Source organism: Sphingomonas sp. S-NIH.Pt15_0812 (genome assembly GCF_003951315.1).
Lineage (GTDB): Bacteria > Pseudomonadota > Alphaproteobacteria > Sphingomonadales > Sphingomonadaceae > Sphingomonas.
On the sequence record NZ_QLJH01000004.1, the window covers coordinates 173,015 to 226,680 of the forward strand.

Below are 53,666 nucleotides of genomic sequence, written 5' to 3' on the forward strand. Positions count from 1 at the left end.
CGGGCAAGTCGACGCTGCTCCGCCTGCTTGCCGGATCGGTCGAGGCGGACGAGGGCCGCCGCACCATCGTGCCCGGCACCCATGTCGTGATGCTGGAGCAGGACCCCGACGTGTCGCGCTTCGCGACGCTGGAGGACTATGTCCTGCATGGCGACATCGCCCCGGCCGCGCACGAGGCCGCGGCGATCGCCGACCAGCTCGGCATCGACCTGTCGCGCGAGGCATCGTCCGCCAGCGGCGGCGAGCGCCGACGCGCCGCGATCGTCCGCGCGCTGGCGCTGGAGCCCGACGTGCTGCTGCTCGACGAGCCGACCAACCATCTCGACATCGCCGCGATCGACTGGCTGGAGCAATGGCTGGGCCGCTACAACGGCGCGTTCGTGGTGATCAGCCACGACCGCACCTTCCTGACCCGGCTGACCCGCCAAACCTTGTGGCTGGACCGCGGCACGGTGCGCCGGGCCGAGATCGGATTCGGCGGGTTCGAGGCGTGGACCGAGCAGGTCTATGCCGAGGAACAGCGCGCCGCCGAGCGGCTCGACGCGCGTCTCAAGATCGAGGAGCATTGGCTGCAACGCGGCGTCACCGGCCGCCGTCGTCGCAACCAGGGGCGTCTCACCAAGCTGAAGGAGATGCGCGCCGAACGCGCCGCGATGGAGGGGCCGCAGGGCACCGCCGCGCTGGCGATGGGCAGCGACGACGTGAAGACCAAGGTGGTGATCGACGCCGAGCATGTCGGCAAGTCGTACGGCGACCGCGCGATCATCCGCGACCTCAACCTGCGCGTCACCCGTCGCGACCGGATCGGCATCGTCGGCGCGAACGGCGCGGGCAAGACGACGCTGCTGAAATTGCTGACCGGCGAGATCCAGCCGGATAGCGGCACCGTGAAGATCGCCAAGACGCTGGACGGCATCATCATCGACCAGCAGCGCAAGCTGATGGCCCCGGACAAGCGCGTCCGCGACGTGCTGGCCGATGGCAATGACTGGATCGACGTGCTCGGCACGCGCAAGCATATCCATGGCTATCTCAAGGAATTCCTGTTCGATCCCTCGCTGGCCGAGGCGAAGGTGGGGACGCTGTCGGGCGGCGAGCGATCGCGCCTGTTGCTGGCGCGCGAGTTCGCCCGCGCCTCCAACCTGCTGGTGCTCGACGAGCCGACCAACGATCTCGACCTGGAGACGCTCGACCTGCTCCAGGAGGTGATCGCCGATTATGCCGGCACGGTGCTGATCGTCAGCCACGACCGCGACTTCCTCGACCGCACCGTCACCGTCACCCTGGGGCTGGACGGCAGCGGCGCGGTGGACGTGGTGCATGGCGGCTATGACGATTGGGAACGCCGTCGCAAGCCGAAGGTCGAGGGGCGCAAGGCGAGCCGGCCCGCCGCCGCGCCGCCGCCCCCGCCCCAGGGTGACGGCCCCGGCGCGCAAGCTGTCCTACAAGGACCAGCGCGACTATGACCTGTTGCCCAAGCGGATCGAGGAGCTGGACGCGCAGATCGCGCGCGACGAGGCGAAGCTGGGCGATCCCGACCTCTACACGCGCGATCCCGCCGGCTTCGACCGGCTGAACAGGGCCATCGCGGCGGCGCGCGACGAAAAGGACGCGGCCGAGATGCGCTGGCTGGAATTGGCCGAGCAGGTCGAGGCGCTGGGCTGATCGCCGTCATGTCCCGTCCCGCCCCCTGGCGCCTCGACGCCGATCGCTTCGCGCACCGCACGCTGTTCCAGACGCGCTATCAGGATCTCGACCCCAACGGGCATATCAACAACGTCGCCTATGCCGCGCTGTTCGAAAGCGCGCGGGTGCGCTTCAATGCCGGCATCGCGCTCGACCGGTGGCACGACCTGCGCTTCCTGGTCGCCAAGGTCGAGCTGAACTATCTGGCGGAGGGGCACTTCCCCAGCGATGTCGAGATCGCCACCGCGGTCGGGCCGATCGGCGGACGGAGCTGGCAGATGCTGTCGACCATGTTCCAGGACGGCGTCGCGCTCGCCACCTGCGACACGGTGCTGGTCGCCAGCCGGGCGGCGGACGGCCTGCCGCCCGCGATGCGCGCGGTATTGGAAGCGGCGCAGTTGCCCGAGATGGATCAGAGCAGCGCCAGCGTCGCCGGGTCGGGCGCTCCGTCGTAGAATCGATCGAGCCCCGCCTGGAACGGCGTCGGGTCGTCGGCGATGGCGGCGAACAGCGTCAGCGAGGACCGGAGCTTGATCGCGTCGATCCCGCCTAGGATCGCTTCCGCGCTGCCCTGGGCCGCGACCACCGCATTGGTCGCCTCGATCAACCGGGGCCCGAGCAGCGGATGCGCCAGATAGGCGCGCGCCTCCTCGGCGGAGGCGATGGCGTAGCGCCGCGCCATCGGGCTCTGGCCCAGCCCGGCGATCTGCGGAAAGATGAACCACATCCAATGGCTGCGCTTGGCGCCGGCACGCAGTTCGGCAAGCGCGGTGGCGTGGACATCGGCCTGCGCGGCGACGAAGCGGGATAGGTCATGGGCCATGGCCTCCACATGGGATCGCGCCCCCGTCGCGCAACCCGTGACGGGCCTGGACGTTCGTTCCACCTGTGTCCCCTCCGGCCGCGTGCCGGCCTTGTCCACCGGAGCATCGGCATGAAGCGCAGCATTCTCCTCCCCTTCGCGATGCTGGCCCTGACCGCGACGCTTGCGGGATGCGGGAAGAAGGAGCCGGACGTCAGCGAAGCGGCGCCCGGCAATTTCGTGCCCCCCGTCACGCGGGCGCCGACGCCGGTCGCGGGCCAGGCCAATCGCACGCCGCTCTCCGCCTATGTCGGCCATTATCCGCAGGACGCGGTCGAGGGCGTGTCCTTCTTCGACCGGACCGAGGTCGCCAATGCCCTGATCGACGCGGTCGCCGACGAAAAGCTGCGCCACCGGATCACCGGCCGCGACACGGTGGCGGTGCCGATCTTCGCGACGGGCGGGATGATCGCCGCGCATGGCTGCGAACCGCATAATTGCGGCGATCACGACTGGACGGTGCTGGTCCCCGGCGACGGCGACCGCGGCAAGGCGATGGTCTGCCACCATGACGCCGCCACGATGGGCGACGCCAGCCGCTGGATGAGCCGCGCGGGAACGCAGAGCCGGCCCGGCGATTGTCCGCAGGCCTGACCGACAGATAGCAAGGAGCCGCATCGATGCTGGAGAACATGCCCCATTGGCTGGGACAGGCGTTGAGCAACTGGCGCGCCGGTGCCGACGCGCTGGCGATCGCGCGACCGGAACTGACCGTGGCGACGCGGCTGACGCTGGACAGCCCGGCCTTTGCCGATGGGGCGCGGCTGCCCGTGCGCTTCACCGATGATGGCGAAGGCGTGTCGCCGCCCCTGCTGTGGCGCGACCTGCCGGTCGGCGCCGCCAGCCTGGCGCTGCTGGTCGAGGATGCCGATTCGCCGACGCCGCAGCCGCTGGTCCACGCGGTCGTCTGGGGCCTGTCGCCCGACGATGGCGGCCTGGCGGAAGGCGCGATCGTCGATGATGGCGAGGGCGATGCCGAGGGCCGCGATGTCGGACGTAATTCCTATCGCCGGCAGGGCTGGCTGCCGCCCGATCCGCCGACCGGCCATGGTGAGCATCGTTATGCGTTCCAGCTCTTCGCGCTGGATGGTGGAGCGGTGCTGGAGGGGCATGATCCCGGCCGGACCGCGCTGATCGCGGCGATGGCGGGCCATGTCCTGGCGGCCGGGCTGCTGGTCGGCACCTATTCGCGCGAGGCGCTCGCCCCGATCGGAGCGGTGGGGCCGAGCGGCGCCCTGGCCTGAACGTTCAGGCGAAGGGCGTCGGCGCGACGGCCCCGATCGCGGTCAGGGCCGCGATCAGGCCGGTGAGGGTGAGCAGGAGATTGTGGCGCATCGGAGCAGATCCCGGTGGGAGGAGGCCGGATCGCACTCAGGCGATCGGCAGGACCGGCACGGCAGCCGAGACGGCGATGGCGGCGAAGACCAGCGCGGCGACCGAGGTGGTGACGAAGCGCTGGGCGGACTGGAAGTTGAACATGGTGGTTTTCCCTTTTTGACCGGGCAACGGAAGGTCGCTGCGGTCATCCGGGACTTTGCATGGCGCGTGCCAATTTTGGAAACGGCGGAAATGCTCGGTTTTTGCCTGGCGCGGCCGCAGCGCTGGCGCGATTTCCCAATCGGCATGGCGTCAGCCGCCAAGGTTCGGGAAGAGAAAGCCCCCCGGACCAGGGGCGCATCGACCGCTCTTGTCAGCGCTGGGCTAAAGCCGTGCTGGGCCTGGATACGGGCCGCGACCTTGCCGAAGCCATCACGATCGCGGGATGGTGTCGGCCGCCGCCGATCAGACGATCGGCAGCCCCGCCTTGCGCAATGCCGCGACATAGGCGCGCATCCCGCGTTCGGCGCGGGCGCTGAGCGCCAGGAAGGCGCGGCGGCGATCGGCGGGGTCGGGATGCCGCTCCAGCAACCCGGCCTCGGTCAGGCGGCTGATCCAGCGGAGCGCCGTGGTCGAGGGCACCGCCGCCGCGATGCACAGGCTGGAGACGGAGACGCGGTTCTGCTCCAGCCGGGCGGCGAACAGGTCGAGCAGCATGTCCCAGGCCGGGTCCTCGAACAGGTTCTTGCCCAGGAAGGTCTCGCGCATCCGCCGCGCCCGGATGGTCTGGCGAATCACCTGGGGATCGATCTCGACGGCGATCGGCTCGATGCTGAAGCTCTGGCGGCGATCGCCGACCTCGTCGCCATCGTCGTTGATGTCGCGGTCGCGCGTGGCCAGGCGCGTCAGCAGTTCGGCGATGCGCGCGATCTCCGCATTCACCCGGCGCAACCGGTCGCCATCATCCTCACGCCAGCGATCGGAAAGGCCGCTCTCCAACGTCATCCGCCCCGCGACCGCGAGTTCGCCGACCCATTCGGCGAAGCTGACGTCGCAGAGCAACTGCACGCGCAGGCCGATCAGCGCGCCGGCCACGATATCGATCTGGTTGACGGCAAAGGTCGCGACGACATTCAGATCGTCGCGCTCGGCCACGTCCCGGATCGCGGGCAGCGCCGCCAGCAACCGGTCCTCGTCGATGCCCTCCGCCGCCAGCATCAGCACCGGCCGGTCGATCACTGCCGCGCCCAGATCGGTGGCGTAGGACCAGTCGACGGCATGGACCAGCCGCCCGCCGGCATAGGTGATCACCTCCTCCGCCTCGGGCCGGGCATCCGGCGTCGCGACCAACACCACGTCGAACGTGTCGCCCGCCGCTACTCCATCCATCACGCTTCGTCCCCCGATCGTCGCCCGTCAGCCCAGGGCTTTGACGATCTCCTCCACCATCTTCTTCGCATCGGCAAGCAGCATCATCGTATTGTCGCGGTAGAAAAGCTCGTTGTCGACACCAGCATAGCCGACACCGCCCATGGATCGCTTGATGAACAATACGTTACGCGCTTTCTCGACATCGAGGACCGGCATGCCGTAGATCGGCGAGGACTTGTCGGTCTTGGCGGCGGGATTGGTCACGTCGTTGGCGCCGATGACGAACGCAACATCCGTCTGTGCGAAATCGCCATTGATGTCTTCCAGTTCAAAGACTTCGTCATAAGGAACATTGGCCTCGGCGAGCAGGACATTCATATGACCCGGCATTCGTCCGGCCACGGGATGGATGGCGTATTTGACGCGCACCCCCTCCGCCTTCAACCGATCGGCCATTTCGCGCAACGCATGCTGCGCCTGCGCCACCGCCATGCCGTATCCGGGCACGATCACCACCTGTTCGGCCTGGCTCATCAGGAAGGCGGCATCCTCGGCCGAACCGCGCTTCCACGGCCGGTCGACGCCCGCGCCGCCCGCCGCCTCGCCGCCGGACGCCGCGCCGAAGCCGCCCGCGATCACGCTCAGGAAGCTGCGGTTCATCGCCCGGCACATGATGTAGGAGAGGATCGCCCCCGACGCGCCGACCAGCGCGCCGGTGATGATCATCGCGCCATTGCCCAGCGTGAAGCCCATCGCCGCCGCCGCCCAGCCGGAATAGCTGTTCAGCATCGACACCACGACCGGCATGTCCGCGCCGCCGATCGGCACGATCAGCAGGAAGCCGATGGCGAAGGACAGGATGGTGATCGTCCAGAACGCCCAGGGGGCCTGATCCTGCGCGAACAGCCCGACCAGTCCGACGATCGCGACCAGGATCGCCAGGTTGATCGCATGGCGCGCGGGCAGCAGGATCGGCTTGCCGCCCATATTGCCGTTGAGCTTCAGGAAGGCGATGACGCTGCCCGAAAAGGTGATCGCGCCGATCGCGACGCCCAGCGCCATCTCGATGCGGCTGGCGGTGTGGATCGTCGCGAAGGGCTGGCCGATCATCGGCGTGACCAGTTCGGCGATGCCGAACGCCATGGGGTTGAGATAGGCCGCGACCCCGACCAGCACCGCCGCCAGCCCGACCAGCGAGTGGAAGGCGGCGACCAGTTGCGGCATCGCCGTCATCGCGATCCGCCGGGCGGTGACGATGCCGATCGCGGCGCCCAGACCGATGGCCGCGACGATTTCGAGAATGGCGATCCCATCGACCTCGAAACGGCCCAGAGAACAGCCCTCCGTCGTGCACAGCGATACCCCCGGCACATGCGTCACCAGCGTCGTGACCACCGCGATGGTCATGCCGATCATGCCCAGCCGGTTGCCGCGCTGGCTGCTCGCCGGGCTGGACAGGCCGCGCAGCGCCAGGATGAAGCACACCCCCGCCACCAGATAGGCGAAGGCCACCCAGGGGTTGGCCGCTACCTCATGCATTTCGCCTCTCCCCCGTCACCGGCCTGATATGGGCCCCGTTCACTTGGCGGGGCGCTCCTTCTTCTTGTACATGGCCAGCATCCGCTGCGTCACCGCGAAGCCGCCGAAGATGTTGATGCTGGCCAGCACCACCGCCGCCAGTCCCAGCGCCCTGGCCATGCCCGACCCCGCCGCGGCGGCCGCGACCAGCGCGCCGACGATGATGACCGAGGAGATGGCATTGGTCACCGCCATCAGCGGCGTGTGCAGCGCCGGGGTCACCGACCAGACGACGAAATAGCCGACGAAACAGGCCAGCACGAAGATGGAGAGGATGGCGATGAAGGTCATTGAGGCATCTCCGTCACGCCCTGCGCGCGCATCCATGTGAACGAACCCATATCCCCCGGACATGATCCTGGCCGCCCGGAGGGACGCCGAAGTCCATCATCCCCGTCCGGGGAAGGAATGGCGTCGCGACGCATCATCCCCGCAGCCGTTCCGACACCACCGCCCCGCCGCGGGTCAGGCGGATCGCCTCGGCGATCGGGTCGCCATCGGGCAGGACGGGACGGCCGGCCTCCTTGTCCCAGAAGGCGCTGACGAAATTGAACAGGTTGCGCGCGAACAGCGCCGAGGCGTCCGCCGCCAGCCGGGCGGGCATGTTGCGATGGCCGATGATCGTCACGCCGCCCCGGCGCACGATCGCGCCCGGCACCGCGCCCTCGACATTGCCACCCTGCTCCACCGCCAGGTCGACCACCACGCTGCCCGGCCGCATCGTCGCCAGTTGCGCCGCGCTGATCAGGCGCGGCGCGGGCCGGCCGGGGATCAGCGCGGTGGTGATGACGATGTCCTGCCGGGCGATATGGCCGGAGACGAGCGCCGCCTGCGCCACCTGATATTCGGCGCTGGTCTCGCCGGCATAGCCGCCCTGCCCCTCGCCCTCGATGCCGGCGACCTGCTCGACGAAGATCGGCCTGGCGCCCAGCGACTGGATCTGCTCGCGCGTGGCGGAGCGGACATCGGTGGCGGAGACCTGCGCGCCCAGCCGGCGCGCGGTGGCGATCGCCTGCAACCCGGCGACGCCGACGCCCATCACGAAGACACGCGCGGCGGCGATGGTGCCGGCGGCGGTCATCATCATCGGCAGGGCGCGGCCATATTCCGACGCGGCGTCCAGCACCGCCTTGTAGCCGGCCAGATTGGATTGCGAGGACAGGATGTCCATCGACTGGGCGCGGGTGATTCGCGGCATCCACTCCATCGCCAGCGCCTCCAGCCCCAGCGCGGCATAGCCCTCCGCCCGCGCGCGACCGTCCGCGCCCAGCGGGTCGAGCGCGGCGACCAGCCAGGCGCCGGGCGCGGTGCCGCCGAGCCCGGCGGGATCGGGGCCGCGCACGCCCAGCACCAGTTCCGCGCCCGCCAGCACGCCGGCCCGGTCCGCGACCGACGCGCCGGCGGCGGTATAATCCTCATCGATACAGCCGGCGGCGGTCCCGGCCCCGCGTTCGACGCCGACCTGAGCGCCCAGGCCCAGGAGCTTGCGGACGGTTTCCGGCGTGGCGGCGACGCGGGTTTCGCCCTCCGCCGTTTCGTGGAGGACGGCGATCTTCATGGCGTCAGGCGATCAGCCAGATGACGCAGGCGACGATGGCCGCCACCGCGACCGCGCCCCATTTCAACATCCCGATCATCCGGGCATAGTCGGTCACATGCGCACCGAGATCGCCTCCGGCCACCTTGTGGCCAGCACCCCCGCCCGCACCATGGTCCGCGTCGCTTCCCGCCATGTGACCCTCTGCCCTGTCTGTTCTGCGCCCGAGCCTAGACTCGCGAGCCGAATCGCTCAAGCCTGTTCCCCCCTTTCCAGGATAGGGTGAAGCGGATCATTAACCTTGATCTAGCCAGAACGGACATGTTCCCCTAAGGCGGCCTTAGGCTCCGGGGGGCGCCGACGGCGCAGGTGCGCGATTAAGGCTGCCTTTACCTGATGCGGCCTACACCCCGTACCGAACCGGGACGAGGTAGGGCGAGAATGACGCGTAACGGACAGCGGCTGCTTCTACTGATCGACGACGAACCCGCGCAGCGGCGACTCGTCGCGGCGCTGGCGGCGCGGGCGGGCTGGCGCGCCTTGTTCGCCGCCGATGCCGATATGGCGATGGCGATGCTCGGCACGCCGGAGGGGGGCCAGCTCGATGCGATCCTCCTCGACCATTGGGCGGGCGAACAGGATGCCAATGCGCTGATCGCCGAGTTGCGCGAACGCCGCCCGACGCTGCCGATCCTGATGCTGACCGCCAATGGCTCGGTCGCCCAGGCGGTGGCGGCGATGCGCGCGGGCGCGACCGATTTCCTGGTCAAGCCGCTGGCCCCCGAACGCCTGCTCGCCGCGCTGGAGGCGGCGGTGGCGGGCAGCGCGGCGGGCGAGCTGCGCCCGCTGACCGAGAAGATCCCGGCCTTGCTGGCGTTCGACGAGATCGTCGGCTCCGCCCCCGATTTCCGCGCCGCGCTGGCGATCGCGGCCAAGGCGGCGCGTGCCCGCGTGCCCGTGCTGCTGGAGGGCGAAAGCGGCGTCGGCAAGGAAGTGGTGGCGGAAGCGATCCATGCCGCATCCCCGCGCGCGCGCAAGCCGATGGTCGCGGTCAATTGCGGCGCGATCCCCGCCAATCTGGTCGAGTCGGAACTGTTCGGCCATGAGAAGGGCGCGTTCACCGGCGCGTTCGAGCGCAAGATCGGCCGCTTCCAGGAAGCGGACGGCGGGACGCTGTTCCTGGACGAGGTCGGCGACATGCCGCTCGACGCGCAGGTCAAGCTGCTGCGCGTGTTGCAGGAGGGCGAGATCCACCCGCTGGGCGCGCGCCATGCCCGCACCGTCGACGTGCGCGTGATCGCCGCGACCAACCGCCGCCTGGCCGAGGAGGTCGAGGCGGGCCGGTTCCGCGAGGATCTCTATTACCGGCTGAACGTGGTGCAGGTCGCCATTCCGCCCTTGCGCGACCGGTTGAGCGACGTGCCGGCGCTGGCCCGCCATCTGCTCGCCCGCATCGCGCGTCAGCCCGGCCTGCGCCCGCTGGGCATCACCGACGACGCGCTGCACCTGCTGTGCGCCTATGACTGGCCGGGCAATGTCCGCCAGTTGCAGAACGCGCTCTTCCGCGCGGCGGTGCTATGCGAGGGCGATGCGCTGACCGCCGCCGACTTCCCGCAGATCGCGATGATGGGCGGCCGTCGCAGCGCTTCGGCGGTCGAGGGCGGCGGCGTGCAGCTCTTCCGCCCGGACGGGCATATGCGGCTGCTGGAGGATATCGAGGCGGACGTGATCCGCCTCGCGATCGGCCATTATCGCGGTCGCATGACCGAGGTGGCGCGCCGGCTCGGCATCGGTCGCTCGACCCTGTATCGCAAGCTCGCCGAACTGGGGATCGAGAGCAACGCCGCCTGATCCCCATCCGTAGGGGACACAGGCGACAAAGCCGGCGCACCGGCCTAAATCCAGACGATGTGTTCCGGTGTTCGTCCAGACCCCGCGCCCGATCGACGGGTCGATGCGCCGCTGACCGCGCCCTTCGTCCTGCTCGACGATGCGCAGGCCCCCGCGCGCACCCGCCTGTATCGCCGGCCGGTGGCGGTGATCGAAACCCATGACCTGGCGGCGGTGCCGGCGGCGCTCGACCGGCTGCGCGCGGGGCTGGCGGACGGCTTCGATGCGGCGGGCTATCTATCCTATGAAGCGGGTCACGCCTTCGAGCCGAAACTGGGCCCTCCCCCCGCGATCGACGCGCCGCTCCTGTGGTTCGGGCTGTTCCGGGGATGGGAGACGGTCGACGCCGCCACGCTGCTGCCCGATCCGGCGGGCGGCTGGATCGGCGCGCCGGAGCCCGATGTCCCGCAGGCGCGCTATGAGGGGCAGGTGCGCGAGGTGCTGGAGCTGATCGCGGCGGGCGATCTCTACCAGGCCAATCTCAGCTTCCGCGCCACCGCCCGCATCGCGGGCGATCCGCTGTCCATCTATGCCGCCCTGCGCGCGCGGGCAGGGGCCGGCTGGGGGGCGTTGATCGACACCGGGCGCGACCGACTGCTCAGCCTGTCGCCCGAATTGTTCGTCGCGATCCGGGGCGACCGGCTGACCTGCCGGCCGATGAAGGGCACCGCCCGCCGGGGTACGACCGAGACGGCGGATCGAGCGCTCGCCGCCGCGCTTCGCCGCGACGCCAAGCAGCGCGCCGAAAACCTGATGATCGTCGACCTGATGCGCAACGACCTGTCGCGCGTGGCGGTGCCCGGATCGGTCGCGGTGCCCGACCTGTTCGCGGTGGAGACCTATCCGACCGTCCACCAGATGACCTCCACCGTCACCGCGCGACTCGCCCCCGGCCGCGATGCGGTCGACGTGCTGGCGGCGGGCTTTCCCTGCGGATCGATCACCGGCGCGCCGAAATTGCGCGCGATGCAGGCGATCGCCGCGATCGAGGCGCGGCCGCGCGGCCTCTATACCGGGTCGATCGGCCATGTCGATTCGACCGGCGATGCCGCCTTCAACGTGGCGATCCGCACCCTGACGATCCGGGGCGGCGACCGCGTGGCCAGCCTGTCGCTGGGGGCCGGAATCGTCGCCGATTCCGTTCCGGAAAATGAATGGAATGAATGCCTTGCCAAGGCCGCCTTCGTGGGCGACGGACAAAGGGTGTTCGACCTGATCGAAACCATGGCCTTCGACCCCGAAGCGGGGATCGCACTGCTCGACCGCCATCTAGCGCGGATGAAGGCGAGCGCGGCCGCGCTGGGCTTCGATTTCCACCGGCATGGCGCGCGCAACGAGTTGCAGGCCGCGACCTTCCGCCTGCGCCAGGCGCGCCGCGTGCGGCTGATGCTGTCGCCGAGCGGCGCGGTGGCGGTGGAGACCATGCCGATGCCGCCCGCGCCCACCGCGCCGCTTTCCGTCGCCATCGTGCCGCTGCCGGTCGCGCCCGACGATCTGCGCCTGTGCCACAAGACCAGCGACCGCGGCTTCTACGATCGCGCCCGTGCGGCGGCGGGGACGGACGAGGTGCTGTTCGAACGGCCCGACGGATCGGTGACGGAGGGCAGCTTCACCAACCTCTTCGTGCCGCGGGACGGCGGGCTGCTGACGCCGCCGGCCGGCGGCCTGTTGCCGGGCGTGCTGCGCGAGGAGCTGCTGGCGCGGGGCGAGGCGCGGGAAGCGGTGCTGACCCGCGCCGACCTGCCGCCCCAGATCCTGCTCGGCAATGCGCTTCGGGGTTTGATGCCGGCACGGTTCGTTGCGGTTGCGAAATCCCCCGCCCTGCCGCTATAGCGCCGCCGCCCTCTCATTAAGGCATCGGCTCCATGAACACCTCCGCCGCCCTCGATCGCATCAGCCCGTCTCCCACGCTCGGCGTCACCGCCCGCGTCAACGCGTTGAAGCGGGCCGGCGTGGACGTGATCGGCCTGGGTGCGGGCGAGCCGGATTTCGACACGCCCGATTTCGTCAAGGAGGCGGCGATCGAGGCGATCCGTCGCGGTCAGACCAAATACACCAACGTCGACGGCACCGCCGAGCTGAAGGAGGCGATCGTCGCCAAGTTCGCGCGCGACAACCACCTGACCTACACCCCCGATCAGATCAGCGTGAATGTCGGCGGCAAGCACACGCTGTTCAACGCGCTGGTCGCCACCGTGCAGGCGGGCGACGTGGTCGTGATCCCCGCCCCCTATTGGGTCAGCTATCCCGACATCGTCCAGTTCGCGGGCGGCACGCCGGTGATCGCGCCGGCTGGGCCCGAGCAGAATTACAAGCTGTCGCCGGAGGCGTTGGAGGCGGCGATCACCCCGCGCACCAAGTGGGTGATCCTCAACTCGCCCTCCAACCCGACCGGCGCCGCCTATTCGGCCGACGAGCTGAAGGCGCTGGGCGCGGTGCTGCTGCGCCACCCGCAGGTTTGGGTGCTGGCCGACGATATGTACGAGCATATCGTCTATGACGGCTTCCGCTTCGCGACGATCGCCGAGGTGGTGCCCGAGCTCTACGAGCGCACGCTGACCGTCAATGGCTGTTCCAAGGCCTATTCGATGACCGGCTGGCGGATCGGCTATGCCGGCGGCGCGCCCTGGCTGATCAAGGCCATGGCCAAGCTCCAGTCGCAGTCGACCAGCAACCCCTGCTCGGTCGCGCAGGCGGCGGCGGTGGCGGCGCTGACCGGCGACCAGTCGTTCCTGGCCGCGCGCAACGAGGCGTTCCGCGTCCGCCGCGACCTGGTGGTGTCGGCGCTGAACGCGATCCCCGGCATGTCCTGCCCGACGCCGGAGGGGGCCTTCTACGTCTATCCGTCCTTCGCGCCGCTGATCGGCAAGACCACGCCCAAGGGCGTCGTGATCGCCGATGACGAGGCGTTCGTCACCTATCTGCTCGACGAGGCGCGGGTCGCGGCGGTGCAGGGCGCGGCGTTCGGCCTGTCGCCGGCGATGCGGATCAGCTACGCCACCTCCGACGCGCTGCTGACCGAAGCGTGCGCGCGGATCGCGGAGGCCTGCGCCGCGCTGCGCTGACCTCGTACGGGCGGCCCGGACCGCCCGTTCCCTCCTTCCAAGGCTAATGCAGGATGAACGGGCCGCCCACGGCGCGTTCATCCTGCAACGCTATGTTTCCCGTCATCGTCTTGTCGTGTCAGGGCTGCGGCCCGATATGGCGGATGTTCCCTTCGCCACCGGGACCCGGTGGTTCCCTGCAAGGCAAGGTTTTATGTTGAAGTCGTTCAAATCCAGCTTCGTATGGCAGTTCGCCGGTGGCTTCGTGCTCGGTGCGATCGGTCTGTTCGCGCTGCATCCGAGCGACACGCCCTCCGCCTTCCCGGCCCCCGCCCCCGCCCCCGCCCATGTCGCGGAGACGCGCTGAGGTGATTCGCGCCGCCGCTGCCGCTGCCGGCCTGATCGGGATCGCCGCCCTGGTGACCACCGGCCGGGCGGATGCGGAACGCGCGGTGCTGCTGCCGACCGCCAAGGTCGATGTGCCTGCCGCCGCCGCGCCGCAGACCGCCGTGCTGGCGGGCGGCTGTTTCTGGGGCATGGAAGCGGTGTTCCGGCGCGTGAAGGGTGTCCGTTCCGTCACCGCCGGCTATGCGGGCGGCACGGCCGCCACCGCCAATTATCCCGCCGTGTCCAGCGAGCGCACCGGCCATGCCGAGGCGATCCGCATCAGCTACGATCCCGGCCGGGTCAGCTATGCGACGCTGCTGCGCGTCTATTTCTCGATCGCGCATGATCCGACGCAGGTCGATCGCCAAGGCCCGGACAGCGGTCCCAGCTATCGTTCGGCGATCTTCCCCCAGACGCCGCAGCAGGCGGCCGTGGCACGCGCCTATGTCGCGCAACTGACCGCGGCGCACAGCTTCCAGCGCCCGATCGCCACGAAATTGGAGCAAGGCCGCTTCTACCCGGCCGAAGCCTATCACCAGGATTTCTTCGACCGGAATCCCGGTCATCCCTATATCGTCACCTGGGACAAGCCCAAGGTCGCGGCCTTCCGCGCCGGGTTCCCGACGCTGGCGCGCTAGGCGGGGACGCTAGGCCGCGATCGGGAAGCGCAGCAACCGGTCCGCGACCGGCACCAGCGCCTCCGCCCGGCCACCCACCGCGCGGCGGATTTCCGGATGGTCGACATCCAGTCCACCGGTCAACGACCCGAAGGCGGGCAGCACCAGCTTGGCGGCGCTGGCCACGAAGCAGCGGCGCGCCACCTGCTTGCCGCGCACCCGCACGCGCAACTTGGGGTGGAAATGGCCCGACAGTTCGGGACGCGACTCGGCCGGATCGGCTTCGTGGCGCAGCACCAGGCCATCGACCAGCGCCTCTTCCACCACTTCGCCGCCGCAGCGATCGAGGATCGCGGGATCGTGATTGCCGGTGATCCAGGTCCAGTGCGTCGCACCGGTCAGCGCCCGCAACCGGTCCTGCGCCGCCTGGGGCAGGCGATCGCAGCCGCCGACATCGTGGAAACTGTCGCCCAGGCACCAGATCTCGGTCGCGCCGCACCGCTCGACCAGCGTCGTCAGCGCTTCCAGCGTCGCCAGCGAATCATAGGGCGGCAGCATCTGCCCGCGTCCGGCGAACCAGCTCGCCTTCTCCAGATGCAGGTCGGCGACGAGCAGCGCGCGCCGGGACGGCCAGAAGACCGCGCCTTCCGCCAGCGCCGCCAGCGCCTGTCCACCGAACGAAAAGGGAACCATTTCCGTGCCATGCCGTCTGGCAGCCGCCAGCGCAAGCGCCGGATGGCATGGAATCGCGCCAGGACCCGCCTCTTGGCCCGTTCCGGTGGAGCGCCTATGCCGGCCCCCTCACGAAAAGGACGTCTCTCCATGTCGCTCAAGCCGATCGCCGCCCTGCTGGCCTCCCTTGCCCTGGCACCGGCCGCACTGGCGCAGGCCCCGCTCAGCCCGGAGGCGGGCGATGCGCGCTGCGTCGTCGTCCTGGGCTTCATCGCCTCGCAGCCCAACCAGCCGGCGGACAAGCTGTCCGCGCTACGCGCCGGCAGCATGTATTATGTCGGCAAGCTCAAGGGCCGCAACGCCGGCCTCGACATCCCCGCCACGCTGACCCGCGCGGCGCAGCAGGCGCAGGCCGCCAAGATCAATGTCGGCACCGAGGCGGCACGCTGCGGTCGCGAGCTGACCGCGATCAGCCAGATCACCACCGCTCGCGCCAGGCCCGCCGCGCCGAAGAAGTAAGCCGGTCAGGCCGCCGCCGGCACCCCGCCCGCGAATCGCGCCTGGATCCACGGCAGCGCCTCGCGCCAGTCGTCGATCCGGGCATGGGCGAAGGGGGCCGGCGGCATCGCCACCGCCAGTTCGGCATCGGCGATCAGGTGCAGCCGGTGGACGCCCGGCGCATCGCGCGCGACCGATTCGTGATGGCCGGCGATGTCGTCGACGAACACCGCCACCGGCGGCCCGTCCGCGCCGCCATGTTCGGCCAGCAGCGCCGCAACGGCCGGGCCCTTGCCGCCCTGGTTGCAGACCACCCGATGCGCGATGCCGAAAGCGGCGAGCTGCGCGACGCGGGGCTGGCGGCAATCGTCGAGCAGATTGGTGAGGATGACGATATCGGCCCGGGTCGCGATCGCCTGCAGGGCCTCGGCCGCGTGCGGCACCAGCGTCTGCCGGCCCATCTCGGCCGGGAAAAAGCCGCCGAGCAGCGACCACATCTCCGCCTGAGGGATCACGCCGCTGCCGTCGCGGCGCCTCATGCTGGTGGCGAAATCGCCCGCGCCGATCGCGAAGTCGATGTCGTGATGCTCGTCCAGCCAAGTGCGGAAATGCCGCACCATGTGCAGCAGCACCTCGTCGCAATCGGTGATGAGCAGCGGCTTCATGCGCCCTCTCCGTCCAGCCGGCGGCGGGCGGCGACCAGCACCTCGGGCCGCTCGTCCAGGTCGGTCGCACAGGCGATCAGGTCGGGCTCGTATCCTTCCAGGAAACCAAGTACGGCGGCCTGCGTTGCCCGTTCGCTTGCCCCTGATTTCAAATCATTAGGGGTCAGGCCGGTCACATCGAGCAGCCGATGCGCCCGGTCGGGCGCCGCCAGGGTCCAGGCCAGGGCGCGCAAGGCGAGGATTTGCGCCGATGCTATTGTATCTGCGTCGTGATTTGTACTGGACCGCTGCATTGCCTATCGTCGCCTTCAGCTGAGAACAGGAACCCGCGTGACGAAAAAGGTCTTGGTTGTCGAGGATAACGAGCTCAACCTGAAGCTGTTCTGCGACCTGTTGCGGGCGCATGAATGGGCGGCGGAGCCGGTGCGCGACGGCCGCGAGGCGGTGGCGCGCGCGCGCGAGGTGGAGCCGGACCTGATCGTGATGGACATCCAGATGCCGCACGTCACGGGGTACGAGCTGATCCTGGCGCTCAAGGCCGACCAGACGCTTCGCACCATCCCGATCATGGCGGTGACCGCCTATGCGGGGCGCGACGACGAGGATCGGATTCGCGGCGCGGGCGCCGATGCCTATGTCTCCAAGCCGATCAGCCTGGCACGCTTCATGGAGGCGGTGAACGGGCTGGCATGAGGGTCCGCCCGGTCGCTTGCTGCCACCCGCCGTCCAGGCACGACGAAAAGGCCCTGGGCGTCACCACCCACGGCCTTGTCGCACATCCGATAACCGGACGGGGCGGCGACGCCGCCCGCGTGCCGCTTACTTGATCTTGGCTTCCTTGAACTCGACATGCTTGCGCACGACGGGATCATATTTCTTGAAGGTGAACTTCTCGGTCTTGGTGCGCGGGTTCTTCTTCGCGGTGTAGAAGAAACCGGTGTCCGCAGTGCTGACGAGCTTGATCTTGATGGTGGTCGGCTTGGCCATGAGCCCTATCCTGAAAAAGACAAGAGCGGCCGACCCATATGGTCACCGCTCGATCAGCCGTGGCGGATGCCGGAGGATCGCCGGAAAGTCAACCGCTCGAGTCAGGGCCGATGCGCGTTTACCCAGGGTTAACCACGAAGCATCCATCGTGCGGATCGAGAATCGCGTTGGGATTCCGGCAGGAGGGCGGGCGGCATGGGCAAGGCGTTGCGGATCGGTCACGGCGAATCACGGCCCCATGATCCGGCGCGACTCGACAGCGTGCGGGCCGACCTGACCGCGCGAATCGCCGCGCTCGACGTGCGCGCGCCCTATGCCCGCGCCCGCGACCTGGCCGTCGATGTCGATGCGATCCGCGCCATCGCGCATCGCAACGGCCTCGACCCGGCGGTCACCGTCGCCCATTTCCTCGATTCGGCATTGGCGCGGGGCGAGCACGGCTCGCTGATCCATGGCTGGCTGGCGCTGCTCAGCGATGCGGTGCGATGCGAGCGGCGCGACTTGGCCGCGTGCGAATCCTTCGCCGCCGCCTGCTCGGTGCGGCTGGCCGGCTGACCGGAACGCCCGGCGCGGTTGAAAACGGCCCGGCGGGGAGCCATTCGGGCATCGGATCGTTACGCATCCGACCCGTTGGAACATCATGCCGGAGCTTATCATGGCCGATCTCGACCCCGCCCTCGCGACCCCCACCGATCTCAACCGCAACGACACCAAGACCGCCGGAGATGCGCTCAACATCGCGCTGGCGGATTGCTATGCGCTGTACCTGAAGACCAAGAATTTCCACTGGCACGTCTCGGGCCCGCACTTCCGCGACTATCACCTGATGCTCGACGACCAGGCGACGCAGATCCTGGGCGTGACCGACGCGATCGCCGAGCGCGTGCGCAAGACCGGCAACACCACGTTGCGCTCGATCGGCGACATCGCCCGCCGCCAGCAGATCGTCGACAACGACAAGGATTTCGTCGCACCGGCGGACATGCTCGCCGAGTTGCGCGAGGACAATCTCAAGCTGGTCGAGGCGCTGCGCGATGCGCGCGAGCGGGCCGAGGCGGCGAAAGACACCGCCACCTCCAGCCTGGCCGACGACTGGATCGACCAGGCCGAGGAGCGCGCCTGGTTCCTGTTCGAGGCCAGCCGCCAGTCCTAAGTCCCTGCTGAAAAGGAGCGTGCCGCCATGCTGAAACTGGCCGTGATCTTCCTCATCGTCGGGCTGGTGCTCGGCGGCCTCGGCTTTGGCGGCATCGGCGGCGCCTTTGTCGGCATCGCCAAGATCCTGTTCTTCATCGCCATCGCGCTGTTCGTGATCTTCCTCGTGCTGGGGCTGATCGCGGGCAAGACGGTGAAGGACGCGGTCGACTGATCGCTTTGGCGGAGCGCGGCGTGCCTCCTGTGCGTTGAGCCGGGATGCACGCCTTCGCCGCCCTGCTCGATTCGCTGATCTACACGCGCGGTCGCAACGCCAAGCTGAAGCTGATCGCCGATTATCTCCGCGCCACGCCCGATCCCGATCGCGGCTGGGCGATGGCGGCGCTGACCGGCGATCTCGACCTGAAGGGCGTCAAGCCCGCCCTGATCCGTGCGCTGATCGAGGAGCGCGTCGATCCGGTGCTGTTTCGGATGAGCCGCGACTATGTCGGGGATACCGCCGAGACGGTGGCCCTGCTCTGGCCCGCCCCGGTCGTGCCGGCCGATCCCGAACCGCTGAGCGTCACCCAGGCGGTGGAGCGGCTGCGCCACCTGTCGCGTTCGGATGCGCCGGCCGTGCTGGCGGCGATGCTCGACCGGCTCGACAGCGAGGAACGGTTCGCACTGCTCAAGATGGCGACCGGCGGCCTGCGGATCGGCGTGTCCGCCCGCCTCGCCAAGACCGCGCTGGCCCAGGCCTTCGCGCTCGATGTCGATCGGGTCGAGGAACTGTGGCACGGCCTCCAGCCGCCCTATGACGCGCTGTTCGACTGGATCGAGGGGCGCGGGGCCGAGCCGACCGCCGCCGACACCCCCGTTTTCCGCCCCTTCATGCTCGCGCACGGGCTGGAGAATGCGCGCGTCGACCTGGAAGATTATGCCGCCGAGTGGAAATGGGACGGCATCCGGGTCCAGATCGTCCATGTCGCCGGGCAGACGCGGCTCTACAGTCGCACCGGCGACGATGTGACCGGCAGCTTCCCCGATGTCGCCGCCGCCTTCGCCACGCCGGGCGTGGTCGATGGCGAGCTGATGGTGAAGGGCGAGGTGCAGGGCGGCGAGGCGGCGAGCTTCAACGCGCTCCAGCAGCGGCTCGGCCGCAAGACGGTGTCGGCGCGGATGCTGGCGGACTATCCCGCCTTCGTGCGCCTCTACGACATCCTGTTCGACGGCGCCGAGGATGTACGCGACCGACCCTGGACCGAGCGGCGCGCGCGGCTTGAGGCGTTCGTGCCGCGCCTCGACCCCGAACGCTTCGACCTTTCGCAGCTGATCGAGGCCGAGGACTTCACCGCGCTGGAGGCGATCCGCGCCGGCGCGCGCGACGCGGCGATCGAGGGCGTGATGCTCAAGCGCCGCGACTCCACCTATCTGGGCGGCCGCCGCGCCGGGCTGTGGTACAAGTGGAAGCGCGATCCGCTGACCGCCGATTGCGTGATGATGTATGCGCAGCGCGGCAACGGCCGGCGCTCTTCCTACTACAGCGACTATACGTTCGGCTGCTGGACCGAGCAGGGCGAGCTGGCCCCGGTCGGCAAGGCCTATTCGGGCATCACCGACGAGGAATTGCGGATGCTCGACAGCTTCGTGCGCAAGCATACGGTGCATCGGTTCGGCCCGGTGCGCGAGGTGGAGAAGACGCTGGTGCTGGAGATCGCGTTCGATTCGATCCACGCCTCCAGCCGGCACAAGTCCGGCGTGGCGATGCGCTTCCCCCGCATCGCCCGCATCCGTCTCGACAAGCCGGCCGAGGAGGCGGACCGGCTGGCGACGCTCCAGACGCTGGTGACCTGACCGGTCCGGAACGGATCGACGATCGCGTCCCCGCCGGGCGGATTGGTGGAGATGGACGGCTTTGCGCGACGGCGCGCCCCGTCCAATGTCCGCCTTGCCGATAATTTCCCAGTATTTGGCTCGCCATAGGCGGCTTGCGCCATCTAGAACGGACCTATGTCGATCGCCGAGCGAAACGAACCGGATAGTCTGCGGATCGAGAATGATCGGCTCCGGGCGGAGCTTGAACGGTATCGCGAGCGGGATCGCGGCGAGCAAAGCTACCGTGCGCTGTTCGAAACCATGGACGAAGGCTTCTGCATCATCGAATTCGTCGACACGCTTAGGGGTGGGCTGACCGATTACGTCCACCTCGAAGCGAACGGCGCTTTCTCCAAGCATTGCGGCCTGCCCGATGCGGTCGGCCGAACCGCCCGCGACATGATCGGGGACGAAGCCGAGGCGTGGATCGCCACCTATCGTCAGGTGATCGATACCGGCGAGCCGATCCATTTCGAACTGGAACTGACGTCGATGGGCAAGCATCTTCAGGTTTCCGCCTGGCCGAACGGCCCGGCGGACGGCCGGCAGGTGGCGATCCTGTTCAAGGATCTGACCGAGCGGCGTCGCGCCGAAACGGCACTGGCCGAGCTCAATGCGACGCTGGAGGAGCAGATCGAGGAGGGGTCGGCCGCGCTGCGCCTCTACCGGGACATCGTCCAGTCGGACGGATCGCCCGTTTCCGCCTTTGACATGGACATGCGGATCACCGCCTTCAACAAGGCGCATGAGGACGCCTATTTTCGCGTCTATGGCGTCCGACAGCAGATCGGCGACATCCTGCCCGATCAGGTCGTGCCCGAGCAGGGCGCGCTGCTACGCGAACACATGGCGCGTGCGCTGGCCGGCGAAAGCTTCGTCATCCGCGATGCGTTCGGACGCCCCGAGCTCGACATGCCCGTGTGGCAGATCGCCTTCAATCCGCTGCGGGACGAGAATGGCCGCATCATCGGCGGTTTCCACCACGCGCTCGACATCACCACCGAAGTGCATGGCCGCGAAGAACTCGAGCGAACCCAGGATGCGCTGCGCCAAAGCCAGAAGATGGAGGCGATCGGCCAGCTTACCGGCGGCGTCGCGCATGATTTCAACAACCTGCTGACCGTCATCCGGGGATCGATAGATCTGCTGCGCCGGGAAGGTCTCCCGGTGGAGAAGCGCCAACGCTATCTCGACGCGATCGGCAGCACGGCGGAACGCGCCGCCAAGCTCACCGGCCAGCTTCTCGCCTTCGCCCGCCGGCAGACGTTGGAACCGGAGGCGATCGAGGTACGCGATCGCCTCGAAGCGATTTCCGACATGCTCGACAGCATCACCGGGGCCCGCGTGCGCGTCAGCTATGACGTGCCGGCCGAAACCTGCACGATTTTCGCCGATGTCAGCCAGTTCGAGACGGCGCTGGTCAATCTCGCGGTCAATGCCCGGGATGCGATGGATGGCGAGGGCACCATCACCATCCGGCTCCGCTGTGACGCGTCGATGCCGACGATCCGGAACCATGGCCCCGGCATGGGACGGTTCGTGGCGATCGCGCTAACCGATACCGGCACCGGGATCGATCCCGGCGACCTGGAACGCATCTTCGAGCCCTTCTTCACCACCAAGGGCGTCGGCAAGGGTACGGGACTGGGACTCAGCCAGGTGTTCGGCTTCGCCAAACAGTCCGGCGGGGACATCGACGTCCAGAGCAGCGCCGGCGAAGGGTCGACCTTCACCCTCTACCTGCCACAGGCCAATGCCTTGGGCCGGGAGCGAAAGCCCGCCGTCCAATCACAGGCCATGGGCGGCGAGGGACGCTGCGTGCTGGTGGTGGAGGACAATATGGATGTCGGCCGCTTTGCGACCCAACTGCTCGACGATCTCGGTTACCGCTCCACCTGGGTGACGAGCGCCGAGGAGGCGCTCGATCAGCTCGGCGACGATGGAGACGGTTTCGACATCGTCTTCTCCGATGTCGTCATGCCCGGCATGGGCGGGATCGAACTGGCCCGGCGGCTTGCCCGCGACATGCCGGCCCTGCCCGTCATCCTTGCCAGCGGGTACAGCCATGCGCTGGCGACGGAGGGGACCGAGGGCATGGATCTGCTCAAGAAACCCTATTCGGCGAGCCAATTGTCCGGTGCGTTACAGCGGCAGCTCGAACGATAGGCGCGATGCGGTTTCCGGTTCGGGGAGACGGTCGAACCAAACAGGCCGCCCGACGTGGAAAAGCGCGGCAAATTGGAAGTGTTGGAGAGAAGGCTCGCCCCCCTTCACCCCGGTTCGTACCCCCGCCCTTTGCCGGGTGGGAAAGCAACGATCCGCCGCGAACGCCTCGCCGACCTATCCCTTCACCAGCCCGCGCCAGGGCAGGTCCGGACCGACCGGTACGATGCCGCAGGGATTCAGGTCGCGGTGGCTGGCATAATAATGCGTCTGGATATGGTCGAGATGCACCGTATCGGCGATCGCCGGATCGCTCAGGATGCGTTCCAGATAGGCCTCCAGCGCCGGGTAATCGACGATGCGGCGGATGTTGCATTTGAAGTGACCAACATAGACCGGGTCGAACCGCACCAAGGTGGTGAACAGGCGGATATCCGCCTCGGTCATGCGCGCGCCGACCAGCCAGTCCTGCTTGGCCAGCAGCGCCTCCAGCCGGTCGAGCGTCTCGAACAGCGGCAGCACCGCCTCCTCATAGGCGCTTTGCGTGGTCGCGAAGCCGGCCTTGTAGACGCCGTTGTTCACCCGGTCGTAGATATCGGCATTGATCGCATCGATCGCCGCGCGATGCTCGGTGGGATAGAAGTCGCCCGGCCTCGCCCCCAGCCCGTCCCAGGCCTGGGTCAGCATCCGGATGATCTCCGCACTTTCGTTGCTGACGATCGTCTCGCGCTCGCGGTCCCACAGCACCGGCACCGTGACCTTGCCCGTATAGCCGTCCCGCGCGCGGGCATAGAGCTGCCACAGGAAATCCGCGCCATGGAGCGGATCGCCGGTGCCGCCCCGCTCCGTTTCGAATGTCCAGCCCTGCTCCAGCATCACCGGATCGACCACGGAGACGCCGATCATCTCCTCCAGCCCCTTGAGCGCGCGAACGATCAGCGTGCGGTGCGCCCAGGGACAGGCATAGCTGACATAGAGGTGATAGCGCCCCTTCGCCGCCGGCCAGCCCTGTTGCCCGTCCGGCCCCGGTCGGCCATCCGCCGTCACCCAGTCCCGAAAGCCGGCATCCTGCCGCTTGAACGCACCGTCGGCGCTGTCCTCCGTCACCTTGCCGGCATGCCAGCGTCCGTCGATCATCCTGCCCATATGGCGCTCCTTCCGGTTCGGCGGGTCTACGCTTGGCCGAGGGTCAGGGTTTCAGCTTGATCTCGAACAGCTTCGGCCAGAGCTTACCCGTGACGAACAGGCGGCGCGTCGCCGGGTCATAGGCGATGCCGTTGGCCACCCCCTCCGGATCGGACACCGACACCTGCGCCACCACGGGCCGCAGGTCGACGATCTGCGTGACCTTGCCCGAGCGCGGATCGATCCGGATCAGATAGGGGGTGTGCCAGACATTGGCGAGGATCGTGCCGTCCACCCATTCCAGCTCGTTGATCTGGTCGATCGGCCGGCCGTTCAGCGTCACCGCGATCCGCCGCTTCTCCTTCAGCGTCCTGGGATCGAGCACGTGCAGCGTCGCGGTCCCGTCCGACTGGATCAGCGACGTGCCGTCATTGGTCAGCCCCCAGCCCTCGCCGGTCGTGTAGCGGCCCTTGCCGAGCGGCTTGAGCGTCCGCGCATCCCAGCGATAGGCGACACCGTCATGCCAGGTCAGGCTGACCAGCGACTTGCCCCAGGCGGCGAGCCCCTCGCCGAACTGCGACGGGTCGATGCGCGCGCGCCGCTCGACCCGGCCGGTGGCGAGGTCGACCCGCCGCACCTCCGACTCGCCTTCGCGACCCACGCTCTCGTAGAGCGCCCCATCGTGCCAGATCAGTCCCTCGGTGAAGGCGGAGCGATCATGCGGGTAGCTGCGCACCACCTCCACCTGGACGAGCGGCGGGCGCGGCGTGGCGGGTGCGGCGGCCTGGGGCGCGGCGGCGATCAGGGCGAGCGGGGCGAGGAAGGGTGCCATGCGATCCGTTCTAGGGGAGGATATAGTCGAGGGCCATGTCTAGAAGGGCGGCGGGACGCGGCGCATGATCCGCAGGACGACAATCCTGCCGTTCTCCAGTGCCATGTCGACGGTCCATTCTCCACCCGCAAACAGAGTGGCAAGCGCGCGAGGCGTCCCCCGCGAGTCCCTGCGTTCCGCCGGTTCGACCAAGCCCTGATAGCTCAGCGAATTCGGGTGGATATAGGCAATGGCATCCAGCGGCAGCTTGGCGAGCGCGACCCGGCCGCTGGTGATCACCGTCATATCCTCCTTGCTTGGTCGCAGGTCCGGATCCGTGTTGATGCGCGCAAAATCCCGCGCCATCCGAGCGGATTGATCATCAATCGATATCTGCACCGGAAGGGATCGATGGGAGCGCGCGCGGGCTTGAAGCGTGGCCAACTGGCGGATCAGCGCGAATGATGGCGACGCATCCGTTTTGCTGACGGAAAAATAGGGCTTTCGCACGGTGGCACATTCGCCCCTGTCTCGGGCATCGGCGCGCCAACTATAGGTGCGCTCGGTCGTCAGGCTGAGCGGCGGGGAAAGAGGCGCCGCCATCCCACGGAAGATGGCTGGCGCCAGCAGTACATGTACGACCGACCGCTCGCAAAAACCCGCCTCCGTGCTCACGTCACCCGCCATGACCAGGGTAACCGGCGTCTGATAGGAGGCGCCGGGCGGCGGCGGCGGCATTGGTGCGTGCCGCCCGACTTCGGCCGCCACGACCACCGGATGGCCGGGTGCCAGCACTGCGTCGGCCAATTGGGCCGGCGTCATCGCCCGGGCCTCGGCAAATGTCATGGCCGGGGGATCGGCGCGCAACGCGATGGTGGCGGCCAAGACCAACACGAGCGACATGATCCCTCCTCGATGACGAAGCCTGTCCACCCGACAGCCAGCCTGTCAGCGGCGACATGGCCCCAAACGCACAACGGCCCGCCCGGTCGAAACCGGACAGGCCGTCGCAATGCTCCACCCTGGTCGGGTGGAGCGGATCAGCTGCCCTGCTGCAGGTTGACGGCGGCATACTTGCCGCGACGGTCTACCTCGAGCTCGAACTGCAGGCGGTCGCCCTCGTTCAGCGAGCTCATGCCCGCACGCTCGACCGCCGAGATGTGGACGAACGCGTCCGGCTGGCCGTCGTCGCGCTGGATAAAGCCGAAGCCCTTCATGGCGTTGAAGAACTTGACGGTGCCCGTCGCCTTCTCGCCGGTCAGCTGACGCTGCGGCGCGCCGCCGAAGCCGCCGCCACGATCGTTGCCGCCCGCACGCGGCGCGCGGTCGCCGAAGCCACCCTCGCGCGGCTCACGCGGAGCGCGCTCGGTCACGGCCATCGGCTCGCCATCGATCTTCAGCTCGGTCGCCGAGATACGGCCACCGCGATCGACCAGCGTGAAGCCGAGCGGCTGACCCTCGGCCAGGGCGCTCAGGCCGGCCTGCTCGACCGCCGAGATGTGAACGAACACGTCTTCGCCGCCGTCATCGCGGACCACGAAGCCGAAGCCCTTCTGCGCGTTGAAGAACTTGACCACGCCGGTGCCTTCGCCAACGACCTGGGGGGGCATGCCGCGACCGCCGCCGAAGCCGCCGCCACCGAAACCACCGCCGAAGTCGCCACCGCCAAAGCCGCCGCCGCCGAAATTGTCATCGCCGCCGAAGCCATCGCGCTTGTCGCGCCCACGCCCGCCACGATTGCCGCGGCCACCTTTATCGAAACCCATAAGCCCTGTTCGTCTTCCCGGTTCGCCCGTCACTGCATCCTCAAGAACCCGAGCGCCGGACGACGTGCCGAGGTCTTCAAGGCGCGAAATAGTTTGCGCCTACTCTTGGGCATAGCCGATTCGATCGAGCTCCGCGAATGAAATTTTCACCACACCGCCCCGAACGCGGCGAAAAGATGCGTGGATGCGACGTTTCGCGCTGCCGCACGACCGCCGTCCGTGCTTGAGCGGGCGGGCGCCAGAGGCTACGGCCCTGAGGATGACCGTGCATTTCCATGAAGAGGACATCCCCGCCGGCCTGTTCGCCGGGGCGTCCAGCATTGCCGTCGACACCGAGACGATGGGCCTGATCACGCCGCGCGACCGGCTGTGCGTGGTGCAGCTGTCCGATGGCGGCGCGGACGAGCACCTCGTCCGATTCGCGCCCGACAGCGACTATGCCGCGCCCAACCTGAAGGCGCTGCTGGCCGATCGGTCGATCACCAAGCTTTATCATTATGGTCGCTTCGACATCGCCGCGATCCAGCATTATCTGGGCGTGGTCGCCGCCCCCGCCTGGGACACCAAGATCGCCTCGCGGCTGATCCGCACCTATACCGACCGGCACGGGCTGAAGGAGCTGGTGCGCGAACTGCTGGGCCAGGATCTGTCCAAGGCGCAGCAATCCTCCGACTGGGGCGGGCCCGACCTGTCCGACGCGCAGAAGGAATATGCCGCGTCCGACGTGCGCTATCTCCATCGGCTGCGCGAGGAGCTGGAACGGCGGCTGGCGCGCGAGGGCCGCACCGCCATCGCCCAGGCCTGTTTCGATTTCCTGCCGAGCCGCGCCGCGCTCGACCTGGCGGGCTGGCCCGAGCAGGACATCTTCGCCCATGCGTGAGGCCGCCTGATGTCGGAGGCCAGCCGCCGCGCGGGGGAGCGCAGCGCGCGCCAGCGCTGGGCCGCGCCCGGATCGCGCCACGACCGGGTGGTGGCGGTGGCGCGAGTCGTGCTGCCGACCGCGATCGGCGTGCTGTCCGCCTTTCTGGTGATGGCGCCGCTGACCGCGAGCGGCGACGTGTCGTTCGTGCTCGACAAGAACAAGGTCGAGGTCGCGCGCGAGCGCCTCAAGATCCAGCGCGCGCAATATCGTGGCCAGGACGACAAGGGCCAGGCGTTCGAGCTGACCGCCGGCTCGGCGATCCAGCGCAGCTCCAGCGAGCCGATCGTCCAGCTCCGCGCGCTGGAGGCCAGCCTGCAACTGCCCGAGGGGCCGGCGGAGATCGTCGGCCAGCGCGGCCACTATAATATGGACTCGCAGAAGGTCGCGATCGACGGGCCGATCGCCTTCACCGGGGCGGGCGGCTACAAGATGGACACCAGCGACGCGACCATCGACCTGACGACGCGGACGATGCGCAGCGCCGGGTCGGTGACCGGCACCGTGCCGCAGGGCCGGTTCAGCGCCGATCGCCTCAGCGCCGATCTGGACAGCCGCACGGTGACATTGAATGGCAACGCCCGCTTGCGGATCGTACCGCGAGGGGCGAAATAGCGCCGATGCGCAAACTTACGCCGCTGATGCCCGCTTTCGCGATTCTCGCCGCCCCGATGCTCGCGGTGGTGCCGCTCACGCCGGCGGTCGCGCAGCAGCGCCATAACAGCAACGCGCCGATCGATTTCGGCGCGGACCAGATCCAGTTGCAGGACAAGGCCAATCGCGCCGTCCTGTCGGGCCATGTCGTCGTCAAGCAGGCGGAAATGACGCTGACCGCCACGCGGATGACCGTCACCTATACGGGCCAGGTGATCGGCGGCAATCCGCAGGTGTCGCGGCTCGACGCGTCGGGCGGCGTCACCGTCCGCCGGCCGGATCAGGTCGCGCGCAGCCAATATGCGATCTACGACCTCAACCGCCGCGTCATCACCATGATCGGCGCGGTGTCGCTGACCCAGGGCGGCGGCAACACGGTGAATGGCGGCCGGCTGACGATCAACCTGGACACCGGCCGGGCGGTGATCGACGGATCGTCGGTCGCGGGCGGCAGCGGCGGCGGCCAGGGTACGGGCGACGCCGGCGGCATCAGCCCGCGCGGCGGTCGCGTGACCGGCACCTTCTCGGTGCCCAAGCGCAATTAGGCGCCGGGGCTTTCCGTGCGCGGCAAAAGCGTGCAAGCGGAAGGCCCTGTCGGCCCCCTGTCGAAGTTCGTGAGGCATTAGCGCGATGGATTCCACCATCATCTCCCCTTCCGATACGGTCGCGCCGATCGCCGAGCCGCCGGTCGCGCGCGGCCTGCAGGTGGTGTCGATCGCCAAATCCTACGACAAGCGCACGGTGCTGACCGATGTGTCGGTGTCGGTCGGGCGCGGCGAGGTGATCGGCCTGCTGGGGCCGAACGGCGCGGGCAAGACGACCTGCTTCTATTCGGTGATGGGCCTGGTGAAGCCCGATTCGGGCCGCATCCTGCTCGACAATGAGGATATCACCGGCCTGCCCATGTATCGCCGCGCGATCCTGGGCCTGGGGTATCTGCCGCAGGAGACCTCGATCTTCCGCGGCCTCTCGATCGAGAAGAACATTCTGGCGGTGCTGGAACTGTCCGAGCCGGACGCCGCGCAGCGCCAGGTCAAGCTCGACCGGCTGCTGGAGGAATTCGGCCTGACCCGGCTGCGCGCCTCGCCGGCCATGGCGCTGTCGGGCGGCGAGCGTCGCCGGGCGGAGATCGCGCGCGCGCTGGCGGCGGACCCGTCGATCATGCTGCTCGACGAACCGTTCGCCGGCATCGACCCGATCTCGATCGCCGACATCCGCGACCTGGTGAAGGACTTGAAGCGCCGCGACATCGGCGTGCTGATCACCGACCATAATGTCCGCGAGACGCTCGATATCGTCGACCGCGCCTATATCATCTATGACGGGCGCGTGCTCTTCTCCGGCTCGCCCGCCGAGCTGGTCGCCGACGCCAATGTCCGCCGCCTGTACCTGGGCGAGGGCTTCTCGCTCTAGCGCCATGGCCGCCCGCCTCTCCCGCTTGGACCAGGCCGGATGAGCTTGGCGCCGCGTCTCGATCTTCGCCAGTCGCAATCGCTGGTGATGACGCCGCAATTGCAGCAGGCGATCAAGCTGCTGGCGCTGTCGAACCTGGAGATCGAGACGTTCATCGCCGAGGAGGTGGAGAAGAACCCCCTGCTCGACGCCACCGCGACCCAGGAAGTGGTGCGGCCCGAACGGCCGGAGGCGGAGGAACCGGCCGGCGCCGACGCGCTGGTGACCGGGGCGGCCGTCGCCGATCCGCTCGACGTGGATTACGCGACCGAGAGCCATCACCAGGATTCGGCCGCGGACGGCGGCGGCACGGCGGATGGCGGCCTGTCGCTGTCGGGCGGCACAGGCAGCGGGAGCGGAAGCGCCGGGTCGGAGGACGGCCCCGATCTCGACTCGCTGGCGGAGGGCGCCCCCAGCCTGGCCGACCATCTGCTGGCCCAGGCGACGCTGGCGGTGCCCGCCGCCGAGGCCTTCATCGCCCAGCATCTGATCGACCAGATCGACGAGGCGGGCTATCTGACCGTGTCGCCGCTCGACCTCGCCAACCGGCTGGCGGTGCCGCTGGTCCGGGTCGAGCGGGTGCTGGCGATCGTCCAGACCTTCGATCCCACCGGCGTCGGTGCGCGCGACCTGGCGGAATGCCTGGCGCTCCAGGCGCGCGAGGCGGATCGCTACGACCCCTGCATGGCGCGGCTGATCGAGCATCTCGACCTGCTGGCGCGGGGCGAGCTGGCGCGGCTGAAGCGGATCTGCGGCGTCGATGACGAGGACATGGCCGATATGGTGCGCGAACTGCGCGCCTATGACCCCAAGCCCGGCTGTCGCTATGGCGGCGAGCCCGCGCCGGCGGTCACCCCCGACCTATTCGTGGTGCCGGTGCGCGGCGGCTTCGGCATCGAGATCAACAGCGCCACCCTGCCCCGCGTGCTGGTCAACCGCCGCTATTACAGCGAGCTGTCGCGGACGGGGCAGGACAAGGCGTCCAAGGCCTGGCTGTCCGATTGCCTGGCCAGCGCCAACTGGCTGGTCAAGGCGCTGGACCAGCGGCAGCGCACGATCATGAAGGTCGCGCAGGAGATCGTGAAGCAGCAGGAGGGGTTTTTCCGCCACGGCGTCGCGCATCTGAAGCCGCTGACGCTGGCACGCGTCGCCGAGGCGATCGGGATGCACGAATCGACCGTCAGCCGCGTCACCAGCAACAAATATCTGTCCTGCGCGCGCGGGCTGTTCGAGCTGAAATATTTCTTCACCTCGGCAATCCAGGCGGCGGACGGCGGCGATGCGGTATCGGCGGAGGCGGTGAAGAGCGCGCTCAAGGCGCTGATCGCGGGCGAAGGCAATACGATCCTGTCCGACGACACGCTGGTCGAACGCCTGCAGGCCAAGGGCTTCGACATCGCGCGGCGCACCGTCGCCAAATATCGCGAGGCGATGGGCATCGGCAGCTCGGTGCAGCGCCGCCGGGCCCGCGCATTGGGCGGCTGAACGGCCGCTTCCTTACTCCCTTGACGAAGTGCCGATAGAGGCCGGGGTGGAGCCAAGGGAAGGACAAGCCGGTGTTCAACGTGACTGTAGATCTGGAACGCGGCTGCCTGGAGCAGGATGACATCGGGTTGACGCAAGCCGTCATTGCGAGCGCGGCGAAGCAATCCAGGGCGTCACGCGCGCGGCTCTGGATTGCTTCGCCGCGCTCGCAATGACGAACCCAAGTCCGAATCATGTCATCGGGTTCTGGAGACCGAGGTTTCTGGCTTCTGGACTTTGGATACCATGGCCGATTTGGGCCGCGACGTTGCGGAGGCGGCGATCTAGAACCAGGCGGCGTGCGCAACAATACAGCCCGCGCCTGGCTATTCGCAGTGGAGGATGCGGCGGCGGCGGCCTGACCGCACCGATGGCGCGTTACGCCGCTCCGTCTCGATCCTGGCGCAGCCGGTCCGCCAGCGCCTGGATCGCGTCGCCCGAGAAGCATTGCACCGCCGCATCGCTGTCGTCGATCTGGACCGGATGATCGGTCGTCAACACGGCCTGCGCCCGGTGCGCGGCATCCATCTCTCCCCAGGCGCGCACCGCGCCGGCCAGGCTGGTCACCTCGGCCACGTCATGGCCGCCGCGCGGCACATTCTCTAGCGCCGCGCTCATCCGCCAGTCGATCGTCACAGGTCGTTCTCGCTGATCACCACCATCGCCTGATCGGGATCGCGCGCCAGCGCCTTCGCCCCCGCCTCGGCAACTTGGTCGGCGACGCGGGTTAGCGTCGCGACCGGCTCGGTGATCGGATCGATGCCGGTCAGCGCCCGCAGGCCGTCATAGGGCATGGCGAAGGCGTGGCGATCCTCGCCGATATCGGCGGCGAATTCGACGCGGCGCTCATCGACATTGTCGAAGATCGTGGCGGTATCGATGTTCAGCCGGGCTGCGGCCATCCTGATTCTCCTTGGACAGGCCCATTGAACCGCGGGAGCCGCAGCGCAGTTCCGCGTCAGTCGTCCTCATCCTCGAAGCCAACCAGCGCCAGCGCGCGGGCGCGGATCTGGCGGGTCATGCACCAATGGACCAGCGCGTCCTCGCGGCCATGGGTCACCCACACCTCCTTGGGCGCGATCTCGGTCAGCGTCTGGGTCAGTTCGTCCCAATCGGCATGGTCTGACAGGATCAGCGGCAGCTCGATATTCTTCTGGCGCGCGCGCTGGCGGACCCGCATCCAGCCGCTGGCCATCGCGGTGATCGGATCGGGCAGCCGCCGCGACCAGCGGTCGTTGAGCGCCCCGGGCGGGCACATCACGACATGGCCCGCCATCGCCGCCTTGGCGACGCCCGCGACCGGGATCAGCTCGCCCAGATGGACGCCATGTTCGGCATAGAGGTCGCAGAGCCGCGCCAGCGCGCCATGGATATAGATCGGCGCCGCATGTCCGCGCGCGCGCAGCTCCGCGATCACCCGCTGCGCCTTGCCAAGCGCATAGGCGCCGACCAGCACGCATCGATCGGGATTGGCGTGGAGCCGCGCCAGCAGCTTGTCGATCTCGTCGCCCGTATCGGGATGGCGGAAGACCGGCAGCGCGAAGGTCGCCTCGGTCACGAACACGTCGCAGGGCACGGGCTCGAAGGGGGTGCAGGTCGGGTCGGCGCGGCGCTTATAGTCGCCCGACACCACGATCCGCTCGCCGCGATAGTCGAGCACGATCTGCGCGGACCCCAGTACATGGCCGGCCGGTACGAAGCCGATCTCGACCTCGCCCAGCCTGATGGTCTCGCCATAGGCAACGGGCGCGCCATTCTGGGGGCCGTAGCGCGCCGCCATGATCGCCAGCGTCTCCGGCGTCGCCCAGACGCAACCATGGCCGCCGCGCGCATGATCGGCATGGCCATGCGTGACCAGCGCCTGCGGCGTGGGTTCGGACGGGTCGATCCACGCATCGGCCGGCTTCACATGGATGCCATGGGGGTGGGGTTCGATCCAGTCGCCGAGCTTGACCATCACGCCTCAACGTCCGGGATCGCAGGAATGTCCGGTTTCGGCTCCGCCCCGGAAAGGGGGGAAACGGGACGGAGCCGAGCTTGGGAACGGGCGGGCGGGCGGATCGGTTCCGCAGCCCGCCGGCCATTACATCGCCTGGAGTTCGGTCAGATGCGTCTGCACCACCGGTGCGATCTGCCCGGCGACCATCTTCAGCGGCGCGGACGTGCCATTGGCGGCATAGCCCTGGTGCAGCGTCAGCGCACGCTGGTGCGCCGCCTTCTGCTGGGTCACGTAGAGTGAATCGCGTGCCGTGCCCTTGGCCGCCCGGAGCGCCGCGACGTCGCGTGCGCCCATCGCGTCGAGCTTGGGCGCCGGCACGGTGATGCCGGCCTTGGCGGCGGCGGCCTTCACATCGGCGGTGCTCTTGGTATGGTCGCGGACCATCATCTGCGCGAACTGCCGCAACTTGGCGTTCTTGCTCGTCGCCAGCACCAGCTGGCTGGACGTCTTCTCATAGAGATCGCCCGCACCCGCCTTGGTGACGAAGGTGGTCGGCGACACCGCCTGCGCCGACACGGCGGCGGGGGTCAGCGCGACGATGGCGGCAAGCGTGATGGATCGGATCATGGTGGCTCTCCTATTGGCCTAGCTGCTCGCCCAAGCGCGCCAAATCACGCGGCGTTCCCGACAGGAGGAGGATTTGACCAGAGATTGGAGCAACTTGATTGCGATCAATCGGATTTTTGACAGATCGGATCCATCCGCTTCCACCAATTGTCAGAAGAGAGGCAATCCAAAGATCACGACATCATCCCGGCGACGGCGCGCCCTGCGCAAGGAGTCGACGGTCCACTTCCCTCCACCTCGCCTGAGGCCGGAGGGATAAGGCGTTTCGAGTCGAACCCCCGGGTCGTATCTTGGCCCGGTCGCGCCGCCCCTTTAGCGGCCCACCCAATCGGCGATCTGCGTCGCCACCTGGTTCGCCGCCTGGTTCAGCGCCGGGCCGGCCGATTCGGCATCGATCGCCGCCACGGGCACCTGTGCCTCGAACCGGCGAGTCTCGGTGCCGCTCTGCCCGGCGCGCGAGAGGGTGGCGTCATAGGCGACCACCGCCTGGCGCCCGGTCGCGTCCAGGCCGAAGCGGCGGAGCGTACCGCCCAGTTGGTCGTTGGCCCCTCCCACCGCCTGCACGGGCGTGATGACGACCCGGCCGGTACGCGCCGCCAGCGTATCCGACACCAGCCGCGCGAACAGCCGCGCCGGCGGTTCCGACCATTGCGCGTCCTTCACATAGGCGAGCGTGGTCGGCGTCACCTCCACCGGCACGCGGGCGGTGGCCAGCGCCGCCGCGCTGCCCGGCACGTCGACCACGATGGCACGGGCGGTGGCCGAGTCGCGCACCTGGCCGACCGGCACCACGGCATCGCTGGTCAGGACCAGCAGCGACTTGGGCGGCTTGGCCCCGAAGCTGACGCAGCCGGCCAGCGGCAGCGTCGCGGCGCAGATCAGGAGAGCGGCTCTGTTCATGGCGATCCTCACTTGCCCTTATAGTCCGGCAGCTTCTGCGCGCCGATCAGCGAGCTGGCCCCCTGCTGGTCGACCTTTTCCGCCACGGCGGACAGGGCGGTGGCGGTGGTGCGCAGGTCGCGGATCAGGCGGTTCGCTTCCGGCATGGTCTGCTTCGAAAAGGCCTGGAGGCCCGGCCGCGCATCGTCGATCGCGGCGTTCAGCGTCTCCGCCGATTGCTGGGCGGACGCGATCGCGCCGTTCAGATTCTGGATGGTCGGCGCGATGTCATTGGCCAGCACCCCGTTGGTGGTCTGCGCCAGGTCGCCGATCTGCTTCGACGCCTCGCCCGCCTGCTGGATGGCGATCCGCGTCTGCGCCAGCGTCGCCGCGATCTCCGGCCCGCGATCGGCCAGCGCGTCGGTCAGACGGTTGGTATTGTCCAGAATGCCGGCGATCGACGCCTGGTTGCGGTCGGTCAGCAGGCCGGTCAGCCGCTCGGTCAGCGTCGACAGCCGCTCCAGCAGCTGCGGCGCGCTGTTCAGGATCGCACCGATGCCGCCTTGCTTGGTCGGGATGACCGGTACGCCATAGGGGCAGACATTGGGATTGGGCGGCTCCGGACAGGTGATCGGCCGGGCACCCTTGCGCGCGCCGTCCAGCGAAACGGTGCTGGTGCCGGTGAAGCTGCCGATCACGGTCGCGGTGGTGCCGTCCAGCACCGGCGTGTCGTCGTTCACGCTGATCCGCACGCGGACATATTGCGGATCGTTCTTCCACAGGGCGATCGACTTCACCTGGCCCGACGGCACGCCGGAATAGGTGACCTGCGACCCGCGCGCCAGGCCATCGACCGACTGGCGGAAGAAGATGTCATATTCCTTTTCGGCGGTGCCGCCCAGCCGCGCGATCCACACGGTGAACAGCGCCAGCATCGCCAGCAGGATCAGCACGACGGCGCCGACCAGGACGTGGTTCGAACGGGTTTCCATCAGCCTGTCCTTGTTCCGGCGGGATCGCTGTCCCGCGCCGCATTGTCGCTGTCGCCGCCTTGCGACGTCTGGTGGGTGGTCCGGGCCGTCACCTCGGTCGGATGGCGATCCATTTCCGCGTCGAAGTCGAGCCGCTCCTGGCCCGTCGCGGCGGCGCGGCCGCGTGGCCCCTCGAAATATTCGTGGATCCAGGGATGGTCGGTCGCCTTCAGCTCGTCGATCGTCCCGACCGCGATGACCCGCTTGTCGGCCAGCACCGCCACCCGGTCGCAGATCGCATACAGCGTATCGAGATCGTGGGTGATGAGGAACACGGTCAGCCCCAAGGTGCGCTGGAGCGACTGGATCAGCGAATCGAACGCCGCCGCGCCGATCGGGTCCAGCCCCGCCGTCGGTTCGTCGAGGAACAGCAATTCGGGGTCGAGCGCCAGCGCGCGGGCCAGACCGGCGCGCTTCTTCATGCCGCCCGACAGTTCGGCCGGGTATTTCGGACCCGCCTCGGGCGGCAGGCCGGTCATCACCACCTTATAGGCGGCGATCTCGTCGAGCAGCGATTGCGGCAGCTCGCGATAGAATTCCCGCAGCGGCACCTGCACGTTTTCCGCAACCGTCAGCGTGGAGAACAACGCCCCGCCCTGGAACAGCACGCCCCAGCGCTTGCGGATCGCCACCGCCTCGGTTTCCTCGCGGCCGATGGTGGGCTCGCCGAACACGGTGATCTCGCCCGCATCGGGGGTCTGGAGGCCGATGATCGAGCGCATCAGCACCGACTTGCCGGTGCCCGAGCCGCCGACCACGCCCAGGATCTCGCCGCGCCGGACCTGGAGGTCGAGCTTGTCGTGGATCACCGACTCGCCGAAGCTGTTGCGCAGCCCCTTCACGTCGACCAGGATATCGTTCTTGCGCGTCGGCATCAGTCCCAGCCCAGCCAAGTGAAGAACACCGCGAAGAAGGCGTCGAGCACGATCACCAGGAAGATGCCCTGCACCACCGCCGAGGTCGTGCGCAGGCCAACCTGTTCGGCATCCGCCTCCACCTGCATCCCCTGGAAACACCCCGCCAGCGCGATGATCGCGCCGAACACGGGCGCCTTGATCAGGCCGACATAGAGGTCGGTGATCGGCACGACCTCGCGAATGCGGGCGATGAAGGTGATGGGCGGGATCCCCAGCGACACCGCCGCCAGCAGACCGCCGCCGATCATCGCGATCAGCGACGAATAGAAGCCGAGCAGCGGCATCAGCACGATCGCCGCCAGCGTGCGCGGCACCACCAACGCCTCCATCGGCGATACGCCGATCGTGCGCATGGCGTCGATCTCCTCGGTCAGCTTCATCGTGCCGATCTGCGCGGCGAAGGCGGAGCCGGAACGGCCCGCGACCATGATCGCGGTCATCAGCACGCCCAGTTCGCGCAAGGTCAGCCGGCCTACCAGGTTGATCGTGAACACTTCCGCGCCGAACTGGCGAAGCTGCACCGCGCCCTGTTGCGCGATGACGATGCCGATCAGGAAGCTCATCAGCCCGACGATCGCCAGCGCGGCGACGCCGACCGTCTCGAATTCATGCACCACCGCGTTGAAGCGGAAGCGGCGCGGGTGGCGGATCACGCTGGCGAAGGCGAGCGTGGTCGAGCCGAGGAAACCGAGCAGCCCGAGCAGCGTGCGTCCCGACTGGACCACCGCGTCGCCGACCTCGCCCAGCACGCGCTGGACGCCGCTGCCCTGCGATGGACGCGGCACCAGCGGCTTGTCGGCCGCCACCACCTGGTCGAACAGATGCCGGCCGTCCTCGCTCAGCCCCTCGACCCGCGCGTCGTGCTTGGCGGCGAAGCGGTGGACGATCCAGGCACCGACCGTGTCGATCCGCTCGACGCCGCTCAGGTCCACCGTGGTGACCCGATCGACCTGTTCGAGTCGCTCGGTCAGGCCGGCAATGCGGGCGAGCGACAGGTCGCCGGTGAACCGGACCGTGCCGTTATCGTCCTGGAACTGCGCGGCATCGTTCATCGAACGCACCCTTGATCGAAATGACGCGTCGCGGCAAGCCGTCCCGACATCGCGATGAACGGTGACGGGGCGCTCATAGCAGCATGTCGACGGCATGGATGCCCAGACCGACCAGCCCGCCGACCAGCGTGCCGTTTACCCGGATATATTGCAGGTCGCGTCCCACCGCATTCTCCAGGCGGCCGGTGATGGTGGCCGCGTCCCAGCTTCGCACCGTCTCCGATACCAGCCGGACGATGCCGTCGCCATAATCATGCGTCACGCCCACCGCGGCGCGACGGACGAATCGGTTGATGCGCAGCGCGAGGCCGCGATCCTGGCGAAGCGTATCGCCGATCTGGCGCAGGACCTCGCCCAATTGCCCGGTCATCGCCGCCTCCGGATCGCGGGCGATGCGCAGCAGCGCGCCGCGCGCCTGCTCCCAAAGGCCGTCGAGCCAGCGCGCCATCGCCGGATTGGCGAGCAGTTCCTCCTTCGCCGCCTCGATCCGCGCGCGGGTGGCGGGATCGTGCTGCAAGTCCCAGGCGAACCGGTCCAAGCCATCCTCCACCTTCTGCCGCATCGGATGGTCGGGGTCCTCGGCGACGTCGTGGAGCAATTTGTCCAGCCCGGCGATCAGCTTGTCGGCCAGCGTCTCGTCCAGCCCGGTCCAGCGCAGCACCGCGCCGGCACGCTCGCGCACCATCTGGCGGATCAACGCGTCGTTCGACTGCAACAAGCCCGAGGCCCAGCGCGCGCCCGAATCGAGCAACGGCCGGTGCCGCCCCTGCGCCATCATCGCGGTGAGCAACTGGCCCAGGATCGGCGCTACCTCCATCTCGCGGATCCGAGTGGCGACCGCGGCCTTCATCATGCCGCCCAGCTTGGCCGGGTCCATCGCCTCCAGCACCTGCGCCACCATGCGCGAGGCGCCCCGGCGGAAACGGCCGCCCGCCCCCTCGGGCGGATCGGTCAGCCAGCGGGCGGCGGCGGCGGCGACATCGACCCGGCGCATCCGCCGCGCCACCACCCGCGGCACCAGGAAGTTGGACCGCAGGAAATGGGCGAGCTGGTCGCCGATCCGGTCCTTGTTGCGCGGCACGATCGCGGTGTGCGGGATCGGCAGGCCGAGCGGGTAGCGGAACAGCGCGGTCACCGCGAACCAGTCCGCCAGCCCGCCGACCATCGCCGCCTCGGCAAAGGCGCGGACGAAGCCCCAGGCCGGGTGCGCGCCGACCATCAGCCGGCTGACCAGGAACAGCCCCGCCATCGCCACCAGCAGCGCGGTCGCGACCAGTCGCATCCGCACCAGCCCGGCCGGCACTTGGTCGAGGGACGTGCGCGCGAGTTTCACAAGCGTAACAATACCTGAAACGCGTGTTGGTTCACGCCTATTCGGCCCAGCGCCCCTTGCCTATTCGGCCGGATGCGGCCCCTCCTGATAGCCTATCCGGCCCCCCGTATGGCCAAGTTGCGGCCCCGACGGGCCGGCGATGCCGACCACGTCGCTGCCATCGTCGCCGGGGCGATAGGTGAGCAGGCGGCGGCTGAGTCGCGGCCCGGCCCAGCGCTCGACCCCCACCGCCAGGCTGAAGATCGCGGGCACGATCAGCAGTGTCAGCACCGTCGACACCACCAGCCCGCCGATCACCACCGTGCCCATCGGCGCGCGCGACGAGCTGTCGCCCGACAGCGACAGGGCCGTCGGCACCATGCCCGCCACCATCGCCACCGTGGTCATCACGATCGGCTGGGCGCGCTTGTGCCCGGCATCGATGATCGCGCTCAGCGTATCGACGCCCTTGGCCATCTCCTCCAGCGCGAAGTCGATGAGCAGGATCGAGTTCTTGGCGACGATGCCGAGCAGCATGAGCAGGCCGATATAGACCGGCATCGAGATCGGCTGCCCCGTCACCCACAGCGCCAGCAGCCCGCCGAGCGGGGCCAGCATCAGCGAGCCGAGATTGACGAAGGGCGGCAGCACGCGGCGATAGAGCAGCACCAGCACCGCGAAGACCAGGAACACGCCCGCGATCACCGCGACGATGAAGTTCTGGATCATCTCCGCCTGCCATTTCGACTGGCCGAGCTGCAACTCGCTGACGCCGATCGGCAGGTTCTTCATCGTCGGCAGCGCATGGATCTCCTTCATCGCCACCGAGCTGACGACGCCGGGCGCGAGATCGGCGCCCAGGGTGATCTGGCGCTGCTGGTTGACGCGGTCGATCTTGGTCGGGCCGGAGCCCAGGCCGATATCGGCGACCAGGCTGAGCGGCACCGACCCGCCATTCTGGGTCGCCACCGGCAGGTTCTGGATCGTCGACAGGTTCGCGCGCGCCGACTGGTCGAGCGCGACGCGGATCGGGATCTGCCGGTCGGACAGCGAGAAGCGCGCCGAGTTCTGGTCGATATCGCCCAGCGTCGCGATGCGGATCGCGCTCGACAACGCCTGCGTCGTCACGCCCAGATTGGCGGCCAGGTCCATGCGCGGACGGATCACGATCTCCGGCCGCTGCATCTGGCCCGACACACGCGGCGCGGTGACCGTCTTCAGCCGCGCCATCTCCGCGACGATGCGGTTGGCGGTCTCGCCCAGCTTCACCGGATCGTCGCCGCCCAGCACGATCGTCAGGTCGCGGCCGCTGGAGCCCCAGCCGAACTGCGACCGGAACGAGACGCGCGCATCCGGGATCTTCGCCAGTTCCGGCGCCAGCTTGCGCTCGAACTCGGTCGAGGTGACCGTGCGGTCCTTGGACAGGATCGCGGTCACGTTGCCGCTGCCGACGCGGGTGCGGGCATAGACGGAGGTCACCTCCGGCTGGCGGCGCAGGAAGTCGGCGACCTGGCTGACCACCGCATCGGTCTGCGCCAGCGTCGTGCCGGGCACCATCTCGACCTGCGCGCTCGAATCATCCTCGTCGCGCGTCGGCTGGAAGGTGGAGGGCAGGATGCCGAACATCGCCAGCGTCATCGCGAAGGAGGCGACACCGATCAGCGTCACCCAGACGCGGTGGTCCAGGAAGCGACCCAGCCAGCGCTTCGCCCCGCCCTGCGCCCGCCAGGCCGTGCTGCGGCCGCGATCCAGCGTCCAGCGCAGCGTCGCCATGTACCAGTCCATCAACCGCCCCTCGCCATGGCTGGCATGGCCGAAGGACTTGAGGAAATAGGCCGCGATCATCGGCGTCAGCAGCCGCGCGACCGCCAGGCTCATCAGCACCGCCGCGACCACGGTCAGGCCGAAATTCTTGAAGAACTGCCCGGCGATCCCCGGCATCAGCCCGACCGGCAGGAACACCGCGACGATCGACATCGTCGTCGCCAACACGGCGAGGCCGATCTCGTCGGCCGCGTCGATCGACGCCTGATAGGCGTTCTTGCCCATCCGCATGTGGCGGACGATATTCTCGATCTCGACGATCGCGTCGTCGACCAGCACGCCCGCCACCAGGCTGAGCGCGAGCAGCGTCATGCTGTTCAGATCGAAGCCGAGCAGATCCATGACCCAGAAGGTGGGTATCGCCGACAACGGGATGGCCAGCGCCGAAATGAAGGTGGCGCGCCAGTCGCGCAGGAACAGGAATACGACGACGACCGCCAGGATCGCGCCCTCGATCATCGCATGGATCGCGCTCTTATACTGTTCCTCGGTATAGTCGGTGCTGGTCCAGCGCTGGACGAACTTCACCTTGGGATTGCGCTTCTCCAGCACCTCCAGCTTCTTGACCGCCTCGTGATAGACGGTGACGTCGGACGCGCCCTTGGCGCGCTGGAAGTCGAAGCTGACCGCCTGGCGGCCGTTCACCGCCGCGCGGCTGCGCTGTTCGGCATAGAGGTCGCGGACCTGGGCGATGTCGCCCAGACGCACGGTGCGGCCGCCGCCGACCGCGATCTGCGTGTCAGCCAGGTCGTTGGCGTCGTGCGCATTGCCCAGCACGCGGATCGACTGTTCCGACCCGGCAATCTGCGCACGGCCGCCCGCCGCGTTCAGATTGACCTGGCGCAGCTGCTGGTTGACCTGGCTGGCGGTCAGCCCCTGGCTCTGCAGCTTGACGGGATCGAGGATGACGCGGATCTCGCGGCTGACGCCGCCATTGCGGTTGACCGTCGCCATGCCGGGCACCGACAGCAGCTCCTTGGCCACCGTATTGTCGATATACCAGGACAGCTGCTCGACCGTCATGTCGCTGGTGATCGCGGCGAAGCTGGCGATGTCGTTGCCGCTGGTATTGGCGCGGAACACCTGCGGCTCCAGGATACCCTCGGGCAGGTCGCCGCGGATCTGCGCGATCGCGTCGCGCACGTCGTTGACCGCGCGGTCGATCGGCGTGCCGATCGCGAGCTGGATCACCGTCTGCGACTGGCCCTCGGTCACCGTCGAGTTGATCTCGTCGATGCCCTGGAGGGCGCGCACCGCCGCCTCCACGCGCTGCGTCACCTGAGTTTCCAGCTCGGTCGGCGCGGCGCCCGGCTGGGCGATGACGACGATCGCGACCGGGAAGTCGATGTCCGGATCGTTGTTCACGTCCATCCGCATGAAGCTGACGATGCCCGCCAGCGTCAGCGCCAGGAACAGGACGATCGGCGGCACCGGATTGCGGATCGCCCAGGCCGAGATGTTGCGGAAGCTCATCGGGATCGCCCCTTATGCCTTTTGGAGGACGGGCTTGATCTTCTGCCCCGGCGCCAGGAAGCCGCCCGCCGAGCGGACCACCCGTTCGGTGCCGTTCAGCCCGCTGGTGATCGCGACGCCCGCGTCGGACACCTGGCCCAGCTTCACGTCGCGGCGCTGCACCTTGTCCTGCGCGTCGACGATATAGACATAGGCCCCCCGATCGTCGCTCTGCAGCGCCGAGTCGGGCAGCAGCGGCTGGTAGCTGACGCCGCTGACGATCTGCGCCGACGCGAAGCCGCCCGGCCGCAGCGCGGGGTCGTAACGCAGCAGCACGCGGGCGACGCCCTGGCGCGTCTGCGGATCGATCACCGGCGACACCTGCCACACCTCGCCATTGAACCGACGCGACGAGCCGACCGGCGTCACGATCGCGCGCGCGCCGGGCGACAGGCCGATCAGGTCCGCCTCGCTCAGCTGCGCGCGCATTTCCATCTGCCCGCCCTGCGCCATGCGGAACAGCACCCCCGAGCCGGCGCCGACGATCTGGCCCGGTTCCGCCTGGCGGGTCAGCACCAGCCCGTCGGCGGGCGCACGGATATCGAGCCGGCCGTTGCGCGCGCGCGACTCGGCGTAGCTGGCGCCGGCCACCTTGACCCGCGCCGCCGCGGCGTCGCGAGTCGCGGTCCGGCGTTGCAGGTCGGCCTTGGAGATGAAGCCGCGATCGACCAGCGCCTTGGCCCGGTCCAGTTCGGCCTGCGCCAGCACCAGATCGGCCTGGGCGACATTGACCTGCGCGCCGAGCGCGGCGGCGGTCTGCGTCTGCACCGAGCGGTCGACGGTGGCGAGCACCTGTCCCGCCTTCACCCAGGCCCCCGGCTCGACCAGCACGCGCGTGATCATGCCGCCCTCGCCCGCCACGCCCACCGGCATCTCGCGCCGCGCGGCCAGCGTGCCCGTCGCCTGGATCAGCCGGTCGACGGTCGAGCGGCCGGGCGCGATGACGGAGACGGTGGGCAGCTGCTCGACCGGCTTGGCCGTCGCCGCCTTGTGTCCGCGGCCGAACACCGCCCAGGCGGCGACCGCGACCAGCAGCACCACGACGATCGCGATCACCCAGCGCCGCCGCTTGCGTCCCTGGGTCACGTCCGGGCCGGCCAGCCGTTCCTGCGCGATCGTGCCGGTCTCGTAGTTCATTCTGTCGCCATCCCCGTCCCGCCGCGCAATGTCGCGCTGCCCGTCCCGCGCTGTATTATCCGAATATATCACCCGGCTCAAGTCCCTGTGACTGGCCGAAGTAAAGCCAGTCTGGATGCAATGGGCGCATCGACATACCGGTTTATCGCGGATCGTTCAGCCCCGGTTTGGACAAGGCAGATCAAAGACGCCTTTATTTTCCTGGGGAGATTTTTTCGATGCGCCACCTCGTTCTGCTTGCCGCCGCCGCGCTGCCGGCCGCCGCCCTGCCCGCCGCCGCGCAGGCGCAGCAGGAGATCAGCGTGCTGCCGATGGTGCCCGCCAGCGGCACGTTGCTCGACGTGACGGCGGAGGGCCGCACCACGCGCGTGCCCGACCTGGCGACGATTCGCGCCGGCGTCGTGAACCAGGGCGCGGACGCGGCCGGTGCGCTCGCCGCCAATGCGACGGCGATGACGCGGGTGCTGGCCGGCCTGAAGGCGGCGGGAATCGCCCAGCGCGACATCGCCACCGCCAATGTCCAACTCTCGCCGCAATATCGCTATCAGGAGAATCAGCCGCCGGTCATCACCGGCTATCAGGCGACCAACAGCGTCACCATCCGCTTCCGCGACATCGCCCGCGCCGGCAAGGTGCTCGATGCGCTGGTCGCGCAGGGGGCCAACCAGATCGAGGGGCCGAACCTGTCGGTCGGCGAACCCGATGCCGCGCTGGACGAGGCACGGACCGATGCGGTGAAGCGGGCCCGCGCGCGCGCCGACCTCTATGCCCGCGCCGCCGGCCTGCGCGTGCTGCGCATCGTCTCGATCACCGAGGCGGGGCAGGATGCCGGCGGGCCCGGCCAGCCGCCGATGCTGATGGCGCGCGCCATGGCGATGAAGGCGGACACGCCGATCGTCGCGGGCGAGAAGGACATCACCGCGACCCTGCAGGTCCGCTTCCTGCTCGGATGACCCTTGCGCGGCGGGCCCGTCCGAAAAAACGGACAGGCCCGCCATCGGCCGCACTGTTTACGATCTATAAGAAAAGGGCCGCCCGGTGATCCCGGACGGCCCTTTTTCAACCCAAGCGTTTCGGGCGATCAGCGCACGCTGCCGCGACGCACCAGATTGACGATCGCCAGCAGGATGACCGCACCCAGCAGCGACACCAGGAACGACGTGATGGTCAGCGGGGCATTGTTGATCGAACCGCCCGAGATGACCAGGCCGCCGATGAAGGCGCCGACGATCCCGACGACGATGTTCAGGAAGATGCCCTGCTGCGCATCGGTGCGCATGATGATGCTCGCCAGCCAGCCGATGACGCCGCCGATAACCAGCCACAGAATGATGCCCATTTTAATTCCCTCCGTTACAAGCCCTTGCGACGGGGCGCTGACGGAAAGACTCCCAAGAGGCTATTCTTGTTCCGGCTCCGGTCCGATCAATATTTCTGCTGCTGGCGCTCATAGAGGGAACGATAATGCTGGATGCGGGTCACCCGCAGCCCCGGCATGCCCGAACGGTCGATCGCCCGCTGCCAGCCGGCGAACTCCTCGACCGTCAGGCCGTATCGCTCGCACACCTCGTCGACCGTCAACAGGCCGCCATTCACCGCGGCGACCACTTCGGCCTTGCGGCGCACCACCCAGCGCGTGGTCGAGGGCGGCGGCAGGCTATCGACCGTCAGCGGCTCTCCAAGCGGGCCAATGACCTTGGCGGGGCGGATTTTTTCGTTCTGGATCATAATTTTACCTCAACCGGGGAAGCCCGGCCCCCTTTCTGAACGCGTGTCACGCTATACTGGCGGGACTTGAAGATCGGCTGAAACGCCGCGGTAAACGGCATCTTCACTCCTCCTTCCACAGGGTGATCGCCTCGGCGACGGCACGGTTGAACGTGCCATCGACCGGTGCGAACGGACCGGCATCGAGCCGCGCCTGGACCTCGGCCGTCTCGCTTTCCATCTGCCGCGCGGCCACGCCCACCATCAGCACGGCCCAATCGCCGCGCCAGGTGACCAGGTCCGCCGACCGATCGAAACGGGGAAAACTAAGGTCCAAGAATCGCCTCTGTCGCCAATCGTTCGACCGGCTTAGCCCCGAGGGCATGAAAACCCGGTAAAGCTGTCGGAAAGAGTTCGTGAACCTGTCTTAACCCCGGAACGGTTCGACCCGTTAACCAATGGCTTGGCCTGTGGTCGCGGGCATGGCCGGACGGATCGCGAGCGACTATAGGCGGGAAATGACCGACGTGGATTTTCAGCTGGGACCGGACATTGCGCGCCGGCGGATCGTCGTCGCCATGTCGGGCGGCGTCGATTCCTCGGTGGTGGCGGCCCTGGCCAAGGCGAGCGGCGCGGAAACGATCGGCGTTACGCTCCAGCTCTACGACCATGGCGAGGCGACCAAGCGCGCCGGCGCCTGCTGCGCCGGCCGCGACATCCGCGACGCGCGCGCGGTCTGCGACCGGCTGGGCATCCCGCATTACGTGCTAGACCATGAGGATGCGTTCCGCGCGAACGTGGTCGACCGCTTCGCCGACGAATATCTGGCGGGGCGGACGCCGATCCCGTGCGTCCAGTGCAATATGGGGCCGAAATTCACCGACCTGCTGGCGATGGCCCGCGACCTGGGCGCGGATTGCCTGGCGACCGGCCATTATGTGCAGCGGGTCGCGGGGCCGGCGGGCGCGGAGATGCATCGTGGGGCCGATCCGGCGCGCGACCAGAGCTATTTCCTGTTCGCCACCACGCAGGACCAGCTCGATTACTGCCGCTTCCCGCTCGGCGCGCTGCCCAAGGCGCGGGTGCGCGAAATCGCCGCCGAACTGGGGCTGGGCGTCGCCACCAAGCCCGACAGCCAGGACATCTGCTTCGTCCCCGATGGCGACTATGCCGGGCTGGTGCGCAAGTTGCGCCCCGAGGCGGAGACGGCGGGCGAGATCGTCGACCTGGCCGGCCGGGTGCTGGGCCGGCATCGCGGGCTGATCCACTTCACGGTCGGGCAGCGGCGCGGGCTGGAGATCGGCGGCGCGCCGGAGCCGCTCTATGTCGTCCGGCTGGACCCGGAGAGCCGCCGCGTCGTGGTCGGCCCGCGCCGGGCGCTGGCGGTGTCGACGGCGCGGCTGGAGGGGGTCAACTGGATCGGCGGCGATCATCAGGGGCCGCTGACCGCCAAGGTGCGATCGATGGCCAAACCGGTGCCAGCGCGGTTCGACGGCGCGCGGCTGATGTTCGATTCGCCCGAATATGGCGTCGCGCCGGGCCAGGCCGCCGTCCTCTATGCCGGCGAGCGGGTGCTGGGCGGCGGCTGGATCGCCGCGACCGAGGCGGCGGATCAGGCGCTGGAGGATATGGCGGCGGCCTGATCCCGCCGCGGCCGCCGGGGCTTACACCTTGGCGGCGTAGATCATCCGGCCCTGGCCCAGGCGCGCGAACACCTGGTCGAGGTCGTTCTCGCCGACCGCGAAACAGCCCTGGCTGCGGCCGAGCATCCCATGGGTGCGCAGCATGTCCTCATTGGCATACCAGGCCGAATGGATGACGATCGCCCGGTCGAGCGCATTGTTGTTGGTCGGGTCCAGCCCGATCAGCCGCTGCGAGCGGCCATGCCGGCCGACATAATAATCGTCGGTCAGGAAGGCGCCCTCGGACGAGGCGTTCGAGCCGAAATCGTTGGAGAAGCGCTTGAGATAGCCGGTATGCGCCGGGTCCGATCCGCTCCCATGCGCGACGCGCAGCGACTGGCTGCGCCCGCTCGCCAGATCGACGAAGTGGAAGCGCGGCTGGTTCGATCCGGCGGTGAAATCGACGATCGCCATGCGGTCGCGATTGGGAATGCGGCTGCCATGGCGTTGCAGCGCGGCATAGGCCTGGCGGAACAGCTCGGGTCGCACGACCCGGGCGGAGAAGGCCGGCTCGGTCAGGGTCGTCGCCGGCGCATCGGGTGCGCTGAGCGGCTTCAGATCGCGCTGGGTCAGGCGGCGTGGCGTGGACATGGCCGCGCTGGGCACCGCCATGGTGGCCGCCAGTACCAGAGTGTTCTTAATCAGCGCGCGCCGTCCGCGCGCGACCTCTTGATCGTGCATCGACTTCCCGGATCGTTGTGAACCCCGCGCTGCATCCTATAGCATCGAAAACCTTGCATTTCTGTAGCCCCGGCCGCCGCTCGTTCCCGTTTTCCCGTCGCTCCGCCGCATCCCTCCCACCATTCGCCGCGAGTCGCGCATGGCACCGTTCGTCGCATCGCGCGTTAACGAATCCAGAAAGGGGATAGACAAGGGGACGAACGCAATGAAGAAGATGTCGATTACTCTGCTCGCCATGACGAGCGCGCTGCTGATCGCGCAACCGGCTTTCGCCCGATCCGAAGCGGCGATGATCGATGCGGCCGCCGCCGAACTGGCCCCCAATGATTATGTCTGGACCGACACCGCGCCGCCGGCCGCCCCGGGCCAGCCGAGCCCCGTCGCGATGGCGCAGGCCGTGACCCTGGTGGTCAGCCTGCCCCTGCAACGGGCCTATCTCTATCGTGGCGACGTGCTCGTCGCCGCCTCCACCGTGTCGACCGGCCGCGACGGCAACGACACGCCGACCGGCATCTATCCGATCCTGCAGAAGAACAAGGACCACCGTTCCAACATCTATGACGGCGCGCCGATGCCCTATATGCAGCGCCTGACCTGGGACGGTATCGCCCTCCATGCCGGCAACAATCCCGGCTTTCCCGATTCGCACGGCTGCGTCCGCCTGCCGGCCGGGTTCGCGAAGAAGCTGTTCGGGGTGACGACGCTGGGCACCACCGTGGTCGTCACCGACGAAGCGGTCGTCGGCGACCGGCTCGACCGCAGCCTGCTCCAGACCGATTCGGCCCGCGCCAACGCCGCGCAGATCGCCGCGCTGGACCGTTGAGCCGCTGAGTCTAGGCGGGAAGCCCCAGTGCGCGCAGCCGGGCGACGCAATCCTCGGCTCCGACGAACAGGATCGATCGCAGCCCCAGCGCCTCCGCGCCCGCGACATTGGCGGCATTGTCGTCGATGAATACCGCCTCTTCGGGCCGGAGGCCGAACCGGTCGAGCGCCAGCCGGTAGAGCGCCGGATCGGGCTTCACCATCTTCTCCTCGCCCGACACCACGATGTCGCGGAACCGGTCGAACAGCGCCGCCTCCTGCGCGCGGAAGGGTGGGAAGAATTCGTGGCTGAAATTGGTGATCGCGAACAGCGGCACGCCGGCGGCGTCGAGTCGCTCGACCAGCGCGTGCATATGCTCGACCGGCCCCGGAATGCTCTCCCCGAATCGCGGCCCCCAGGCGGCGATCAGCGTTTCATGCTGCGGAAAACGTGCGCTCAGCTCCGCCGAGGTGGCAGCGAAATCGCGCCCCTCGTCGTGCTGGTAATGCCAGTCGTGAGTCACGACCTCGCGCAGGAACGCATCGAGCGCCTCACCCTCGGGGATGAGGCGCTCGTAGAGGAACCTGGGGTCCCAATGGTACAGGACGCGACCGATATCGAAGATAACGGCCTTGGGCGTCATGTTCAGCCCTGGCGGGCCTTGAACCGGCGGTTGGTCTTGTTGATGACATAGGTGCGACCGCGACGGCGGATCACGCGGTTGTCGCGATGACGGTCCTTCAGCGACTTCAGGCTGTTGCGAATTTTCATGGCGCACTTCTGTTGGGATGGTGTCGGAAAGTCCCGCCGCCTAGGGAAGGATGGGGCTTGAGTCAAGCAACGCAGGCCGGCATCGGTGCGTTACGCTATCGCAACCGTTCCAAGAGGCCACTGCCCATGCTCCTCCGCCGCCTGTCCTTCCTCCCGGCCCTGCTGCCGATCGCGGCGCTGTCCGCCTGCGCCACCACCACGTCGCTGCCGCCGACCGAGGTGCTGCGCTATCACCTGGGCGAGCCGATCGACCGGGGCACCATCTCCGTCCAGCCGCTGGGCGTGGAGAATGCCCCCGCCAGCCTGGAGTTCAAGACCTATGCCGCCGCCGTCGAGACGCAGCTGCTGCGCAACGGCTATGCGCTCGCCAAGCCGGGCGCCAAGCCGCAGCTGATCGCCACGGTCGGCTTCACCCGCGCCGATGTCGAGGGGCCGGCGCGCCGCTCGCCCGTCTCGATCGGGCTGGGCGGCGGATCGTTCGGCGGCGGGCGCGGCGGTGGCGTGGGCTTGGGCGGCGGGGTGAACTTCCCGATCGGTGGCGGCGGTCCGCGCACGATGATCGCCACCGAACTGGCGGTCACGATCAAGCGCAGCGTCGATCAGAGCCCGGTCTGGGAGGGCCGCGCCCATTCGGTCAGCGATCCGCGCAAGGCCGCGAGCGATGTCGGCGCCGAGGCGAACACGCTCGCCGCCGCGCTGTTCACGGGCTTTCCGGGCGAGTCCGGCCGGACTATCCAGGTCAAATGAGCATCATCGTCAACGCCGCCTTCGATGGCGGCAACATCCGCGTGGTCGCCATCGAGGGCGACCGGGTCGACCTGGAGATCGTCCAGGACAAGGACTCGGACTTCTACCAGTGGTTCTCCTTCCGCGTGGCCGGGGCGGCCGGGCGGACGCTGACCTTCCGCATCCTCAACGCGGGCGGTTCGGCCTATCCGTTCGGCTGGCCGGGCTACAAGGTCCGCGCCTCGACCGACCGGCTGGCGTGGCGGCAGGCCGAGACGCGCTATGCCGACGGCGTGCTGGAATGGCAGTGGACCGGCGACGCGCCGCTCGCCTGGTTCGCCTATTTCGCGCCCTATACGATGGAGATGCACGAGGCGCTGGTGGCGCGTATCGCCCAGGCGCCCGGCATCGAGCATCGCGAACTCGGCCAGAGCCTGGACGGACAGGCGATCGACTATTTCCGGATCGGCACCGGCCCCAAGCAGGTCTGGCTCTATGGCCGCCAGCATCCGGGCGAATCGATGACCGAATGGTGGATGGAAGGCGCGCTGGAGCGGCTGACCGACGCGGCCGATCCCGTCACCGCCGACCTGCTGGCCCGCGCGACCGTCCATGTCGTGCCCAACATGAATCCGGACGGCACGCGGCGCGGCCATCTGCGCACCAATGCGGTCGGCGTGAACCTCAACCGCGAGTGGCACGCCCCCACGCCGGAGCGAAGCCCGGAGGTGTTGTGCGTCCGCAACCGGATGGACGAGACCGGCGTCGATGTGGCGATCGACGTGCACGGCGACGAGGCGATCCCCGCCAACTTCCTCGCCGGCTATGAGGGGATACCGAGCTGGACCGAGGAGCATGGCGCCAAATTCTACGAGTTCGGCCGCCGTCTCGCCGTGCATACGCCAGAGTTCCAGACCGAGCAGGGCTATGAGAAATCCTCGGCCGGCAACGCCAATCTCTCCATGTCGACCAACCAGCTGGCGGAGCGGTTCGGCGCGGTGTCGATGACGCTGGAGATGCCGTTCAAGGATCACGACCCCAATGCCGATCCGGAGTTCGGCTGGAGCCCCGACCGCTCCAAGCGCCTCGCCCATGCGATGCTGGAGACGCTGCACGACATGCTCGACCAGTTCTGACGTTTGACGAGGGGTGCCGGGACGCACCCCTCGTCACCCTCAGCCCAGCACCTCCGCCAGGAAATCCGTCGCCGCGCGCCAGCTGCGCCGGTCGGCGGGTTCGTCATGGCCGAAGCCGCCATCGGTCTTCGCCACCGCCCGGTCGGTGAAGGCGTGGCCCGCATGGCCATAGGCATGGATCTGCCAGTCCGCGCCCGCCGCCGTCAGCTCCTGCCCCAGCCCGACCAGCGCCTCCGGCGGCGCCAGCGGATCGTCCCAACCGTGACAGACCAGCAGCTTCGCCGCGATCCGATCCGGCGTCGTGTAATCCGGCCGGTCGTAGAGCCCGTGGAACGACACCACGCCCCGCACGCCCAGGCCGGCGCGCGCCATGTCGATCACCGCCTTGCCGCCGAAGCAATAGCCGATCGCCGCGCAGCGACCGCCGTCCACGCCGGGCAGGCCCTTCAACGCCGCCAGCGACGCGTCCAGCCGGTCGCGGAGCAGCGCGCGGTCGGCGTTGAGCGGGTCCATGTAGCGCGACACGTCCGGCTCGCCGCGCTTCGCGCGCTTGCCCTGCCCGTACACGTCCGCGACCAACGCCACGTAACCCAGCGCCGCCAGCCGCTCCGCCACCTCGGTGTCGCTCTCCTTCGCGCCCAGGATGTTGGGCACGACCAGCACGCCCGGCTGCGCCTCACCCGCAGCCGCGTCGCGCATTGCCACGCCCTCGAACGGGCCGCCCGGCCCGTCATAGACCAATTTCTGTCGTTCGATCGTCATCGCCATCCTCACTCCTGCGATTGGCCCGGCTCGCGCAAGCCGCTAGGGGAACGCCTCATCTTGCTGCAAGGAGCCGCCATGCCCACGCTCGTTCTCATCCGCCACGGCCAGTCGACCTGGAACCTGGAGAACCGCTTCACCGGCTGGTGGGATGTCGACGTGACCGAACAGGGCGTGGCCGAGGCGCGCGCGGCGGGCGCGCTGATGGCGGCGAAGGGCCTGGATTTCGACCTGACCTTCACCTCGCTCCAGACGCGCGCGATCAAGACGCTGAACCTGGCGCTGGAGGCGATGGGCCGGCTGTGGCTGCCGACCGAGAAGCATTGGCGGCTGAACGAGCGTCATTATGGCGGCCTGACCGGACTGGACAAGGCGGAGACGGCGGCCAAGCATGGCGAGGAGCAGGTGAAGATCTGGCGTCGCAGCTTCGACGTGCCCCCGCCCCCGCAAGAGGCCGGCTCCGCCTTCGACCTCGCGGCCGACCGGCGCTATGCCGGGATCGACATCCCCAACACCGAGAGCCTGAAGGACACGATCGCCCGCGTCCTGCCCTATTGGGACGAGCGGATCGCGCCGGCGCTGCGCGACGGCAACCGGGTGCTGATCTCCGCCCATGGCAATTCGCTGCGCGCCCTGGTCAAGCATCTGTCGAACATCCCGGACGACGAGATCACCGGGCTGGAGATCCCGACCGGGCAGCCGATCGTCTATGAACTGGACGACGACCTGAACGCGCTCGACCGTTACTATCTGTCGGAGCGCTGATACCGGCACGCATATCGGGCATCGGACATGACCCGCATCAACCCGGACGATCATCTGGAGACGGATGCCGGTCGCGTCTGGACGCCGGAACGCAATGCCGAGGCCTGGCGGCGTTCCTTCCAGCAGCTCGAACGGGCGATCGCCGATGCCGGGCCGTCGGCCCGCGTCATCCTGGTCTGCGGGCTTCAGGGGGCGGGCAAGACATGCTGGATCGGAAGCCAGCCAAAGAGCGCCGGCACCATCTATTTCGATGCCGCCCTGCCCCGCGCCCGTCACCGGGCCCCCGTCATCGATATCGCGCGCCGATCGGGGATCACTATCGAGGCGGTGTGGATCGATACGCCGCTCGCCATGGCGTTGGTCCGCAACGCCCGGCGTCCCGAGGATCAGGTCGTGCCGGACGCGGCCATCCGGTCGGTCGCCGACCAGTTCGAACCGCCCCGGACGGCGGAAGGCTTCGCGCGGGTCCGGATCGTTCGGACCGGGGATTGATCAGGACCGCTCCCAGGCCTGCACCGGCCCCACGCGCCACGCCATCACCGTCAGCACCCCCGCCGCCGCGACCGCGCCCCATAGCGCGTTCAACCCGTGGAGCGGATAGAGCGCCGCCCCCGTCACCGCGCCCACGACCAGTCCCGCCCAGAGCAGCAGATAGGGCAGCCAGCGCCAGCGCGGGCCGCCGGCACTCGCCACGGCGAGGTTCTGGCCCAATTTTACCAGCGTGCCGGTCATATAGGTGACGCCGACGCTCACCTCGCCACCGCGCTGGAAGACGTTGTTCTCCGCCCCCATCGCCAGCACCAGCAGGAACAGGGCGGCCATCGGCGCGGCCGTCATCGTCCCCACTGATGCGGCGAGCGCGAGCAGCAGCGTCACCAACGCCAGCACCGCCGGCTTGCGCCGCCGGCCCGCCGCCAGTGCGACCCGCGCGCCCAGCACCACGCCCAGCACGAAGCAGGCGAGCAGCCCCGCCGCCACCGCCACGCCGTTGGCGTTGCCAGCGATCGCCACCCCCAATTGCGTCGAATTGCCGCTCATGAACGACACGAACAGCCCGCCCAGCCGCAGGAAACCGATCGCATCGACATAGCCGGCCAGCATCGCCAGCCCGGCGGCCAGGACCCAGAGAGGCTTGCGCTGGCGGATCATGCCGCAGCGTATAGCGCAGCGTGCGAAGCCCCGGAAGCATTCGTCCCTTTTCGGCCATGACATTCGCCATCCCGGTCGCTAGTCAGCGCCTTCGCCTTGCCAGGAGAGCCTGTCCGTGTCCGTACCAATTGTCGGCATCATCATGGGATCGACATCCGATTGGGAGACGATGCGCCACGCCGCCGAGACGCTGGATGCGCTCGGCGTGGCCTATGAAACGCGCGTGGTATCCGCGCATCGCACGCCGCAACGCCTTTATGACTATGCGACCGGCGCGGCGGAGCGCGGGCTGAAGGTCGTGATCGCGGGCGCGGGCGGCGCGGCGCACCTGCCCGGCATGGCGGCGGCGATGACGCATCTGCCGGTGCTGGGCGTACCGGTCGAATCCAAGGCGTTGAAGGGCATGGATAGCCTGTTGTCGATCGTGCAGATGCCGGGCGGCATCCCGGTCGGCACGCTGGCGATCGGCAAGGCGGGGGCGATCAATGCCGGCCTGCTCGCCGCCGCGATCCTGGCGACCAACGACACCGACCTGACCGAGCGGTTGAAGGCGTGGCGCGCGGCGCAGACCGATTCGGTCGCGCTCGATCCCGCCGCCGGAACCACGGCATGAGCGCGCCGACCCCGCTGCCGCCCGGTTCGACGATCGGCATCCTGGGCGGCGGGCAGCTTGGCCGGATGCTGGCGGTCGCCGCCGCGCAGCTCGGCTATCGCACCCATGTCC

The 53,666-nt window shown here is 68.6% G+C and carries 64 protein-coding genes and 1 pseudogene (2 of these 65 running past the window's edge); 31 read left to right on the top strand and 34 right to left on the bottom strand.

Annotated features, from left to right (window positions below; genetic code table 11):
• Both BRX43_RS04365 and BRX43_RS04370 read left to right on the top strand, forming a co-directional pair.
• A pseudogene (locus BRX43_RS04365) lies at positions 1–1,665 on the top strand (ATP-binding cassette domain-containing protein) (it extends 124 nt beyond the left edge of the window).
• A gap of 8 nt (positions 1,666–1,673) precedes the next feature.
• On the top strand, positions 1,674–2,141 hold the full coding sequence (locus tag BRX43_RS04370; protein WP_125993624.1) for an acyl-CoA thioesterase: 468 nt from the start codon (positions 1,674–1,676) through the stop codon (positions 2,139–2,141).
• Here BRX43_RS04370 and BRX43_RS04375 read toward each other — a convergent pair.
• Positions 2,099–2,509 (bottom strand): DUF1810 domain-containing protein, encoded by a 411-nt coding sequence (locus tag BRX43_RS04375; protein WP_125993625.1) that lies wholly within the window; start codon positions 2,507–2,509, stop codon positions 2,099–2,101. The genes BRX43_RS04370 and BRX43_RS04375 overlap by 43 nt on opposite strands.
• Positions 2,510–2,620: 111 nt before the next feature.
• On the opposite strand from BRX43_RS04375, the gene BRX43_RS04380 reads away from it, so the two are divergent.
• Positions 2,621–3,142: a hypothetical protein gene (locus BRX43_RS04380; protein WP_125993626.1), complete on the top strand. Its 522-nt coding sequence runs from the start codon at positions 2,621–2,623 to the stop codon at positions 3,140–3,142.
• Between the two features lie 26 nt (positions 3,143–3,168).
• Positions 3,169–3,792: a YbhB/YbcL family Raf kinase inhibitor-like protein gene (locus BRX43_RS04385; RefSeq protein WP_125993627.1), complete on the top strand. Its 624-nt coding sequence runs from the start codon at positions 3,169–3,171 to the stop codon at positions 3,790–3,792.
• Between the two features lie 4 nt (positions 3,793–3,796).
• Here the strand turns inward: BRX43_RS04385 and BRX43_RS21135 are convergent, their stop codons facing one another.
• From BRX43_RS21135 to BRX43_RS20730, 6 genes are all read right to left on the bottom strand, one after another.
• Positions 3,797–3,919, bottom strand: a complete 123-nt coding sequence (locus BRX43_RS21135) for a hypothetical protein (protein ID WP_277600152.1) — start codon at positions 3,917–3,919, stop codon at positions 3,797–3,799.
• A gap of 411 nt (positions 3,920–4,330) precedes the next feature.
• A complete protein-coding gene (locus tag BRX43_RS04390; protein WP_125993628.1) occupies positions 4,331–5,254 on the bottom strand; it encodes a winged helix DNA-binding protein in 924 nt (307 codons plus the stop codon).
• A 27-nt stretch (positions 5,255–5,281) separates the two neighbouring features.
• Positions 5,282–6,775, bottom strand: coding sequence for an NAD(P)(+) transhydrogenase (Re/Si-specific) subunit beta (locus tag BRX43_RS04395; protein ID WP_125993629.1), 1,494 nt, complete (start codon positions 6,773–6,775; stop codon positions 5,282–5,284).
• Positions 6,776–6,814: 39 nt separating this feature from the next.
• Complete coding sequence (locus BRX43_RS04400; RefSeq protein ID WP_125993630.1) at positions 6,815–7,105, bottom strand: proton-translocating transhydrogenase family protein; 291 nt, start codon at positions 7,103–7,105, stop codon at positions 6,815–6,817.
• A gap of 133 nt (positions 7,106–7,238) precedes the next feature.
• Positions 7,239–8,372 (bottom strand): NAD(P) transhydrogenase subunit alpha, encoded by a 1,134-nt coding sequence (locus tag BRX43_RS04405; RefSeq protein ID WP_125993631.1) that lies wholly within the window; start codon positions 8,370–8,372, stop codon positions 7,239–7,241.
• Positions 8,373–8,376: 4 nt separating this feature from the next.
• Positions 8,377–8,547, bottom strand: coding sequence for a hypothetical protein (locus tag BRX43_RS20730; RefSeq protein WP_241214757.1), 171 nt, complete (start codon positions 8,545–8,547; stop codon positions 8,377–8,379).
• Between the two features lie 245 nt (positions 8,548–8,792).
• Here BRX43_RS20730 and BRX43_RS04415 point away from each other — a divergent pair, with 245 nt between their 5' ends.
• The 5 genes from BRX43_RS04415 (at position 8,793) to msrA (ending at position 14,310) form a co-directional block, all read left to right on the top strand.
• Entirely contained in the window at positions 8,793–10,202 is a 1,410-nt protein-coding gene (locus BRX43_RS04415) for a sigma-54 dependent transcriptional regulator (protein ID WP_125993632.1), read from the top strand.
• A gap of 57 nt (positions 10,203–10,259) precedes the next feature.
• Entirely contained in the window at positions 10,260–12,074 is a 1,815-nt protein-coding gene (gene pabB, locus BRX43_RS04420) for an aminodeoxychorismate synthase component I (protein ID WP_125993633.1), read from the top strand.
• Between the two features lie 32 nt (positions 12,075–12,106).
• Positions 12,107–13,306, top strand: coding sequence for a pyridoxal phosphate-dependent aminotransferase (locus BRX43_RS04425; protein ID WP_125993634.1), 1,200 nt, complete (start codon positions 12,107–12,109; stop codon positions 13,304–13,306).
• Between the two features lie 193 nt (positions 13,307–13,499).
• Positions 13,500–13,652: a hypothetical protein gene (locus tag BRX43_RS20185; RefSeq protein ID WP_164523522.1), complete on the top strand. Its 153-nt coding sequence runs from the start codon at positions 13,500–13,502 to the stop codon at positions 13,650–13,652.
• On the top strand, positions 13,633–14,310 hold the full coding sequence (msrA, locus tag BRX43_RS04430; RefSeq protein ID WP_125993635.1) for a peptide-methionine (S)-S-oxide reductase MsrA: 678 nt from the start codon (positions 13,633–13,635) through the stop codon (positions 14,308–14,310). Before BRX43_RS20185 ends, msrA begins: the two co-directional genes overlap by 20 nt.
• A 9-nt stretch (positions 14,311–14,319) precedes the next feature.
• Here msrA and pdeM read toward each other — a convergent pair whose 3' ends face one another.
• Positions 14,320–14,982 carry a ligase-associated DNA damage response endonuclease PdeM gene (gene pdeM / locus BRX43_RS04435; protein WP_125993636.1) on the bottom strand — a complete coding sequence of 221 codons (663 nt, stop codon included), beginning with the start codon at positions 14,980–14,982 and terminating at the stop codon, positions 14,320–14,322.
• A gap of 129 nt (positions 14,983–15,111) precedes the next feature.
• Here pdeM and BRX43_RS04440 point away from each other — a divergent pair, with 129 nt between their 5' ends.
• Positions 15,112–15,480 carry a hypothetical protein gene (locus tag BRX43_RS04440; RefSeq protein ID WP_125993637.1) on the top strand — a complete coding sequence of 123 codons (369 nt, stop codon included), beginning with the start codon at positions 15,112–15,114 and terminating at the stop codon, positions 15,478–15,480.
• A 5-nt stretch (positions 15,481–15,485) separates the two neighbouring features.
• Here BRX43_RS04440 and BRX43_RS04445 read toward each other — a convergent pair whose 3' ends face one another.
• A complete protein-coding gene (locus tag BRX43_RS04445) occupies positions 15,486–16,124 on the bottom strand; it encodes an HAD family hydrolase (RefSeq protein ID WP_125993638.1) in 639 nt (212 codons plus the stop codon).
• Positions 16,121–16,417: a DUF3572 domain-containing protein gene (locus BRX43_RS04450; protein ID WP_125993639.1), complete on the bottom strand. Its 297-nt coding sequence runs from the start codon at positions 16,415–16,417 to the stop codon at positions 16,121–16,123. Before BRX43_RS04450 ends, BRX43_RS04445 begins: the two co-directional genes overlap by 4 nt.
• Positions 16,418–16,454: 37 nt before the next feature.
• Here BRX43_RS04450 and BRX43_RS04455 point away from each other — a divergent pair, with 37 nt between their 5' ends.
• Positions 16,455–16,817, top strand: coding sequence for a response regulator (locus BRX43_RS04455; protein WP_125993640.1), 363 nt, complete (start codon positions 16,455–16,457; stop codon positions 16,815–16,817).
• A gap of 126 nt (positions 16,818–16,943) precedes the next feature.
• On the opposite strand, the gene rpmG is transcribed toward BRX43_RS04455, so the two are convergent.
• Positions 16,944–17,111, bottom strand: coding sequence for a 50S ribosomal protein L33 (rpmG, locus tag BRX43_RS04460; protein ID WP_125993641.1), 168 nt, complete (start codon positions 17,109–17,111; stop codon positions 16,944–16,946).
• Positions 17,112–17,306: 195 nt separating this feature from the next.
• Between rpmG and BRX43_RS04465 the strand changes: the two genes are divergently transcribed.
• The 5 genes from BRX43_RS04465 (at position 17,307) to BRX43_RS04485 (ending at position 22,283) form a co-directional block, all read left to right on the top strand.
• On the top strand, positions 17,307–17,666 hold the full coding sequence (locus BRX43_RS04465) for a hypothetical protein (RefSeq protein ID WP_241214758.1): 360 nt from the start codon (positions 17,307–17,309) through the stop codon (positions 17,664–17,666).
• 100 nt (positions 17,667–17,766) lie between these two features.
• A complete protein-coding gene (locus tag BRX43_RS04470) occupies positions 17,767–18,264 on the top strand; it encodes a DNA starvation/stationary phase protection protein (RefSeq protein WP_125993642.1) in 498 nt (165 codons plus the stop codon).
• A gap of 27 nt (positions 18,265–18,291) precedes the next feature.
• On the top strand, positions 18,292–18,477 hold the full coding sequence (locus BRX43_RS04475) for a DUF1328 family protein (RefSeq protein ID WP_125993643.1): 186 nt from the start codon (positions 18,292–18,294) through the stop codon (positions 18,475–18,477).
• A gap of 44 nt (positions 18,478–18,521) precedes the next feature.
• Positions 18,522–20,096 carry a cisplatin damage response ATP-dependent DNA ligase gene (locus tag BRX43_RS04480; RefSeq protein ID WP_125993644.1) on the top strand — a complete coding sequence of 525 codons (1,575 nt, stop codon included), beginning with the start codon at positions 18,522–18,524 and terminating at the stop codon, positions 20,094–20,096.
• 156 nt (positions 20,097–20,252) lie between these two features.
• Entirely contained in the window at positions 20,253–22,283 is a 2,031-nt protein-coding gene (locus tag BRX43_RS04485) for a PAS domain-containing protein (protein WP_125993645.1), read from the top strand.
• Between the two features lie 174 nt (positions 22,284–22,457).
• On the opposite strand, the gene BRX43_RS04490 is transcribed toward BRX43_RS04485, so the two are convergent.
• From BRX43_RS04490 to BRX43_RS21140, 4 genes are all read right to left on the bottom strand, one after another.
• A complete protein-coding gene (locus tag BRX43_RS04490; protein ID WP_125993646.1) occupies positions 22,458–23,426 on the bottom strand; it encodes a glutathione S-transferase family protein in 969 nt (322 codons plus the stop codon).
• Positions 23,427–23,469: 43 nt separating this feature from the next.
• Complete coding sequence (locus BRX43_RS04495) at positions 23,470–24,237, bottom strand: glutaminyl-peptide cyclotransferase (RefSeq protein ID WP_125993647.1); 768 nt, start codon at positions 24,235–24,237, stop codon at positions 23,470–23,472.
• Between the two features lie 39 nt (positions 24,238–24,276).
• Complete coding sequence (locus BRX43_RS04500; RefSeq protein ID WP_125993648.1) at positions 24,277–25,119, bottom strand: hypothetical protein; 843 nt, start codon at positions 25,117–25,119, stop codon at positions 24,277–24,279.
• A gap of 137 nt (positions 25,120–25,256) precedes the next feature.
• Positions 25,257–25,982, bottom strand: coding sequence for a cold-shock protein (locus BRX43_RS21140; RefSeq protein ID WP_125993699.1), 726 nt, complete (start codon positions 25,980–25,982; stop codon positions 25,257–25,259).
• Positions 25,983–26,241: 259 nt separating this feature from the next.
• On the opposite strand from BRX43_RS21140, the gene BRX43_RS04510 reads away from it, so the two are divergent.
• The 6 genes from BRX43_RS04510 (at position 26,242) to BRX43_RS20190 (ending at position 30,707) form a co-directional block, all read left to right on the top strand.
• Positions 26,242–26,862, top strand: a complete 621-nt coding sequence (locus BRX43_RS04510) for a ribonuclease D (RefSeq protein ID WP_125993649.1) — start codon at positions 26,242–26,244, stop codon at positions 26,860–26,862.
• A gap of 9 nt (positions 26,863–26,871) precedes the next feature.
• Positions 26,872–27,516, top strand: a complete 645-nt coding sequence (lptC, locus tag BRX43_RS04515; RefSeq protein ID WP_125993650.1) for an LPS export ABC transporter periplasmic protein LptC — start codon at positions 26,872–26,874, stop codon at positions 27,514–27,516.
• A gap of 5 nt (positions 27,517–27,521) precedes the next feature.
• Entirely contained in the window at positions 27,522–28,100 is a 579-nt protein-coding gene (locus tag BRX43_RS04520; RefSeq protein WP_125993651.1) for an LptA/OstA family protein, read from the top strand.
• An 85-nt stretch (positions 28,101–28,185) separates the two neighbouring features.
• The gene (lptB, locus tag BRX43_RS04525; protein ID WP_206433102.1) at positions 28,186–28,968 is read left to right on the top strand and encodes an LPS export ABC transporter ATP-binding protein; all 783 of its coding nucleotides are present in this window, start codon (positions 28,186–28,188) and stop codon (positions 28,966–28,968) included.
• 39 nt (positions 28,969–29,007) lie between these two features.
• The gene (gene rpoN / locus BRX43_RS04530; RefSeq protein ID WP_125993652.1) at positions 29,008–30,492 is read left to right on the top strand and encodes an RNA polymerase factor sigma-54; all 1,485 of its coding nucleotides are present in this window, start codon (positions 29,008–29,010) and stop codon (positions 30,490–30,492) included.
• A gap of 71 nt (positions 30,493–30,563) precedes the next feature.
• Complete coding sequence (locus BRX43_RS20190) at positions 30,564–30,707, top strand: hypothetical protein (protein WP_164523523.1); 144 nt, start codon at positions 30,564–30,566, stop codon at positions 30,705–30,707.
• Positions 30,708–30,909: 202 nt separating this feature from the next.
• Here BRX43_RS20190 and BRX43_RS04535 read toward each other — a convergent pair whose 3' ends face one another.
• From BRX43_RS04535 to BRX43_RS04585, 11 genes are all read right to left on the bottom strand, one after another.
• A complete protein-coding gene (locus BRX43_RS04535) occupies positions 30,910–31,149 on the bottom strand; it encodes a hypothetical protein (protein ID WP_125993653.1) in 240 nt (79 codons plus the stop codon).
• Positions 31,150–31,163: 14 nt separating this feature from the next.
• Positions 31,164–31,433: a hypothetical protein gene (locus tag BRX43_RS04540; RefSeq protein ID WP_125993654.1), complete on the bottom strand. Its 270-nt coding sequence runs from the start codon at positions 31,431–31,433 to the stop codon at positions 31,164–31,166.
• Between the two features lie 56 nt (positions 31,434–31,489).
• A complete protein-coding gene (locus BRX43_RS04545; RefSeq protein WP_125993701.1) occupies positions 31,490–32,488 on the bottom strand; it encodes a ligase-associated DNA damage response exonuclease in 999 nt (332 codons plus the stop codon).
• A 126-nt stretch (positions 32,489–32,614) separates the two neighbouring features.
• Positions 32,615–33,097, bottom strand: a complete 483-nt coding sequence (locus tag BRX43_RS04550; protein ID WP_125993655.1) for a DUF4142 domain-containing protein — start codon at positions 33,095–33,097, stop codon at positions 32,615–32,617.
• 312 nt (positions 33,098–33,409) lie between these two features.
• Positions 33,410–33,997 carry an ABC-type transport auxiliary lipoprotein family protein gene (locus tag BRX43_RS04555; RefSeq protein ID WP_125993656.1) on the bottom strand — a complete coding sequence of 196 codons (588 nt, stop codon included), beginning with the start codon at positions 33,995–33,997 and terminating at the stop codon, positions 33,410–33,412.
• A gap of 8 nt (positions 33,998–34,005) precedes the next feature.
• Positions 34,006–34,968 (bottom strand): MlaD family protein, encoded by a 963-nt coding sequence (locus BRX43_RS04560; protein WP_125993657.1) that lies wholly within the window; start codon positions 34,966–34,968, stop codon positions 34,006–34,008.
• Positions 34,968–35,882 (bottom strand): ABC transporter ATP-binding protein, encoded by a 915-nt coding sequence (locus BRX43_RS04565; protein WP_125993658.1) that lies wholly within the window; start codon positions 35,880–35,882, stop codon positions 34,968–34,970. The genes BRX43_RS04560 and BRX43_RS04565 overlap by 1 nt, the downstream gene beginning before the upstream one ends.
• A complete protein-coding gene (locus tag BRX43_RS04570; protein WP_125993659.1) occupies positions 35,882–36,976 on the bottom strand; it encodes an ABC transporter permease in 1,095 nt (364 codons plus the stop codon). Before BRX43_RS04570 ends, BRX43_RS04565 begins: the two co-directional genes overlap by 1 nt.
• A gap of 73 nt (positions 36,977–37,049) precedes the next feature.
• Positions 37,050–38,258: a DUF445 domain-containing protein gene (locus BRX43_RS04575; RefSeq protein WP_125993702.1), complete on the bottom strand. Its 1,209-nt coding sequence runs from the start codon at positions 38,256–38,258 to the stop codon at positions 37,050–37,052.
• Positions 38,259–38,369: 111 nt separating this feature from the next.
• Entirely contained in the window at positions 38,370–41,585 is a 3,216-nt protein-coding gene (locus BRX43_RS04580; protein ID WP_125993660.1) for an efflux RND transporter permease subunit, read from the bottom strand.
• 12 nt (positions 41,586–41,597) lie between these two features.
• Entirely contained in the window at positions 41,598–42,761 is a 1,164-nt protein-coding gene (locus tag BRX43_RS04585; protein WP_125993661.1) for an efflux RND transporter periplasmic adaptor subunit, read from the bottom strand.
• 218 nt (positions 42,762–42,979) lie between these two features.
• Here BRX43_RS04585 and BRX43_RS04590 point away from each other — a divergent pair, with 218 nt between their 5' ends.
• On the top strand, positions 42,980–43,714 hold the full coding sequence (locus BRX43_RS04590; protein WP_125993662.1) for an SIMPL domain-containing protein: 735 nt from the start codon (positions 42,980–42,982) through the stop codon (positions 43,712–43,714).
• Between the two features lie 128 nt (positions 43,715–43,842).
• Here BRX43_RS04590 and BRX43_RS04595 read toward each other — a convergent pair whose 3' ends face one another.
• The 3 genes from BRX43_RS04595 to BRX43_RS04605 form a co-directional block, all read right to left on the bottom strand.
• Entirely contained in the window at positions 43,843–44,100 is a 258-nt protein-coding gene (locus BRX43_RS04595) for a GlsB/YeaQ/YmgE family stress response membrane protein (RefSeq protein ID WP_125993663.1), read from the bottom strand.
• An 86-nt stretch (positions 44,101–44,186) separates the two neighbouring features.
• Positions 44,187–44,489 (bottom strand): DUF1153 domain-containing protein, encoded by a 303-nt coding sequence (locus BRX43_RS04600; protein WP_125993664.1) that lies wholly within the window; start codon positions 44,487–44,489, stop codon positions 44,187–44,189.
• Between the two features lie 103 nt (positions 44,490–44,592).
• Positions 44,593–44,805, bottom strand: coding sequence for a hypothetical protein (locus tag BRX43_RS04605; RefSeq protein ID WP_125993665.1), 213 nt, complete (start codon positions 44,803–44,805; stop codon positions 44,593–44,595).
• Positions 44,806–44,986: 181 nt separating this feature from the next.
• Here BRX43_RS04605 and mnmA point away from each other — a divergent pair, with 181 nt between their 5' ends.
• Positions 44,987–46,111 (top strand): tRNA 2-thiouridine(34) synthase MnmA, encoded by a 1,125-nt coding sequence (gene mnmA / locus BRX43_RS04610; RefSeq protein ID WP_125993666.1) that lies wholly within the window; start codon positions 44,987–44,989, stop codon positions 46,109–46,111.
• Positions 46,112–46,132: 21 nt separating this feature from the next.
• Here mnmA and BRX43_RS04615 read toward each other — a convergent pair whose 3' ends face one another.
• Complete coding sequence (locus tag BRX43_RS04615; RefSeq protein WP_125993667.1) at positions 46,133–46,831, bottom strand: murein L,D-transpeptidase catalytic domain family protein; 699 nt, start codon at positions 46,829–46,831, stop codon at positions 46,133–46,135.
• Positions 46,832–47,036: 205 nt separating this feature from the next.
• On the opposite strand from BRX43_RS04615, the gene BRX43_RS04620 reads away from it, so the two are divergent.
• Positions 47,037–47,654 (top strand): L,D-transpeptidase family protein, encoded by a 618-nt coding sequence (locus BRX43_RS04620; RefSeq protein WP_241214760.1) that lies wholly within the window; start codon positions 47,037–47,039, stop codon positions 47,652–47,654.
• 10 nt (positions 47,655–47,664) lie between these two features.
• On the opposite strand, the gene BRX43_RS04625 is transcribed toward BRX43_RS04620, so the two are convergent.
• Together BRX43_RS04625 and ykgO are read right to left on the bottom strand one after the other, a co-directional pair.
• Positions 47,665–48,276 (bottom strand): HAD family phosphatase, encoded by a 612-nt coding sequence (locus BRX43_RS04625; RefSeq protein ID WP_125993668.1) that lies wholly within the window; start codon positions 48,274–48,276, stop codon positions 47,665–47,667.
• A 2-nt stretch (positions 48,277–48,278) separates the two neighbouring features.
• The gene (ykgO, locus tag BRX43_RS04630) at positions 48,279–48,404 is read right to left on the bottom strand and encodes a type B 50S ribosomal protein L36 (RefSeq protein ID WP_003046794.1); all 126 of its coding nucleotides are present in this window, start codon (positions 48,402–48,404) and stop codon (positions 48,279–48,281) included.
• Between the two features lie 126 nt (positions 48,405–48,530).
• Between ykgO and BRX43_RS04635 the strand changes: the two genes are divergently transcribed.
• Together BRX43_RS04635 and BRX43_RS04640 are read left to right on the top strand one after the other, a co-directional pair.
• Positions 48,531–49,151, top strand: a complete 621-nt coding sequence (locus BRX43_RS04635; protein ID WP_125993704.1) for a DUF4136 domain-containing protein — start codon at positions 48,531–48,533, stop codon at positions 49,149–49,151.
• Positions 49,148–50,266 (top strand): M14-type cytosolic carboxypeptidase, encoded by a 1,119-nt coding sequence (locus BRX43_RS04640; RefSeq protein ID WP_125993669.1) that lies wholly within the window; start codon positions 49,148–49,150, stop codon positions 50,264–50,266. The genes BRX43_RS04635 and BRX43_RS04640 overlap by 4 nt, the downstream gene beginning before the upstream one ends.
• 39 nt (positions 50,267–50,305) lie before the next feature.
• Here the strand turns inward: BRX43_RS04640 and BRX43_RS04645 are convergent, their stop codons facing one another.
• Complete coding sequence (locus BRX43_RS04645) at positions 50,306–51,028, bottom strand: dienelactone hydrolase family protein (RefSeq protein ID WP_125993705.1); 723 nt, start codon at positions 51,026–51,028, stop codon at positions 50,306–50,308.
• Positions 51,029–51,106: 78 nt separating this feature from the next.
• On the opposite strand from BRX43_RS04645, the gene gpmA reads away from it, so the two are divergent.
• Both gpmA and BRX43_RS04655 read left to right on the top strand, forming a co-directional pair.
• Positions 51,107–51,793 (top strand): 2,3-diphosphoglycerate-dependent phosphoglycerate mutase, encoded by a 687-nt coding sequence (gene gpmA / locus BRX43_RS04650; protein ID WP_125993670.1) that lies wholly within the window; start codon positions 51,107–51,109, stop codon positions 51,791–51,793.
• A 27-nt stretch (positions 51,794–51,820) separates the two neighbouring features.
• Positions 51,821–52,285 carry an AAA family ATPase gene (locus BRX43_RS04655; protein ID WP_125993671.1) on the top strand — a complete coding sequence of 155 codons (465 nt, stop codon included), beginning with the start codon at positions 51,821–51,823 and terminating at the stop codon, positions 52,283–52,285.
• Here the strand turns inward: BRX43_RS04655 and BRX43_RS04660 are convergent, their stop codons facing one another.
• The gene (locus BRX43_RS04660) at positions 52,286–52,942 is read right to left on the bottom strand and encodes a YoaK family protein (protein WP_125993672.1); all 657 of its coding nucleotides are present in this window, start codon (positions 52,940–52,942) and stop codon (positions 52,286–52,288) included.
• Positions 52,943–53,084: 142 nt separating this feature from the next.
• On the opposite strand from BRX43_RS04660, the gene purE reads away from it, so the two are divergent.
• On the top strand, positions 53,085–53,555 hold the full coding sequence (gene purE / locus BRX43_RS04665) for a 5-(carboxyamino)imidazole ribonucleotide mutase (RefSeq protein WP_125993706.1): 471 nt from the start codon (positions 53,085–53,087) through the stop codon (positions 53,553–53,555).
• A protein-coding gene (locus BRX43_RS04670; protein ID WP_125993673.1) for a 5-(carboxyamino)imidazole ribonucleotide synthase crosses the window boundary here: on the top strand, positions 53,552–53,666 show its 5' end (the start). Its footprint extends 956 nt past the window's final position; 115 of the gene's 1,071 nt are visible here — the first part of the coding sequence; the start codon lies at positions 53,552–53,554; its stop codon lies off the right edge, out of view. The genes purE and BRX43_RS04670 overlap by 4 nt, the downstream gene beginning before the upstream one ends.

Coding starts and splice junctions, on each gene's coding strand:
- BRX43_RS04495 (WP_125993647.1), bottom strand. CDS start 24,237: ATGGCACCCTTCCTCGCCCCGCTCGCCCTGATCGCCGCCGCGCCCCAG.
- rpoN (WP_125993652.1), top strand. CDS start 29,008: ATGAGCTTGGCGCCGCGTCTCGATCTTCGCCAGTCGCAATCGCTGGTG.
- BRX43_RS04555 (WP_125993656.1), bottom strand. CDS start 33,997: ATGAACAGAGCCGCTCTCCTGATCTGCGCCGCGACGCTGCCGCTGGCC.
- BRX43_RS04615 (WP_125993667.1), bottom strand. CDS start 46,831: ATGCACGATCAAGAGGTCGCGCGCGGACGGCGCGCGCTGATTAAGAAC.
- BRX43_RS04560 (WP_125993657.1), bottom strand. CDS start 34,968: ATGGAAACCCGTTCGAACCACGTCCTGGTCGGCGCCGTCGTGCTGATC.
- BRX43_RS04595 (WP_125993663.1), bottom strand. CDS start 44,100: ATGGGCATCATTCTGTGGCTGGTTATCGGCGGCGTCATCGGCTGGCTG.
- BRX43_RS04565 (WP_125993658.1), bottom strand. CDS start 35,882: ATGCCGACGCGCAAGAACGATATCCTGGTCGACGTGAAGGGGCTGCGC.
- BRX43_RS04585 (WP_125993661.1), bottom strand. CDS start 42,761: ATGAACTACGAGACCGGCACGATCGCGCAGGAACGGCTGGCCGGCCCG.
- BRX43_RS04490 (WP_125993646.1), bottom strand. CDS start 23,426: ATGGGCAGGATGATCGACGGACGCTGGCATGCCGGCAAGGTGACGGAG.
- BRX43_RS21140 (WP_125993699.1), bottom strand. CDS start 25,982: ATGGGTTTCGATAAAGGTGGCCGCGGCAATCGTGGCGGGCGTGGGCGC.
- BRX43_RS04545 (WP_125993701.1), bottom strand. CDS start 32,488: ATGGTCAAGCTCGGCGACTGGATCGAACCCCACCCCCATGGCATCCAT.
- BRX43_RS04390 (WP_125993628.1), bottom strand. CDS start 5,254: ATGGATGGAGTAGCGGCGGGCGACACGTTCGACGTGGTGTTGGTCGCG.
- BRX43_RS04645 (WP_125993705.1), bottom strand. CDS start 51,028: ATGACGATCGAACGACAGAAATTGGTCTATGACGGGCCGGGCGGCCCG.
- BRX43_RS04635 (WP_125993704.1), top strand. CDS start 48,531: ATGCTCCTCCGCCGCCTGTCCTTCCTCCCGGCCCTGCTGCCGATCGCG.
- BRX43_RS04520 (WP_125993651.1), top strand. CDS start 27,522: ATGCGCAAACTTACGCCGCTGATGCCCGCTTTCGCGATTCTCGCCGCC.
- ykgO (WP_003046794.1), bottom strand. CDS start 48,404: ATGAAAATTCGCAACAGCCTGAAGTCGCTGAAGGACCGTCATCGCGAC.
- BRX43_RS04405 (WP_125993631.1), bottom strand. CDS start 8,372: ATGAAGATCGCCGTCCTCCACGAAACGGCGGAGGGCGAAACCCGCGTC.
- BRX43_RS04640 (WP_125993669.1), top strand. CDS start 49,148: ATGAGCATCATCGTCAACGCCGCCTTCGATGGCGGCAACATCCGCGTG.
- pabB (WP_125993633.1), top strand. CDS start 10,260: ATGTGTTCCGGTGTTCGTCCAGACCCCGCGCCCGATCGACGGGTCGAT.
- BRX43_RS04445 (WP_125993638.1), bottom strand. CDS start 16,124: ATGAAGCCGCTGCTCATCACCGATTGCGACGAGGTGCTGCTGCACATG.
- BRX43_RS04375 (WP_125993625.1), bottom strand. CDS start 2,509: ATGGCCCATGACCTATCCCGCTTCGTCGCCGCGCAGGCCGATGTCCAC.
- BRX43_RS04440 (WP_125993637.1), top strand. CDS start 15,112: ATGTCGCTCAAGCCGATCGCCGCCCTGCTGGCCTCCCTTGCCCTGGCA.
- rpmG (WP_125993641.1), bottom strand. CDS start 17,111: ATGGCCAAGCCGACCACCATCAAGATCAAGCTCGTCAGCACTGCGGAC.
- BRX43_RS04480 (WP_125993644.1), top strand. CDS start 18,522: ATGCACGCCTTCGCCGCCCTGCTCGATTCGCTGATCTACACGCGCGGT.
- BRX43_RS04465 (WP_241214758.1), top strand. CDS start 17,307: ATGGGCAAGGCGTTGCGGATCGGTCACGGCGAATCACGGCCCCATGAT.
- BRX43_RS04550 (WP_125993655.1), bottom strand. CDS start 33,097: ATGATCCGATCCATCACGCTTGCCGCCATCGTCGCGCTGACCCCCGCC.
- BRX43_RS04575 (WP_125993702.1), bottom strand. CDS start 38,258: ATGCGACTGGTCGCGACCGCGCTGCTGGTGGCGATGGCGGGGCTGTTC.
- BRX43_RS04580 (WP_125993660.1), bottom strand. CDS start 41,585: ATGAGCTTCCGCAACATCTCGGCCTGGGCGATCCGCAATCCGGTGCCG.
- BRX43_RS04510 (WP_125993649.1), top strand. CDS start 26,242: ATGACCGTGCATTTCCATGAAGAGGACATCCCCGCCGGCCTGTTCGCC.
- BRX43_RS20730 (WP_241214757.1), bottom strand. CDS start 8,547: ATGGCGGGAAGCGACGCGGACCATGGTGCGGGCGGGGGTGCTGGCCAC.
- BRX43_RS20185 (WP_164523522.1), top strand. CDS start 13,500: ATGTTGAAGTCGTTCAAATCCAGCTTCGTATGGCAGTTCGCCGGTGGC.
- msrA (WP_125993635.1), top strand. CDS start 13,633: ATGTCGCGGAGACGCGCTGAGGTGATTCGCGCCGCCGCTGCCGCTGCC.
- BRX43_RS04370 (WP_125993624.1), top strand. CDS start 1,674: ATGTCCCGTCCCGCCCCCTGGCGCCTCGACGCCGATCGCTTCGCGCAC.
- BRX43_RS04400 (WP_125993630.1), bottom strand. CDS start 7,105: ATGACCTTCATCGCCATCCTCTCCATCTTCGTGCTGGCCTGTTTCGTC.
- BRX43_RS04450 (WP_125993639.1), bottom strand. CDS start 16,417: ATGCAGCGGTCCAGTACAAATCACGACGCAGATACAATAGCATCGGCG.
- BRX43_RS04570 (WP_125993659.1), bottom strand. CDS start 36,976: ATGAACGATGCCGCGCAGTTCCAGGACGATAACGGCACGGTCCGGTTC.
- BRX43_RS04475 (WP_125993643.1), top strand. CDS start 18,292: ATGCTGAAACTGGCCGTGATCTTCCTCATCGTCGGGCTGGTGCTCGGC.
- gpmA (WP_125993670.1), top strand. CDS start 51,107: ATGCCCACGCTCGTTCTCATCCGCCACGGCCAGTCGACCTGGAACCTG.
- BRX43_RS04380 (WP_125993626.1), top strand. CDS start 2,621: ATGAAGCGCAGCATTCTCCTCCCCTTCGCGATGCTGGCCCTGACCGCG.
- BRX43_RS04625 (WP_125993668.1), bottom strand. CDS start 48,276: ATGACGCCCAAGGCCGTTATCTTCGATATCGGTCGCGTCCTGTACCAT.
- BRX43_RS04655 (WP_125993671.1), top strand. CDS start 51,821: ATGACCCGCATCAACCCGGACGATCATCTGGAGACGGATGCCGGTCGC.
- BRX43_RS04600 (WP_125993664.1), bottom strand. CDS start 44,489: ATGATCCAGAACGAAAAAATCCGCCCCGCCAAGGTCATTGGCCCGCTT.
- lptB (WP_206433102.1), top strand. CDS start 28,186: ATGGATTCCACCATCATCTCCCCTTCCGATACGGTCGCGCCGATCGCC.
- BRX43_RS04385 (WP_125993627.1), top strand. CDS start 3,169: ATGCTGGAGAACATGCCCCATTGGCTGGGACAGGCGTTGAGCAACTGG.
- mnmA (WP_125993666.1), top strand. CDS start 44,987: ATGACCGACGTGGATTTTCAGCTGGGACCGGACATTGCGCGCCGGCGG.
- BRX43_RS04535 (WP_125993653.1), bottom strand. CDS start 31,149: ATGAGCGCGGCGCTAGAGAATGTGCCGCGCGGCGGCCATGACGTGGCC.
- lptC (WP_125993650.1), top strand. CDS start 26,872: ATGTCGGAGGCCAGCCGCCGCGCGGGGGAGCGCAGCGCGCGCCAGCGC.
- BRX43_RS04425 (WP_125993634.1), top strand. CDS start 12,107: ATGAACACCTCCGCCGCCCTCGATCGCATCAGCCCGTCTCCCACGCTC.
- BRX43_RS04500 (WP_125993648.1), bottom strand. CDS start 25,119: ATGTCGCTCGTGTTGGTCTTGGCCGCCACCATCGCGTTGCGCGCCGAT.
- purE (WP_125993706.1), top strand. CDS start 53,085: ATGGGATCGACATCCGATTGGGAGACGATGCGCCACGCCGCCGAGACG.
- pdeM (WP_125993636.1), bottom strand. CDS start 14,982: ATGGTTCCCTTTTCGTTCGGTGGACAGGCGCTGGCGGCGCTGGCGGAA.
- BRX43_RS04415 (WP_125993632.1), top strand. CDS start 8,793: ATGACGCGTAACGGACAGCGGCTGCTTCTACTGATCGACGACGAACCC.
- BRX43_RS04540 (WP_125993654.1), bottom strand. CDS start 31,433: ATGGCCGCAGCCCGGCTGAACATCGATACCGCCACGATCTTCGACAAT.
- BRX43_RS04470 (WP_125993642.1), top strand. CDS start 17,767: ATGGCCGATCTCGACCCCGCCCTCGCGACCCCCACCGATCTCAACCGC.
- BRX43_RS04485 (WP_125993645.1), top strand. CDS start 20,253: ATGTCGATCGCCGAGCGAAACGAACCGGATAGTCTGCGGATCGAGAAT.
- BRX43_RS04395 (WP_125993629.1), bottom strand. CDS start 6,775: ATGCATGAGGTAGCGGCCAACCCCTGGGTGGCCTTCGCCTATCTGGTG.
- BRX43_RS04590 (WP_125993662.1), top strand. CDS start 42,980: ATGCGCCACCTCGTTCTGCTTGCCGCCGCCGCGCTGCCGGCCGCCGCC.
- BRX43_RS04620 (WP_241214760.1), top strand. CDS start 47,037: ATGAAGAAGATGTCGATTACTCTGCTCGCCATGACGAGCGCGCTGCTG.
- BRX43_RS04660 (WP_125993672.1), bottom strand. CDS start 52,942: ATGATCCGCCAGCGCAAGCCTCTCTGGGTCCTGGCCGCCGGGCTGGCG.